General features: G+C 52.5%; 43 protein-coding genes, 7 tRNA genes, 1 other RNA gene and 2 pseudogenes (1 of these 53 running past the window's edge). 25 read left to right on the top strand and 28 right to left on the bottom strand.

The features are described 5' to 3' along the window. Nucleotides 1-297: 297 nt before the first annotated feature. Nucleotides 298-981: a response regulator transcription factor gene (locus tag D6C13_RS07960; RefSeq protein ID WP_120132238.1), complete on the top strand. Its 684-nt coding sequence runs from the start codon at nucleotides 298-300 to the stop codon at nucleotides 979-981. Next, nucleotides 962-2,317: a HAMP domain-containing sensor histidine kinase gene (locus D6C13_RS07955; protein ID WP_120132237.1), complete on the top strand. Its 1,356-nt coding sequence runs from the start codon at nucleotides 962-964 to the stop codon at nucleotides 2,315-2,317. Before D6C13_RS07960 ends, D6C13_RS07955 begins: the two co-directional genes overlap by 20 nt. 193 nt (nucleotides 2,318-2,510) lie before the next feature. Here the strand turns inward: D6C13_RS07955 and crr are convergent, their stop codons facing one another. The 5 genes and pseudogenes from crr to cysZ form a co-directional block, all read right to left on the bottom strand. Continuing rightward, entirely contained in the window at nucleotides 2,511-3,020 is a 510-nt protein-coding gene (crr, locus tag D6C13_RS07950) for a PTS glucose transporter subunit IIA (protein WP_095922976.1), read from the bottom strand. Continuing rightward, nucleotides 2,999-4,796 (bottom strand): annotated as a pseudogene (gene ptsI, locus D6C13_RS07945) (phosphoenolpyruvate-protein phosphotransferase PtsI). Before ptsI ends, crr begins: the two are co-directional and overlap by 22 nt. Nucleotides 4,797-4,846: 50 nt before the next feature. After that, the gene (ptsH, locus tag D6C13_RS07940) at nucleotides 4,847-5,104 is read right to left on the bottom strand and encodes a phosphocarrier protein Hpr (RefSeq protein ID WP_013574433.1); all 258 of its coding nucleotides are present in this window, start codon (nucleotides 5,102-5,104) and stop codon (nucleotides 4,847-4,849) included. Nucleotides 5,105-5,504: 400 nt separating this feature from the next. Continuing rightward, nucleotides 5,505-6,470, bottom strand: coding sequence for a cysteine synthase A (gene cysK, locus D6C13_RS07935; RefSeq protein ID WP_120132235.1), 966 nt, complete (start codon nucleotides 6,468-6,470; stop codon nucleotides 5,505-5,507). 209 nt (nucleotides 6,471-6,679) lie between these two features. Beyond that, nucleotides 6,680-7,465: a sulfate transporter CysZ gene (gene cysZ, locus D6C13_RS07930; protein ID WP_120132234.1), complete on the bottom strand. Its 786-nt coding sequence runs from the start codon at nucleotides 7,463-7,465 to the stop codon at nucleotides 6,680-6,682. Nucleotides 7,466-7,688: 223 nt separating this feature from the next. On the opposite strand from cysZ, the gene zipA reads away from it, so the two are divergent. The 3 genes from zipA (at nucleotide 7,689) to D6C13_RS07915 (ending at nucleotide 11,026) form a co-directional block, all read left to right on the top strand. Then, nucleotides 7,689-8,687, top strand: a complete 999-nt coding sequence (gene zipA, locus D6C13_RS07925) for a cell division protein ZipA (RefSeq protein ID WP_120132233.1) — start codon at nucleotides 7,689-7,691, stop codon at nucleotides 8,685-8,687. A gap of 71 nt (nucleotides 8,688-8,758) precedes the next feature. Continuing rightward, nucleotides 8,759-10,780 carry an NAD-dependent DNA ligase LigA gene (ligA, locus tag D6C13_RS07920; protein ID WP_120132232.1) on the top strand — a complete coding sequence of 674 codons (2,022 nt, stop codon included), beginning with the start codon at nucleotides 8,759-8,761 and terminating at the stop codon, nucleotides 10,778-10,780. 3 nt (nucleotides 10,781-10,783) lie between these two features. Beyond that, on the top strand, nucleotides 10,784-11,026 hold the full coding sequence (locus D6C13_RS07915) for a DUF3820 family protein (protein WP_120132231.1): 243 nt from the start codon (nucleotides 10,784-10,786) through the stop codon (nucleotides 11,024-11,026). A gap of 68 nt (nucleotides 11,027-11,094) precedes the next feature. Here the strand turns inward: D6C13_RS07915 and D6C13_RS07910 are convergent, their stop codons facing one another. Next, nucleotides 11,095-12,084: a bile acid:sodium symporter family protein gene (locus D6C13_RS07910; RefSeq protein ID WP_120132230.1), complete on the bottom strand. Its 990-nt coding sequence runs from the start codon at nucleotides 12,082-12,084 to the stop codon at nucleotides 11,095-11,097. 97 nt (nucleotides 12,085-12,181) lie between these two features. On the opposite strand from D6C13_RS07910, the gene D6C13_RS07905 reads away from it, so the two are divergent. Beyond that, nucleotides 12,182-13,108, top strand: coding sequence for a LysR family transcriptional regulator (locus D6C13_RS07905; RefSeq protein ID WP_120132229.1), 927 nt, complete (start codon nucleotides 12,182-12,184; stop codon nucleotides 13,106-13,108). 46 nt (nucleotides 13,109-13,154) lie between these two features. Here the strand turns inward: D6C13_RS07905 and D6C13_RS07900 are convergent, their stop codons facing one another. Together D6C13_RS07900 and D6C13_RS07895 are read right to left on the bottom strand one after the other, a co-directional pair. Next, on the bottom strand, nucleotides 13,155-13,496 hold the full coding sequence (locus tag D6C13_RS07900) for a FlxA-like family protein (protein WP_120132228.1): 342 nt from the start codon (nucleotides 13,494-13,496) through the stop codon (nucleotides 13,155-13,157). 97 nt (nucleotides 13,497-13,593) lie between these two features. Continuing rightward, the gene (locus D6C13_RS07895) at nucleotides 13,594-14,214 is read right to left on the bottom strand and encodes a nucleotidyltransferase family protein (RefSeq protein WP_425272701.1); all 621 of its coding nucleotides are present in this window, start codon (nucleotides 14,212-14,214) and stop codon (nucleotides 13,594-13,596) included. A gap of 260 nt (nucleotides 14,215-14,474) precedes the next feature. On the opposite strand from D6C13_RS07895, the pseudogene D6C13_RS07890 reads away from it, so the two are divergent. From D6C13_RS07890 to eutC, 3 genes and pseudogenes are all read left to right on the top strand, one after another. Further along, a pseudogene (locus D6C13_RS07890) lies at nucleotides 14,475-14,847 on the top strand (ethanolamine permease); the annotation flags it as partial. Between the two features lie 21 nt (nucleotides 14,848-14,868). After that, nucleotides 14,869-16,251, top strand: coding sequence for an ethanolamine ammonia-lyase subunit EutB (locus tag D6C13_RS07885; protein ID WP_120132226.1), 1,383 nt, complete (start codon nucleotides 14,869-14,871; stop codon nucleotides 16,249-16,251). Nucleotides 16,252-16,262: 11 nt separating this feature from the next. Further along, nucleotides 16,263-17,072: an ethanolamine ammonia-lyase subunit EutC gene (eutC, locus tag D6C13_RS07880; protein WP_120132225.1), complete on the top strand. Its 810-nt coding sequence runs from the start codon at nucleotides 16,263-16,265 to the stop codon at nucleotides 17,070-17,072. Nucleotides 17,073-17,154: 82 nt separating this feature from the next. Here the strand turns inward: eutC and D6C13_RS07875 are convergent. From D6C13_RS07875 to D6C13_RS07855, 5 genes are all read right to left on the bottom strand, one after another. After that, nucleotides 17,155-17,280: non-coding RNA, RtT sRNA (locus D6C13_RS07875), on the bottom strand. Between the two features lie 44 nt (nucleotides 17,281-17,324). Further along, nucleotides 17,325-17,400 (bottom strand) — tRNA-Lys (locus tag D6C13_RS07870). 7 nt (nucleotides 17,401-17,407) lie between these two features. Then, nucleotides 17,408-17,483 (bottom strand) — tRNA-Val (locus D6C13_RS07865). A 43-nt stretch (nucleotides 17,484-17,526) separates the two neighbouring features. Then, a tRNA-Val gene (locus tag D6C13_RS07860) sits at nucleotides 17,527-17,602 on the bottom strand. 46 nt (nucleotides 17,603-17,648) lie between these two features. Beyond that, nucleotides 17,649-17,724: transfer RNA gene (locus D6C13_RS07855), tRNA-Val, on the bottom strand. Nucleotides 17,725-17,987: 263 nt separating this feature from the next. Here D6C13_RS07855 and gltX point away from each other — a divergent pair. After that, nucleotides 17,988-19,406 (top strand): glutamate--tRNA ligase, encoded by a 1,419-nt coding sequence (gene gltX, locus D6C13_RS07850; protein ID WP_120132224.1) that lies wholly within the window; start codon nucleotides 17,988-17,990, stop codon nucleotides 19,404-19,406. Between the two features lie 101 nt (nucleotides 19,407-19,507). Here gltX and D6C13_RS07845 read toward each other — a convergent pair whose 3' ends face one another. Then, entirely contained in the window at nucleotides 19,508-20,299 is a 792-nt protein-coding gene (locus D6C13_RS07845) for a formate/nitrite transporter family protein (protein ID WP_120132223.1), read from the bottom strand. 352 nt (nucleotides 20,300-20,651) lie between these two features. Here D6C13_RS07845 and D6C13_RS07835 point away from each other — a divergent pair. From D6C13_RS07835 to D6C13_RS07825, 3 genes are all read left to right on the top strand, one after another. After that, nucleotides 20,652-20,727, top strand: a tRNA-Ala gene (locus D6C13_RS07835). Nucleotides 20,728-20,799: 72 nt separating this feature from the next. Then, nucleotides 20,800-20,875 (top strand) — tRNA-Ala (locus D6C13_RS07830). Between the two features lie 72 nt (nucleotides 20,876-20,947). Next, nucleotides 20,948-21,023, top strand: a tRNA-Ala gene (locus D6C13_RS07825). Nucleotides 21,024-21,156: 133 nt separating this feature from the next. Here D6C13_RS07825 and D6C13_RS07820 read toward each other — a convergent pair. Continuing rightward, complete coding sequence (locus D6C13_RS07820; protein ID WP_112290733.1) at nucleotides 21,157-22,344, bottom strand: NupC/NupG family nucleoside CNT transporter; 1,188 nt, start codon at nucleotides 22,342-22,344, stop codon at nucleotides 21,157-21,159. Nucleotides 22,345-22,759: 415 nt separating this feature from the next. Between D6C13_RS07820 and D6C13_RS07815 the strand changes: the two genes are divergently transcribed. Beyond that, a complete protein-coding gene (locus tag D6C13_RS07815) occupies nucleotides 22,760-23,989 on the top strand; it encodes an Nramp family divalent metal transporter (RefSeq protein ID WP_120132222.1) in 1,230 nt (409 codons plus the stop codon). Nucleotides 23,990-24,063: 74 nt separating this feature from the next. Here D6C13_RS07815 and D6C13_RS07810 read toward each other — a convergent pair whose 3' ends face one another. After that, nucleotides 24,064-24,498, bottom strand: coding sequence for a DUF2502 domain-containing protein (locus tag D6C13_RS07810; RefSeq protein WP_120132221.1), 435 nt, complete (start codon nucleotides 24,496-24,498; stop codon nucleotides 24,064-24,066). Between the two features lie 170 nt (nucleotides 24,499-24,668). Beyond that, nucleotides 24,669-25,658 (bottom strand): L-glyceraldehyde 3-phosphate reductase, encoded by a 990-nt coding sequence (gene mgrA / locus D6C13_RS07805; RefSeq protein ID WP_120132220.1) that lies wholly within the window; start codon nucleotides 25,656-25,658, stop codon nucleotides 24,669-24,671. 328 nt (nucleotides 25,659-25,986) lie between these two features. Here mgrA and D6C13_RS07800 point away from each other — a divergent pair, with 328 nt between their 5' ends. Next, the gene (locus D6C13_RS07800) at nucleotides 25,987-27,645 is read left to right on the top strand and encodes an alpha-keto acid decarboxylase family protein (RefSeq protein WP_120132219.1); all 1,659 of its coding nucleotides are present in this window, start codon (nucleotides 25,987-25,989) and stop codon (nucleotides 27,643-27,645) included. On the opposite strand, the gene D6C13_RS07795 is transcribed toward D6C13_RS07800, so the two are convergent. Further along, complete coding sequence (locus D6C13_RS07795; protein ID WP_120132218.1) at nucleotides 27,634-28,521, bottom strand: LysR family transcriptional regulator; 888 nt, start codon at nucleotides 28,519-28,521, stop codon at nucleotides 27,634-27,636. The genes D6C13_RS07800 and D6C13_RS07795 overlap by 12 nt on opposite strands. A gap of 142 nt (nucleotides 28,522-28,663) precedes the next feature. On the opposite strand from D6C13_RS07795, the gene D6C13_RS07790 reads away from it, so the two are divergent. Together D6C13_RS07790 and D6C13_RS07785 are read left to right on the top strand one after the other, a co-directional pair. Beyond that, a complete protein-coding gene (locus D6C13_RS07790; protein WP_120132217.1) occupies nucleotides 28,664-29,137 on the top strand; it encodes a multidrug/biocide efflux PACE transporter in 474 nt (157 codons plus the stop codon). Between the two features lie 104 nt (nucleotides 29,138-29,241). Then, nucleotides 29,242-29,940: an aspartate/glutamate racemase family protein gene (locus D6C13_RS07785; RefSeq protein WP_120132216.1), complete on the top strand. Its 699-nt coding sequence runs from the start codon at nucleotides 29,242-29,244 to the stop codon at nucleotides 29,938-29,940. Here D6C13_RS07785 and D6C13_RS07780 read toward each other — a convergent pair. After that, nucleotides 29,937-31,199: an ion channel protein gene (locus D6C13_RS07780; RefSeq protein ID WP_120132215.1), complete on the bottom strand. Its 1,263-nt coding sequence runs from the start codon at nucleotides 31,197-31,199 to the stop codon at nucleotides 29,937-29,939. The genes D6C13_RS07785 and D6C13_RS07780 overlap by 4 nt on opposite strands. Nucleotides 31,200-31,524: 325 nt before the next feature. On the opposite strand from D6C13_RS07780, the gene glk reads away from it, so the two are divergent. Continuing rightward, the gene (gene glk / locus D6C13_RS07775) at nucleotides 31,525-32,490 is read left to right on the top strand and encodes a glucokinase (protein WP_120132214.1); all 966 of its coding nucleotides are present in this window, start codon (nucleotides 31,525-31,527) and stop codon (nucleotides 32,488-32,490) included. 63 nt (nucleotides 32,491-32,553) lie between these two features. Here the strand turns inward: glk and D6C13_RS07770 are convergent, their stop codons facing one another. Together D6C13_RS07770 and D6C13_RS07765 are read right to left on the bottom strand one after the other, a co-directional pair. After that, complete coding sequence (locus tag D6C13_RS07770) at nucleotides 32,554-33,294, bottom strand: LytR/AlgR family response regulator transcription factor (RefSeq protein WP_120132213.1); 741 nt, start codon at nucleotides 33,292-33,294, stop codon at nucleotides 32,554-32,556. Nucleotides 33,295-33,360: 66 nt separating this feature from the next. Beyond that, the gene (locus tag D6C13_RS07765; protein ID WP_120132212.1) at nucleotides 33,361-35,064 is read right to left on the bottom strand and encodes a sensor histidine kinase; all 1,704 of its coding nucleotides are present in this window, start codon (nucleotides 35,062-35,064) and stop codon (nucleotides 33,361-33,363) included. 111 nt (nucleotides 35,065-35,175) lie between these two features. Between D6C13_RS07765 and D6C13_RS07760 the strand changes: the two genes are divergently transcribed. The 3 genes from D6C13_RS07760 (at nucleotide 35,176) to D6C13_RS07750 (ending at nucleotide 37,795) form a co-directional block, all read left to right on the top strand. Beyond that, nucleotides 35,176-35,712, top strand: coding sequence for a GNAT family N-acetyltransferase (locus D6C13_RS07760; protein WP_120132211.1), 537 nt, complete (start codon nucleotides 35,176-35,178; stop codon nucleotides 35,710-35,712). A gap of 142 nt (nucleotides 35,713-35,854) precedes the next feature. Further along, entirely contained in the window at nucleotides 35,855-37,114 is a 1,260-nt protein-coding gene (alaC, locus tag D6C13_RS07755) for an alanine transaminase (RefSeq protein ID WP_120132210.1), read from the top strand. A gap of 162 nt (nucleotides 37,115-37,276) precedes the next feature. Then, nucleotides 37,277-37,795 carry a cytochrome b gene (locus D6C13_RS07750; RefSeq protein WP_120132209.1) on the top strand — a complete coding sequence of 173 codons (519 nt, stop codon included), beginning with the start codon at nucleotides 37,277-37,279 and terminating at the stop codon, nucleotides 37,793-37,795. A 45-nt stretch (nucleotides 37,796-37,840) separates the two neighbouring features. Here the strand turns inward: D6C13_RS07750 and D6C13_RS07745 are convergent, their stop codons facing one another. Then, nucleotides 37,841-39,646, bottom strand: a complete 1,806-nt coding sequence (locus D6C13_RS07745) for a DUF4153 domain-containing protein (protein ID WP_120132208.1) — start codon at nucleotides 39,644-39,646, stop codon at nucleotides 37,841-37,843. A gap of 187 nt (nucleotides 39,647-39,833) precedes the next feature. On the opposite strand from D6C13_RS07745, the gene D6C13_RS07740 reads away from it, so the two are divergent. Then, entirely contained in the window at nucleotides 39,834-40,292 is a 459-nt protein-coding gene (locus tag D6C13_RS07740) for a nuclear transport factor 2 family protein (RefSeq protein WP_120132253.1), read from the top strand. A gap of 62 nt (nucleotides 40,293-40,354) precedes the next feature. On the opposite strand, the gene csgG is transcribed toward D6C13_RS07740, so the two are convergent. From csgG to csgD, 4 genes are read right to left on the bottom strand one after another with little or no spacing between them, the layout of a single operon-like run. Next, nucleotides 40,355-41,188: a curli production assembly/transport protein CsgG gene (csgG, locus tag D6C13_RS07735; RefSeq protein WP_112290757.1), complete on the bottom strand. Its 834-nt coding sequence runs from the start codon at nucleotides 41,186-41,188 to the stop codon at nucleotides 40,355-40,357. Nucleotides 41,189-41,220: 32 nt separating this feature from the next. Next, on the bottom strand, nucleotides 41,221-41,613 hold the full coding sequence (gene csgF / locus D6C13_RS07730) for a curli production assembly/transport protein CsgF (RefSeq protein ID WP_120132251.1): 393 nt from the start codon (nucleotides 41,611-41,613) through the stop codon (nucleotides 41,221-41,223). Nucleotides 41,614-41,673: 60 nt separating this feature from the next. After that, nucleotides 41,674-42,093: a curli production assembly/transport protein CsgE gene (csgE, locus tag D6C13_RS07725; RefSeq protein WP_425272699.1), complete on the bottom strand. Its 420-nt coding sequence runs from the start codon at nucleotides 42,091-42,093 to the stop codon at nucleotides 41,674-41,676. Further along, nucleotides 42,074-42,724, bottom strand: a complete 651-nt coding sequence (gene csgD, locus D6C13_RS07720) for a biofilm master transcriptional regulator CsgD (RefSeq protein WP_120132207.1) — start codon at nucleotides 42,722-42,724, stop codon at nucleotides 42,074-42,076. Before csgD ends, csgE begins: the two co-directional genes overlap by 20 nt. A 717-nt stretch (nucleotides 42,725-43,441) precedes the next feature. Between csgD and D6C13_RS07715 the strand changes: the two genes are divergently transcribed. The 3 genes from D6C13_RS07715 to csgC all read left to right on the top strand — a co-directional run bounded on the left by D6C13_RS07715 (nucleotide 43,442) and on the right by csgC (nucleotide 45,159). Continuing rightward, nucleotides 43,442-44,086, top strand: a complete 645-nt coding sequence (locus tag D6C13_RS07715) for a curlin (protein WP_244212651.1) — start codon at nucleotides 43,442-43,444, stop codon at nucleotides 44,084-44,086. A 179-nt stretch (nucleotides 44,087-44,265) separates the two neighbouring features. Beyond that, on the top strand, nucleotides 44,266-44,739 hold the full coding sequence (csgA, locus tag D6C13_RS07710) for a curli major subunit CsgA (RefSeq protein ID WP_120132206.1): 474 nt from the start codon (nucleotides 44,266-44,268) through the stop codon (nucleotides 44,737-44,739). A gap of 90 nt (nucleotides 44,740-44,829) precedes the next feature. Beyond that, nucleotides 44,830-45,159, top strand: a complete 330-nt coding sequence (gene csgC / locus D6C13_RS07705) for a curli assembly chaperone CsgC (protein WP_120132205.1) — start codon at nucleotides 44,830-44,832, stop codon at nucleotides 45,157-45,159. Nucleotides 45,160-45,169: 10 nt separating this feature from the next. On the opposite strand, the gene D6C13_RS07700 is transcribed toward csgC, so the two are convergent. Both D6C13_RS07700 and hypF read right to left on the bottom strand, forming a co-directional pair. Continuing rightward, nucleotides 45,170-46,195 (bottom strand): HoxN/HupN/NixA family nickel/cobalt transporter, encoded by a 1,026-nt coding sequence (locus D6C13_RS07700; protein ID WP_120132204.1) that lies wholly within the window; start codon nucleotides 46,193-46,195, stop codon nucleotides 45,170-45,172. Continuing rightward, nucleotides 46,188-46,380: the final stretch of a carbamoyltransferase HypF gene (gene hypF / locus D6C13_RS07695; RefSeq protein WP_120132203.1), read on the bottom strand. It continues 2,132 nt past the right edge of the window; 193 of the gene's 2,325 nt are visible here — the last part of the coding sequence; the start codon falls outside the window, past its right edge; its stop codon occupies nucleotides 46,188-46,190. Before hypF ends, D6C13_RS07700 begins: the two co-directional genes overlap by 8 nt.

The following is a 46,380-nucleotide window of genomic DNA, read 5'->3' as shown; positions in this document are numbered from 1 at the left end:
ATGCAAGGGAAGTGAGAGAAAAAAGGTCGAAATATCCTTTAAAAAACAATGCTGGTCACCTTAAGTGACCAGCATTAGGCCTTAGCGCCTGCCTTTTGCTTTCTGAACGACGCTAACAGATTGATTTTAATCTTCTATAATAGGAATAGTGTTTAACACGACAACTTTGTTCCTTACACTGCGCGTTCAGCGATATGAAATTCTGTCAGAGACTGTGTAAAAAAAGAGTAAAAGCGGCTGCGTAATGCAGGGTTAGTGGTAAAAATGACCAAAATTTTAGCCAGGCGGAAATAAAGAATGAAAATTTTATTAGTCGATGACGATCTCGAATTAGGGACCATGCTTAGCGAATATCTGATTGCAGAAGGTTTTGACGCCTCTCTGGTGCTGACCGGCAAAGCGGGCGTAGAAGGGGCGATGTCCGGCGAATATACCGCGATGATCCTCGACATTATGCTGCCGGATATGAGCGGAATTGATGTTCTGCGTCAGGTGCGTAAAAACAGCCGTCTGCCTATCATCATGCTGACCGCTAAGGGAGACAATATCGACCGCGTTATCGGCCTGGAAATGGGCGCCGATGATTACATGCCCAAACCTTGCTACCCGCGTGAACTGGTTGCGCGTCTGCGTGCGGTATTGCGTCGTGTGGAAGAGCAGCAGGAATCGCACTCCGATTCTTCATCCGTGAACTACGGCGACCTGACGCTCAATCCGGCCACGCGCAGCAGCGAATGGCGCGGGGTTCCTTTTGACCTGACGGCGTCTGAATTCAATCTGCTGGAACTGTTGCTGCGTTCCCCGGAGCGTGTGGTTTCAAAAGATGAGTTGTCGGAAAAAGGCCTGGGCCGTCCGCGTGAAGCTTATGACCGTAGTATTGATGTTCACATCAGTAATATCCGTCAGAAACTGGGGGCACTGGAAGGTGGCGATATTCTGACTATTGAAACGGTGCGCAGCATTGGCTATCGCATACGCTAAACGACTGCGCGGAAAACTGTTCTGGAAAATCCTGCTGGGATTCTGGTTCACATTTGTGGCGATCACTCAGGGACTCTGGGTGGTTTTTGCTTTTTATAATCCGCATGAACCACCGGAAAGCGGCATTGCACGGCGCTTTGTGAAACTGCAAATTACCTCAGCGGTTTCCACGCTGCACAGCGGCGGTATGACTGCGCTGAACGCGATGATGGCTGACTGGCCCGACGACGACAGGCAATTTTTCTCGGTCACTCCTTCGTTGCTGCCCGCAAAAGGCAATACGATTAAGGATCTGGAACCCGGTAAAATTCCCCATGAAGTCGTGCAGTTTGTTCAGGGGCCGGACGGGCAGGGCTACCGGCTGAAATATGATGTCGACGGGCTGATGCATGAATATCGTCCGAGACGTCACAGGGACTGGCTGAATATGCCTCCGCCGCTGTTATGGCTGGGGGGGCTGGGCGGATTGCTGTTCAGTGCGATGCTGGCATGGAACCTGACGCGTCCTATGCTGCAAATGCGTAAAGCCTTCGGGCGCGTGGCGCAGGGCGATTTATCGGTACGCCTGTTTACCAGCATGGGTAAGCGGCACGATGAATTGTCAGAAGTGGCACGTGATTTCGACTCAATGGCTGAACGTTTGCAGGTTCTGGTGAAGGCGCGCGAAGAGCTGCTGCATGACGTTTCGCACGAGCTGCGCTCTCCGCTGGCACGTTTGCAACTGGCAATCGGTCTGGCGCGGCAGAATCCTTCGAACGTGGAAACCTCTTTAAGCCGTATAGAGCATGAGGCCGGGCGTCTGGATAAGATGATCGGAGAGTTGCTGGCGCTGTCCCGAACGGAGAGCAGTGAAATCCCGGACGAAGAATATTTCGATTTGTACGGGCTGGTGGAAGCGGTGGTTAACGATGCGCGCTATGAGGCGCAGTTACCGGGCGTCGAAATCGCGCTCTATCCTGAATCATCCGATGATCTCGATTACACCGTGAAAGGCAACGCAGAGCTGATGCGACGCGCGGTTGATAACGTTGTCCGTAACGCGCTGCGTTTTTCCGCACGCGGGCAAACGATCACTGTTTCACTGGCACAGGTTGAAGAGTATTTGCAGATTGAAGTTGCCGATCAGGGGCCGGGAGTGGAGGAAGATAAGCTCTCGAGTATCTTCGACCCGTTCGTGCGTGTGAAATCGCCGCTGTCAGGCAAAGGTTATGGTCTGGGGCTCGCGATCACCCGTAAAGTGATGCTGGCGCATGAAGGTAAAGTGGATGCCCGTAATGCACAGCCGCATGGACTTATCATCAGCCTGCAAGTACCGCACTGGAAATCCGCATCATAATTTGAGCCTCAGTTGCGGTGGCTGCTCTGAGCTACCCTAATCACTTACTTTGTGTCAGCTCATCGGGATGGCTTCGTTTACCGCCTTCCTGCAATTTTCAATAATTTTGGGGATCTGGCATTACAGGCAATAAAAAACGGCGCTGAATAAGCGCCGTTTTTTTAACTTCTTGCTTTACTACTCGCTGAGCGAATTACTTCTTGATGCGGATGATTGGGGTTTCGCCCACAGTCACGCTACCAGTCAGTTTAATCAGCTCTTTGATCTCGTCCATGTTAGAGATGACAACCGGAGTCAGGGTAGACTTCGCTTTCTCTTCCAGCAGAGCCAGATCAAACTCGATAACCAAATCGCCTTTCTTAACACGTTGGCCTTCTTCAGCGATGCGTTTGAAGCCTTCGCCTTTCAGTTCAACGGTGTCGATACCGAAGTGCACGAACAACTCAATGCCGCTGTCGGATTCGATTGAGAAAGCATGGTTAGTTTCGAAGATTTTACCGATAGTGCCGTCAACCGGAGCAACCATTTTGTTGCCAGATGGTTTGATAGCAATACCGTCACCAACGATTTTCTCAGCGAAAACTACGTCTGGCACATCTTCAATGTTGACAATTTCACCAGAGATTGGCGCTACGATTTCAATAGTGCCAACGTCTTTTTTATCATCAGAAACCAATGATTTCAGTTTATCGAACAAACCCATGATCTTCTCCTAAGCATTAATTTGGGCAGCTTTACCAGCATCGCGCAATTAGCAGAGTGTTTTTTCTTCAATGAACTTGTTAACCAGGTTCATCAACTCTTGCGCCGTAGGTTGGGCCAGGGCCTGATCTGCCAGCGCTTTCACATCTTCGAAGTTTGTATTGCGAATAATTTTCTTGATGCGTGGGATAGAGATAGCACTCATGCTGAACTCATCTAACCCCATGCCCAATAGAAGAAGTGTAGCACGTTCGTCACCGGCTAGCTCGCCGCACATCCCTGTCCATTTACCGGCAGCATGAGATGCGTCAATAACTTGCTTAATTAAACCAAGCACTGACGGAGACATTGGGTTGTACAGATGAGAAATCAGTTCGTTACCGCGATCCACAGCCAAAGTATACTGGGTAAGATCATTTGTACCAATACTGAAGAAATCGACTTCTTTTGCCAGATGATGAGCAATCACAGCGGCAGCTGGAGTTTCAACCATCACGCCAACTTCGATAGTTTCATCGAATGCCTGGCCTTTTTCACGCAGCTGCACTTTCAGCAGTTCGAGTTCTGCTTTCAGTTCACGCACTTCTTCAACAGAAATGATCATCGGGAACATGATGCGCAGTTTGCCGAATGCAGAAGCACGCAGAATACCTTTCAGCTGGTCGTGAAGAATTTCTTTACGGTCCAGACAGATACGGATTGCACGCCAGCCCAGGAACGGGTTTTCTTCTTTTGGCAGGTTCATGTACGGCAGGTCTTTATCACCGCCGATGTCCATGGTACGTACGATAACTGCCTGTGAACCCATCGCTTCAGCAACGGCTTTATACGCCTGGAATTGCTCTTCTTCGGTAGGCAGGCTGTCACGGTCCATGAACAGGAATTCTGTACGATACAGGCCGACACCTTCAGCGCCATTGCGCTCTGCACCTGCGACGTCGCGCACGGTACCGATGTTGGCACAAACTTCAACCTGATGACCATCCAGCGTGATAGCCGGCAAATCTTTCAGTTTTGTCAGTTCGTCTTTTTCTGAGATGTACTGGTTCTGAACGGCTTTCAGCTCGTCAATAACGTCTGCTGTCGGGTTGACATAGATTTTATTGTTAACAGCATCAAGGATCAGATAGTCATCATTTTTGACTTGTTTGGTCACATCGCTGGTACCTACGATTGCAGGTAATTCCAGTGAACGCGCCATGATTGAGGTGTGAGAAGTACGTCCACCTAAATCAGTAATGAAACCGAGAACCTTGTTCAGGTTCAACTGAGCAGTTTCTGATGGCGTCAGATCGGTCGCGACCAGGATAACTTCGTCCTGGATGGAGCTCAGATCAACGATAGCCATGTCGAGAATGTTGCGCAGGAGACGTTTACCGATATCACGCACGTCAGCCGCGCGTTCTTTCAGGTATTCATCATCAAGCTCTTCCAGGGCTTTTGCCTGGCCTTCAATGACAGAGAAAGCAGCAGCGTCAGCGGAAGCATGCTCGTCTTTGATAAGGGCTATGATTTCCTGTTCAAGCTCTTCGTCTTCCAACAACATGATGTGGCCTTCGAAGATGGCTTCTTTCTCTTCACCGAAGGTCTCACCGGCTTTGGTCTTGATCACTTCCAGCTGAGCTGAGGCTTTCGCACGGCCAGCGAGGAAACGTTCAACTTCCTGATCAACGTGATCAGGAGAGATTTTTTTCCGGTTGATGACAATTTCATCTTCTTTCAACAGAAGTGCTTTGCCGAAAGCGATACCGGGAGATACTAAAATGCCTGAAATCATAACCCTACCTTTCTCTTGACTGGTTTAAACGATATAAGAGCGGCTGAGTGTTACTCGAGCTCTGCCATCAGTTTTACCAAGTGTTCAACGGCTTTCTGCTCGTCTTCACCTTCAGCTGAGAGGGTCACAACGGTACCTTGGGTCAGGCCCAGAGTTTGCAGTTTAAACAGGCTTTTAGCACTGGCGCTTTTGCCGTTTGAAGTCACAGTGATGTCAGAAGCGAAACCTTTGGCTTCTTTCACGAACTGTGCAGCAGGGCGAGTGTGCAGACCATTAGGAGCGGTGATAGTAACTTCTTGCTGGAACATTGTTGTTTCCCCAACTTATTAAAGTAATGTTGTGGAGCTAAAGTTTAGCTTATGCGCTTCACTTTAGCCTGTAGAGATTAGCGCCTGACTATGGTCAGGGGCAGGTTCAGATGCAACAGAAAAGAGAAAATAACGCACTCAGCGATAAAACTCTTTGCCCTAGATCTAGGCTTTCCTGTTATTTCTCCATTATGCCGTGATTTTCCCTCTTGTAACAAATCGGTAAATCGATTCAGCGGGCGGTTTCATGGAGGCTATTAATTTCGCGCATCGAAATAATTGTCCGGTTAAATACTAAACCTGGCAGGTAAAATCAATGACAGAGTGGTACAAACTTTGATGTGGCCCACAAAAAAGCACCCCGGAAGGTGCTTTTTTGTACTATTTTAGGGATGTGGCATTATTGTTGCAATTCTTTCTCAGTAAACAAATCTGCAAATAATGCGGTACTCAGATAGCGTTCGCCGGACGATGGCAGGATAACCACGATAGTTTTATCCGCAAACTCGGGTTCCTGAGATAATTTTACCGCAGCCTCAACTGCAGCACCGGAAGAAATCCCGGCCAGAATCCCTTCTTCTTCCATCAGACGGCGTGCCATCTGGATGGATTCATCGTTAGTGATCAGCGTGACCCGATCCAGCAGTTCCAGATCCAGGTTGCCCGGAATGAAACCTGCGCCGATGCCCTGAATTTTGTGCGGGCCCGGTTTGACTTCTTCGCCGTTCAGCGTCTGGGTAATGACCGGCGAATCCGTAGGCTCAACCGCTACCAGTTTCACGCTGCTTTTTTTGCTTTTCAGATAACGACCAGTACCGGTGATGGTACCGCCGGTGCCTACACCTGCAATCAGCACATCGACTGCGCCATCGGTATCTTCCCAGATTTCCGGACCGGTGGTTTGTTCATGGATAGCCGGGTTGGCCGGGTTGCTGAACTGCTGAAGGATAAGATAACGGGAAGGATCGCTGGCCTGAATTTCTTCGGCTTTCGCAATTGCGCCTTTCATGCCTTTCGCGCCTTCGGTCAGCACCAGATTGGCCCCGAGAGCTTTAAGCAGTTTACGACGCTCAACGCTCATGGTTTCCGGCATGGTCAGCGTCAGTTTATAACCGCGCGCGGCAGCGACGTAAGCGAGTGCAATACCGGTGTTGCCGCTGGTCGGTTCAACCAGTTCGATATCTTTGGTCAGGATGCCTTTCTTTTCCGCATCCCAGATCATGTTTGCACCGATGCGGCATTTCACGCTGAAGCTCGGGTTACGTGACTCGACCTTAGCCAGAATACGACCATTACCGATACGGTTCAGACGAACCAGTGGCGTATGGCCAATTGTTAATGAATTGTCTTCATAGATCTTGCTCATAACCCGTCCTTTAACTGTATGAAATATTCACGGTGTGAAGCTTTCAACACTATGAAATTAGTGGGAATCAGGAAAGCATACGCGAACCGCTTTCCCAGTGAAGTAAGGTTTTGGTATTTGGTATATCGATACGTTATTAAGAAATAAGTTTGAGGACGAAAAGTCAAGCATAGCAGGCAGCCGCCCGCAGGCGGCTGTGAGGAAAAATGTTATTTTCGGATAGAGTTCACGTCGGTATTATTTTTAACGTAAACATGGCGATAGCGGTCGCACCACATGGCGGTGGCGCCGCAAACCGCAACCGGCAGGATCACCAGATTCAGCACCGGGATCATCGTAAACAGGCTGACCAGCGCGCCAAACTGCATATTGTCGATTTTGTTGCTGCCAAGCGAGCGGCGCATATCCGCAAAACTCACCTTATGATTATCGAACGGATAGTCACAATACTGAATCACCACCATCCAGGCGCTGAAGAAAAACCACAGCACGGGCGCCGCCGTCTGGCCGATCACCGGAATAAAGTACAGTGCGAACAGCAGCAGGGCGCGCGGCAGGTAATAGGCCAGTTTCTGCCATTCGCGTTTCATGATGCGCGGCAGATCCTTCATGATGTCCCAGATGCCACTATCAGGCAGCGGTTTACCGGTCAGCCGGGCTTCGAGTTGTTCGGCGAGCAATCCGCTGAACGGTGCGGCAATCCAGTTGGCGATGGTGCTGAACAGATAGCTGAACACCAGCACCACGGAAAGTACGGCCACCGGCCAGAGCAGATAATCCAGCCAGCTGAGCCACGACGGCACCTTGCTCATCATGGCGGGGATCCATTCCCCCAGCTTGGTAAACAGCCACCAGAAGGCGCCGCCCATCAGTAATACGTTCACGGCCAGCGGTAAAATCACAAAACGTCGTATCCCTGGTAAGGAAATGAGCGTCCAGCCCTGTTTGAAATAATGCACGCCGTTTTCATGTCTGGCGCTTTGCGATGAAGTCATAAACGAAATTTTCTCTCTGAGTTGAATGACATGGGCTATCATATCGGTATGATTTTCCACTGGCTACCAGTGGATTGGCTGAAAAAACAGCAAAAAAAGGTGCAACTGCCCTATTTATTAGCAGAAAGTAGAGTCGAGACTTGCACTTATCTACGTGGGCAAATAGAGTTAATATCGTGAATGTTTGCCGTGGTGGCAATGAATTAGAACAACAGAGATAGCAATGATGCAGGATTTGCGTCTGATATTAATCGTTGTTGGCGCGATCGCCATAATAGCGTTGTTGTTACACGGTTTGTGGACCAGCCGTAAAGAACGCTCTTCGCTGTTTCGCGATCGTCCAGCTAAACGTGTGAAAAAAGAACGGGAACAATCTCCGCCTGACGATTTCGTCGATGGAGTGGGGGAAGTGCGCGTGCGTCCTGCTTATCCTCAGGATGAACCGACTTTTGGTCAGTACGATGAGCCAGAACAGAGTGCGCCGCCACGTCAGCCGCAGGGTCAACCTGCGCAGCCAGCGCCTGCACCTGCTGCTCGTCCTCAGCAACCGGCTCAGCCACAGCACCATGCTATACAGGATGATCCGTTGCTGAGTGGCTATTCAGCCGCTGAACCAGCGCCTGCACCGCGTCGCGAACCTGTGGCTGATTTTGCGCCTCAGGACTATACGCCTGAAGCCAAAGCGCACGCTCCGGTACCGCCGCAGGAAATTCATGCGGACGCGGCACCTGCTGCGAAAGCAGAACCTCAGGCTGCGCCTTTTGCTCCGGCAGAAGAGGCACCGGCTGAGAAAGCGAAACTGAAAGAAACGGTTCTGGTGCTGCACGTTGCCGCGCATCAGGGGGGCGTTATCGGTGGTGAAGTGCTGTTAAACAGCGTGCTTCAGTCTGGCTTCCAGTTTGGCGCTATGAATATTTTCCATCGTCATGTTAGCCCTGCGGGCAGCGGACCGGTGTTGTTCAGTCTGGCAAATATGGTCAAACCGGGTTCTTTTGACCCTGACAATATGTCCGACTTTTCCACGCCAGGGGTGACGTTGTTTATGATGGTGCCTTGCTTTGGTGACGCGCATCAGAACTTCAAACTGCTGTTACAGTCTGCCCAGCGTATTGCCGATGATGTCGGTGCGATGGTGCTTGACGATGAGCGTCGTATGATTACGCCGCAGAAACTCGAAACGTACAAAGCGCGGATCCGCGAGGTCCTCGAGGCGACCGCCTGATAACGGCGTTCGTGAAATACCCTTTCCCCTAACCCCCGCTTGCCGGGGGTTTTTTATCTCCACGGTGAGTCATGGCCACTATCGAAGAACAGATCAATCACTTACGCACTCAGCTGCGCCATCACGAATATCAGTATCATGTTCTGGACGCACCGGAAGTCCCTGATGCCGAATACGACCGTCTGATGCGTGAATTGCGCGAACTGGAAACCGCACATCCTGAGCTTATCACTGCGGATTCGCCGACCCAGCGTGTGGGTGCCGCGCCGCTTTCTGCTTTCGAGCAGGTAAAACATCGGGTGCCGATGTTGTCGCTGGACAACGTATTCGACGAAGAAAGCTATATGGCGTTTTACAAGCGTGTGCAGGACCGGCTGAAAACTGCTGAGCCACTGACATTCTGCTGTGAGCTGAAACTCGATGGTCTGGCGGTAAGCCTGCTGTATGAAAATGGCGAACTGGTGCAGGCGGCCACGCGGGGTGACGGCACCACCGGTGAGAACATCACAGCGAACGTGCGGACTATCCGCGCGATCCCTCTGCGTCTGCACGGTGACAATATTCCTGCCCGTCTTGAAGTGCGTGGCGAAGTGTTTATGCCACAGCCGGGCTTTGAGGCAATGAATGACGAAGCGCGCCGTACCGGAGGCAAAGTGTTTGCCAACCCGCGTAATGCCGCTGCCGGTTCATTACGTCAGCTTGATCCGCGCATTACCGCCAAACGTCCTCTGACGTTCTTCTGTTACGGCGTCGGGCTGCTGGAAGGCGGTGAATTACCCCGCAGCCATTATGAGCGCCTGCAACAATTCAAAGCCTGGGGTTTACCGGTCAGTGAGCGCGTACGTGTTTGCACCGGCAGCAACGAAGTGCTGGCATTCTATCGTCAGGTCGAAGCCGACCGTCCGTCTCTGGGTTTTGATATCGACGGCGTGGTGGTGAAAATTGACTCGCTGGATATTCAGGAAACGCTGGGCTTTGTCGCACGTGCTCCGCGCTGGGCAACGGCCTTCAAATTCCCGGCGCAGGAACAGATTACGCTGGTGAAAGACGTGGAGTTTCAGGTCGGGCGTACTGGTGCGATCACGCCGGTGGCACGTCTGGAGCCGGTGCTGGTGGCGGGCGTTATGGTCAGCAATGCCACACTGCATAATGCCGATGAAATTGAGCGTCTTGGCCTGCGTATCGGCGATACCGTGATTGTGCGCCGTGCCGGTGATGTTATCCCGCAGGTGGTCGGCGTGGTACTCGATGAACGTCCGCAAGATGCCCGTGAAGTGATTTTTCCGACGCAGTGTCCGGTCTGCCATTCTGATGTCGAACGTGTTGAAGGTGAAGCGGTGGCGCGTTGTACTGCGGGTCTGATTTGCGGCGCGCAGCGTAAAGAAGCGCTGAAGCATTTTGTTGCCCGTCGTGCGCTGGACGTTGACGGCATGGGTGACAAAATCATCGATCAGCTTGTCGAGAAAGAATATGTCAAAACCCCGGCGGACCTGTTCCGTCTGACGGCAGGCAAACTCACCGGTCTGGACCGCATGGGGCCGAAATCGGCACAGAACGTGGTGAATGCGCTGGAGAAAGCCAAAGAAACCACACTGGCGAGATTCCTGTATGCGCTGGGTATTCGTGAAGTCGGCGAAGCCACCGCGGCCAATCTGGCGGCGCATTATGGTTCAGTGGAAGCACTGCGCGCGGCGGATATTGAATCGCTTAAAACTGTGCAGGACGTCGGTGAAGTGGTGGCCAGGCACGTGGTGAATTTCCTGTCGGAAGAACATAACCAACAGGTCATTGAAGAGCTGTTAAGCCCGGAAATCAATATTCACTGGCCGGAAGTTCAGGTGATTGTGCCGGAAGAAATCGACAGTCCGTTTGCCGGTAAAACCGTGGTATTAACCGGATCGCTTTCGATACTTTCCCGCGATGAAGCCAAAGACAGGCTGACTGCACTCGGCGCGAAAGTGTCCGGCAGTGTGTCGAAGAAAACCGATCTGGTGATCGCCGGTGAAGCGGCAGGTTCCAAGCTGGCGAAAGCGCAGGAACTGGGGATCGAAGTGATCGACGAAGCGGAGATGATCCGTTTGCTGGGTGAATAAATTATGGAAAAAGAAGATCTGATCCAGATTGCCAATGTGGTGATGCCGTTCGGTAAATATGCCGGACGTGTACTGATCGACTTGCCGGAAGAATATTTGCTGTGGTTTGCCCGCAAGGATGAGTTTCCGCAGGGAAAACTGGGTGAACTGATGCAGCTGACGCTGGCGATTAAAAGCGAAGGGTTGCAGAGTCTGATCAATCCGCTGCGCCGCAACGGCCCCGGACTGGGCGGTACCGACGAGTAAACGTTATCCTTGAATAAAACAAAGGCGCTGATATCAGCGCCTTTATTCTTTGGGTCTTTCTGCCAATCTTATTCAGTCACCGGCGCCTGCCCGAGCGCCGCTTCCTGTTGTTTTCTCCGATAGCGTTTCGCCAGCACCGCGCAGGTCATCAGCTGCACCTGATGGAAAATCATCAGCGGCAGCACCATCATGCCAATCGCGCTGACCGGGAACAGAATGTTGGCCATAGGGATGCCGTTCGCCAGGCTTTTCTTCGAGCCGCAGAACACAATGGTGATTTCGTCCGGTTTGCTAAAGCCCATCCAGCGCGCCATATAAGTGTTAATCACCAGAATAAAGGCCAGCAAGACCAGACTGCTTACCACGATAAACAGCAGCGAGCCGATGCCCACCTGATGCCAGATCCCTTGCGTGACCGCTTCGCTGAAAGCGGAATAGACCACCAGCAGAATCGATGTCTGGTCGGTTTTGCCAATCATTTTGCGGTGACGCTCTACAAAACCGCCGATCACCGGACGTAACAGATGTCCGGCGATAAATGGAACCAACAGCTGCAGCACGATATGCCCGACCTGCGCCAGACCGTTGCCGGTTTCACCCTGAACGTGCATCAGCAAACTGACCAGCAGCGGCGACACAAATATCCCCAGCAGGCTGGACGCCGACGCGCTGCACACCGCTGCCGCCACGTTCCCGCCCGCCAGAGAAGTGAACGCAATGGCCGACTGCACGGTAGCAGGCAAAATACACAGATAGACAAAGCCGCTGTAAATCTGCGGGCTGACATCCACCGGATGCCACCACTGGAACAGCAGGCCGAGGATCGGGAACAGAATGAAGGTGCTGAACATCACCCACAAATGCAGCCGCCAGTTATTACTGCCCTGAAAAATCGCTTCACGGGAAAGCTTGGCACCGTGCATGAAAAACAGCAGGCCGATGGCGAAAATAGTCAGGTTGTTGAAGAAAGCCACAAAAATGCCGCTGGCCGGAAAGAAGGTGGCCAGCAGGACGACGGCGATGAGTGTCAGGGTAAAGCGATCGGGTAAGAAGCGCATAACAGGTCTCGAATAGTTGTTTCTCAATGCGGCTATTCTCTGCCTTTGCGGTACAATTAAAAAATTGATTTATTTAATCCATTAATGCAGAAAATTCATGAATTATTCACTCAGGCAACTTCGCGTATTTGTAGCGGTTTCACACTACGGCAGCTTCAGCCGGGCGGGTGAAGCCATTGGTCTGAGTCAGTCGGCAGTCAGCCACAGCATGAAAGAGCTGGAAGCCGAAATGGGCGTGCGATTGCTGGACCGAACCACCCGTGAAGTCGCGCTGACGGACGCCGGTCTGCGGCTGGCTAACCGTGTCGAACCGCTGCTTGATGAGCTGCATGCGATGCTGCTCGATACGCGCAGTTTCGGCACGCAGCACAATGGCCGTGTGCGTATTGCCTCCAGCCAGACCATTTCTGCGCAACTCATGCCGCAATGTATTGCCAGCGGTGCGCTGCAATATCCCGATATCCGCGTGTTACTGCGCGACCAGGCTCAGCAACTGGTGCTCAGCAGCGTGAGAAATGCAGAGGTGGATTTCGGGATTGTTATCGATCCCGGTGAAAGCACCGATCTGGATTGTGAGCCGGTCCTGCATGAGCCTTTTCTGCTGCTGTGTCGCGAAGACCATCCTTTTGCCGCGCAGCCTGTCGTGGAATGGCAGGCACTCAATGGCTGTAAACTGGTCTTACAGGATTATGCCTCCGGAAGCCGGATGCTGATCGACGGCGCGCTGAAAGCGCAAAAAGTGAAAGCGGAAATCGCTCAGGAGATTGGCCATCCGGCCACGTTATTTCCGATGGTGGAAGCAGGGATTGGGATCAGCGTTCTGCCCGCGCTGGCGCTGCCGATGCCGCAGGGGAGCAGGCTGGTGATCAAACCGCTGGTGCCGGAAATCAACCGGGTGCTGATGCTGGCGAAACGCAAAAACCGCTCATTATCTCCCGCCGCGCAGGCTATCTGGCAGGTGGTGAAAGAGCAGGCGAATTTGTTGAGTGAAAAACGCAGCCAGCAGGGCGTGTTCGGATCCTGACGTCTTGCCGGCTGTTCAGGCATTCTCTGCAATTACATATATGCGATTACACGTAAATGTCGATGGCGTTGGTATCGGTCGGTTTATTCACGCCTTCTTCTTTCTTCGTATCGGCAGCGGCTTGTTGTTTTTGCTGCTGCTGAAGTGCCTGCTGAGCCTGCTGCTGTTCAATTTGCGCAATCTGCTGTTGAAGCAGTTCGATTTGCTGTTGCAGAAGTTCCTGTTGCTGCTGAACATCGTCGGAGCTTCCGCCTGAGCTGCTCAGGTTTTTTACCTGTTCAGTCAGTTTGGCAATCTGTTTGGTCAACTGAGCAATCTGGCTGGAACCGCTGGCATCGCTGGTGGACGCCGTGCTCACCGAACTGCTGGCGGCGCTGATAGTCGTCATAAAAGCCTCACTTTTTAGGGATCAAATTTTTTGCACGTAAGGGTGCTTAACAGGTATCGGCGGCGTTCAGCGGGGCTTTACTGACTTTTCATATTCCTTACAGACTTAACGATTTTCTTTCAATTGGTACCTGCACCCGCAGCTTCGGCCAGCGTGCCAGCCAGCCCTTACTGCTGACTCGCTCAGCAAAAACGGCCGCAATCGCATGGCGCGGGTTGGGTGTAATGGTGAAGGTAAACAGTGCATCCAGCCCGAGCGGGGCGTTCAGTTCAATCTGTCCGGCGGCATTTATTCTTGCGCCGATGGCCGTTTCCACCTCAACCCAATGACTCATGGCCTGCGCGCTGGAAACATAAGGCGCGTGTCCGTGGCGCTCATGCATACGCGCCTGATTTTTTACCGACCATGGAAAATCAGGGGATTTCTCCAGCAGAAGCTGCTCGTAGTGTTCATCCTTAGCAACAGAACAATCCTCAGGATTGAAATACACCACGTCGATATCGTTAAGCGGTGTGGCATTTTCATACCCGTGCAGCCGGTCCCAGACCAGATTGCGGACAAATCCCGCCGCCAGCCAGGCATCGTTCAGCCCCAGCGGGCTGGCCTGTAGCAGCGCCCGCATGTGCAACGGTTCTTCCCTGAGCCAGGTAATGATTTGCTGTTCCCGGTTGATCACGTGCAGTTCTCCCTTTTTGTGATACCCGGATTGTAGCGTCATTTTGTGAAGTTTTGACAACGCACCGTTTCGGGCGCGTGTCTTGTACGCAACGCGCCAAAATGAAGCAAATCACGTGCGGAAGTCGCGCCGGGGCGCAACGACTCTGGGTTTCTTAAGTGGTACAGCCTTTGCAACAGCCTGCCTGACAACATTACATTATCACCGGGCAGGGGATCATCTATGCAAACCACAAAAGTCACACCCGTTTTAAAACGTACGCTGGGCAGTTTTAAACTCTGGGGCATTGCCGTCGGGGGGGCGGCATTGCAGCGATTTTCTCGGATTCACTGTTCGTGATCGGCGGGCAACCGCTGACGGCGAATATCGTCACCATGTCGGTGTTCGGTGCGATAGTGATGTACATCTTTGTTCAAATTGCGCCGTAGTGAACCGAACTTAATCCGTCCATTCCGTGCGCCACTCTATCCTTTTGCGCCTGCACTGGCGCTGGTGCTGGCGGTGGTCTGCCTGATAGCTATGATGTACTACAACACCTTACTGTTTTTGATCTTCGCCGCCATGATGTTGCTGGCTTATGCGTGGTATCGCATCACCCATCAGGCGCGGACAGATGCGGCGGAAGATCCGCAATTACGTGGCCTGCGCCCGGTATCCGCGAAAAGTGGTAAGTAATCCGGCGAGCTGAGGAGTGTTATGTTTCAGACGACATTACGTCACCGTAGCTATCAGTTTGCGGATTTACGCGAACTGATGGCAAAGGCGTCGCCCGCGCGGTCGGGCGACTATCTGGCTGAAGTGGCCGCCGCCAGTGCAGAAGAACGTATGGCGGCGAAAATGGCGCTGGCCGTTGTGCCGCTCAAAACCTTTTTGCAGCAACTGCTGGTGCCGTATGAAGACGATGAAGTCACGCGCCTGATTGTTGATACTCATGATGTCGCGGCGTTTGCCACGATTTCCCATCTTACCGTCGGGGATTTTCGTGACTGGTTGCTGAGTGAAAAAACCGACAGTCACGTACTGGCGGCGGTCGCCCGTGGGATCACACCGGAAATGGCGGCGGCGGTCAGTAAGCTTATGCGCAATCAGGACTTGATCCTAGTGGCGAAAAAATGCCGGGTGATCACGCAATTCCGCAATACCATCGGGCTGCCGGGTCATATGAGCGTGCGTCTGCAACCGAACCATCCCACCGATAATTTACAGGGCATTGCCGCCAGTATGCTCGATGGTTTGCTGTATGGCTCCGGCGATGCGGTAATCGGCATTAATCCGGCCAGCGACAGTTTACCGCTGCTGGAAAATCTCAATTACATGCTCGATGACATTATCACGCGCTTTGAAATTCCCACGCAGTCCTGCGTGCTGACGCATGTCACCAACACCATCAAGCTGGTGGAACGTGGCGCGCCGGTGGATCTGGTGTTTCAGTCGATTGCGGGAACGGAAGCGGCGAACAGCGGTTTTGGTATTAATCTGGCGCTGCTGGCGGAAGCGCAACAGGCAGCGCTCAGCCTGAAACGCGGGACGCTTGGCGATAACGTAATGTATTTTGAAACCGGGCAGGGCAGTTGTTTATCTGCCAATGCGCATTTCGGGGTCGACCAGCAAACCTGCGAGGCGCGTGCTTACGCCATCGCCCGTCATTTTTCGCCGTTGCTGATTAATACCGTGGTCGGCTTTATCGGGCCGGAATATCTCTATGACGGTAAACAAATCATCCGCGCCGGACTGGAAGATCATTTCTGCGGCAAACTGCTTGGCGTGCCGCTGGGCTGTGATGTTTGTTACACCAACCACGCCGAAGCCGATCAGGATGATATGGACACTTTGCTGACCCTGCTCGGCACAGCCGGGCTGACCTTCCTGATTGGCGTACCGGGCGCAGATGACATCATGCTCAATTATCAGAGCACCTCTTTCCATGATGCGTTGTACATCCGCGAATTACTCGGGCTGAAACATGCACCGGAATTTGCCGTCTGGCTGGAGAAAATGAAAATCATCGATCCGCAGGGCGCTTTGCAGGATACCCGGGCGTCCCATCCGTTACTGCGCCAGTTGCCGCAACTGAGCTGAGGTCTGCGCTGATGAATAAAAAAGAAGAGCAGGGATTATCGCCGCTGGTGCATAACAATCCGTGGGAGACGCTGCGTCAGTTTACCGCCGCGCGTATCGCGCTGGGTCGCACCGGGTCGAGTTTGCCAACAGATGAGTTGTTACGCTTCGGTTTAGCACATGCGCAGGCGCGTGATGCGGTACATCAGCCTTTTGACAGTCAGTCGCTGGAACCAGAACTTTTTGCGCTCGGGCTGGAAACCCTGAACGTCGCCAGCGCGGCACCGGACAGAGCAACTTATCTGTGCCGGCCAGATCTCGGACGCAAATTGTCAGATAGCAGCCGTCACGCATTACAACGGCTGACGGCGGAGCCTGCCGACGTGGTACTGGTGATTGCCGACGGTCTGTCATCGAAAGCCGTACACCAGCAGGCTGTGCCGCTGATTGCCGCGCTATTGCCGTATCTGCGCACGCTGGAGCTGAAATTAGGGCCGGTGGTGTTGGCGCATCAGTCGAGGGTGGCGCTGGGCGATGATATTGCGCAGGCGATGAAAGCCAGAGCCGTGGCGATTCTGATCGGCGAGCGCCCGGGATTGTCATCGCCTGACAGTTTAGGGATTTATATGACCTGGGGGCCGCACACCAAAAGGCTGGAATCAGAACGAAATTGTATTTCCAATGTGCGCCCTGAAGGGCTGAACTATCCGCAGGCAGCTTTCAAACTGGCATGGCTGCTCGAACAATCGTTCCAGCGGAAATTGTCGGGGGTGAATCTGAAGGATGAGAGTGATAACCCAGCGCTGCACAATAAAGTCTTGCCGATGTTTAAGCTGGAGTAAGGGGAAGGGGAAAGAATTACCGGAGTACAGAAACGAAAAAAGCGCCTAAAGGCGCTTTTCTCTCTTCTTTATAAATAAAGAGTGGTGGGCCGTGCTGGATTGATTCGGCCTGCGGCCTCACCCTTCGGGCAACGCTGGCGCGTTGTCGTCTCGCTACGCTCGGCTCGAACCAGCAGCTGGTTCGCCTCCATCACGGTTAAAGTTCCGGAGCACAGAAACGAAAAAAGCGCCTAAAGGCGCTTTTCTCTGAATTGGTGGGCCGTGCTGGATTCGAACCAGCGACCAATTGATTAAAAGTCAACTGCTCTACCAACTGAGCTAACGGCCCGCAGAAGTGGTGGGCGATGACGGGTTCGAACCGCCGACCCCCTCCGTGTAAAGGAGATGCTCTACCAACTGAGCTAATCGCCCACTTCTGGGTACTTCCCCATGTAAGAAGAAACTCGCTGAGAAATGGTGGGCGATGACGGGCTCGAACCGCCGACCCCCTCCGTGTAAAGGAGATGCTCTACCAACTGAGCTAATCGCCCATTTCTCAATTCTTCCTACTTATCACAACGCGGCACTCTTAAAGAGTGGTGGGCGATGACGGGCTCGAACCGCCGACCCCCTCCGTGTAAAGGAGATGCTCTACCAACTGAGCTAATCGCCCCCGTCGTGATGGAGTCGCATTATAGGGATACTTGAAATTACGTCAACGCTTTTTAAAAACAAAAATGATCGTTCGGCTTATTTTTAGACAACATGACGCGTTTCTCGCCCGCGTAGTCGATTCTTTACGCATTCATGGCCTTAAACAACGCGACTGCCTCTGTATCAGCGTTGAGGAATCAGGGCAGAGTGGTAGAATGTCAGCCACTTTTTGTTAATTGATAGCGACGTTTTCCGGCGTTGCGTTATTAAGGTTGCACCCAGATGAAAATCAAAACCCGTTTTGCCCCAAGCCCGACCGGCTATCTGCATGTCGGTGGCGCCCGTACCGCGCTTTATTCCTGGCTCTTTGCCCGCAACCTGGGCGGCGAGTTTGTGCTGCGTATCGAAGATACCGATCTCGAGCGCTCCACTCAGGAAGCCATCGACGCGATTATGGATGGCATGAACTGGCTGAATCTGGACTGGGATGAAGGCCCGTATTTCCAGACCAAACGTTTTGACCGCTACAATGCAGTTATTGATGAGATGCTGGAAAACGGCACTGCGTATAAATGCTATTGCTCTAAAGAACGTCTGGAAGCACTGCGTGAAGAACAAATGGCAAATAACGAGAAGCCTCGTTATGACGGCCGCTGCCGCGACAGCCACGAACATCACGCTGCGGATGAGCCGTGTGTGGTGCGTTTTCGTAACCCGCAGGAAGGGTCTGTTATCTTTGACGACCAGATCCGTGGTCCTATCGAATTTAGCAATGATGAACTTGATGATCTGATTATCCGCCGTACCGACGGTTCCCCGACCTATAACTTCTGTGTGGTCGTCGATGACTGGGATATGGAAATCTCCCACGTGATCCGTGGCGAAGACCATATCAACAACACTCCGCGTCAGATCAACATCCTGAAAGCGCTGGGCGCACCGGTACCGGTTTACGCGCACGTTTCCATGATTCTGGGCGACGACGGCAAAAAACTGTCTAAACGTCATGGTGCGGTCGGCGTAATGCAATACCGTGACGACGGTTATCTGCCGGAAGCGCTGCTGAACTATCTGGTGCGTCTGGGTTGGTCTCATGGCGATCAGGAAATTTTCAGCCGCGACGAAATGAAAGCGCTGTTCTCACTGGAGAACGTCAGCAAATCTGCCAGTGCGTTCAACACTGAAAAACTGCAATGGCTGAACCATCACTACATCAATACGATGGATCCGCAGTATGTAGCGACGCATCTGTTGTGGCATGTGGAGCAGGCCGGGATCGAAACCCGTAACGGTCCGCAGCTGTTTGAAATCGTGACCCTGCTGGGCGAGCGCTGCAAAACGCTGAAAGAGATGGCGGAGTCCTGCCGCTATTTCTACGAAGATTTTGCAGAGTTTGATGCTGATGCGGCGAAGAAACACTTACGTCCGGTTGCACGTCAGCCGCTGGAAGTGGTTCGCGCCAAACTCGCTGCCATCACTGACTGGACAGCAGAAAACATTCATCATGCCATTCAGGGCACGGCGGATGAGCTGGAAGTCGGGATGGGTAAAGTCGGTATGCCACTGCGTGTCGCTGTGACAGGTGCGGGTCAGTCTCCGGGCGTGGACGTCACCGTTCATGCTATCGGTCAGAGCCGCGTACTGGCGCGTATCGATATGGCGTTAGCCTTTATCGCTGAGCGTGAAACACAAGCGCAGTAATCGCCGTTAAATAGCGATAAAAAAGCCAGCGCGGGAAACCGGCTGGCTTTTTTGCTTTCTGCGAAACGCTTTTCGTCAACGTAAGCGTGAAATCGTCTTAATTAACGTTGTTCAGTCGCAGGCGTTTCAATAGTCGGACGGTAGGCGAGGAAGTACATCAGCCCCACGAAACCAGCGCCGCCCACGGCGTTACCGAGAAATACGGCCACGAAGTTCGGGAAGTACTGAGACCAGCTCAGCGCACCGGCAAAGATTGCCGCGGGCACGATGAACATATTCGCCACAACGTGCTGGAAGCCGATTGCCACGAACGCCATGACCGGAAACCACATACCAATCACTTTGCCGCCGACTTCTTTACTGGCGAAGGCCAGCCAGATAGCCAGACAGACCAGCCAGTTACAGCCGATACCGGAAATAAACGCGTGCATGAAATCAGCGTTCACTTTCGCAGTAGCAGTTGCCACGGTTTTGCTCAGGAAGGCGCCTTCTGTCAGCCCCAGAACGTGGCCGAAGAAATAGGCCACTGCCAGGCTGCCCAGCAGGTTAGCGAGGGTCACCCAGAACCAGTTACGCAAAACAGCGTAAAGGCTTATCTGACGTGCGAACCAGGCGATAGGTAAGGTCATCATGTTACCGGTCAGCAGCTCTCCCCCTGCTAAAACGGTCAGAATAATACCAACCGGGAAGACAGCCGCGCCCAGTAAGTTGCTAAATGATCCCCAGGATGCAGGTAACGTCCCTATTACGTGCAAATCCAGCAGGAACCCGGTGGCGATGAACGCGCCAGCCAGGAAGCCCAAAATTAACAAATTCAACACGGAAGCATGGCTTTTATTAACGCCCGCCGTGACAGCGATGGATGCGATTTCTTTAGGTGAATACAAGGACATGAGATTGCTCGAAGTAGTAAGTTATGATTATTGCGCGAGCAGTCTATTCTGAGAATTATCTCAAAACAAGACGATTTTCATAGTCTGCTAACATTCCATTAATCATTCGGACATAGATGTTAAGGAAATGCGTAGCGAGATCAGAAAGCTAGGAAAAATGCGGGCTGGCGGGCAAATTGTAAAACAATGCATCACACCAAAAATTTCCGTCAGGGCAGCCGTTTTTTCCCTGCAAAATGGGGTATTTGGCGGCTTTTTCAGCGCTTGAATTGAGAAACGGATTTAGCCGTTGACAGGGGTAGCGACGTTTCATATTATGCGCCCCGTTCACTCGTTTTTACGGGCATGAATTGGGGGTATAGCTCAGCTGGGAGAGCGCTTGCATGGCATGCAAGAGGTCAGCGGTTCGATCCCGCTTATCTCCACCAACTTCCTTTCCAGAGTAAGTTGGCTGTTTCCTTACCAGGGGAAACAAAAAGTAAATGTGTACGACCTCGTGTGGGGGTATAGCTCAGCTGGGAGAGCGCTTGCATGGCATGCAAGAGGTCAGCGGTTCGATCCCGCTTATCTCCACCAACTTCCTTTCCAGAGTAAGTTGGCTGTTTCCTTACCAGGGGAAACAAAAAGTAAATGTGTACGACCTCGTGTGGGGGTATAGCTCAGCTGGGAGAGCGCTTGCATGGCATGCAAGAGGTCAGCGGTTCGATCCCGCTTATCTCCACCAAATATTAAAGAAACCCGCTTCGGCGGGTTTTTTGCTTTCTGCGGTTTGTCATCTCACCTTTTCGTCTTCCCCGGTTACCGCGATAAAAAAACCCGCCGAAGCGGGTTTCTTTGTCGTTCTGAAGTGTGCTTACTTACGCCAGTACCAGACCCGCGATAGAAGCAGACAACACGCTGACCAGCGTTGAGCCGTACAGCAGTTTCAGGCCGAAGCGTGAAACCACGTTGCCCTGGTGCTCGTTCAGGCCTTTGATAGCGCCGGCAACGATACCGATAGAAGAGAAGTTTGCGAAAGACACCAGGAACACGGACAAGATGCCCACGCCGCGTGGTGACAGTTCGGTCGCGACTTTCTGCAGATCCAGCATGGCAACGAATTCATTGGAAACCAGTTTGGTTGCCATGATGCTGCCGACTTGCAAGGCTTCATGACTTGGTACGCCCATCATCCATGCGAATGGATAGAAGACATAACCGAGCACGCCCTGGAAGCTAATACCGAATACCACGTCGAACAACGCATTCAGGCAGGAAATCAGTGCGATGAAACCAATCAACATGGCTGCAACGATGATAGCCACTTTGAAACCGGCCAGGATGTATTCACCCAGCATTTCAAAGAAGCTCTGACCCTGGTGCGTGTTACCGATTTGCAGGTCTTCTTCTGAATCAACTTTATAAGGGTTGATCAACGACAGTACGATGAAGGTACTGAACATGTTGAGCACCAGCGCAGCAACAACGAAGCGTGGTTCCAGCATGGTCATGTACGCACCCACAATCGACATTGAAACCGTCGACATCGCTGTGGCTGCCATGGTGTACATGCGTTTTTCAGACATTTTGCTCAGAATATCTTTATACGCGATAAAGTTTTCTGACTGACCTAAAATCAGGGAGCTGATGGCGTTGAAAGATTCCAGTTTTCCCATGCCATTAATTTTCGACAGAACCGTACCGATGATACGGATGACGAAAGGCAGTACGCGAATGTGCTGTAAAATACCGATCAGTGCAGAGATAAACACGATCGGACACAAGACTTTCAAGAAGAAGAACGCTAATCCTTTATCGCTCATGCCTCCAAATACGAAGCCGGTCCCTTCCGCAGCGAATCCTAATAATTTCTCAAACAAGTCTGAAAAGCCTTTCACAAAACCTAAACCTATAGAAGAATTCAGGAAGAAATAGGCTAATAAGACTTCGATGACCAAGAGCTGAACAATGAAACGTAAACGGATATTCTTCCGATCACGGCTCACCAGTAAAGCGAGTGCAGCGACAACGGCCAACGCTAATACAAAGTGCAATATTCGGGACATGGGTGCTCCAAATTAGAGGCAGGCTATATTTCGACGGACATTTTATGTAACGCGTACATTTAAAACGTGAAGTCGATTGCAAATATAGAAATTACAGACACGAATTGCAACAAATCGTCGGCCATCACACAAAAAATCAAGATGTTAAGAAAACTAAGCGCAATTGGCTTTCTTGTGCTAATTTTACGATGTGCCGTAATGCGTTCTAAATGTGGCCAGTTAATGTCTGTTTTTGGAAAGTGCGCTGCGTTTGCTTTTAAAAGCCTGACCAGCGAATAACCTCTCAGTTATCACCTTGCCGCTTACTGCTACTGCCTATCAGAGCCATCACTCAGATCTTTCCAAATGCACTTGATAATCATTATCAGTTAGCTATGATTGATGTAAGCGTAACAATAGTAAGGGTTAACAGAATATGCTCAACAGCCGGGCCGAATCTACAGGCCGCGCCGCCAGAAAGATGAAACTTTCACTGATGGGGCCAGCTTTCATTGCCGCCATCGGTTATATCGATCCGGGCAACTTTGCGACAAACATTCAGGCCGGTGCTTCCTATGGCTACCAGTTGCTGTGGGTGGTGGTCTGGGCAAACATCATGGCGATGCTGATCCAATTGCTTTCAGCCAAACTCGGTATCGCCACCAGCAAAAATCTCGCCGAACATATCCGCGATCGTTTCCCGCGTCCTGCCGTCTGGGCTTACTGGGTGCAGGCGGAAATCATCGCGATGGCCACCGATCTCGCTGAATTTATCGGTGCGGCGATCGGCTTCAAATTACTGCTCGGGGTTTCCCTGCTGCAGGGCGCGGTGCTGACCGGTATCGCCACCTTTATTATTCTCGGGCTGCAAAAACGCGGGCAAAAACCTCTGGAACTGGTGATTGCCGGGCTGCTGCTGTTTGTCGCAGCGGCTTATATCGTGGAATTATTCTTCTCGCAGCCAAGCATGGTGGCGCTGGGTAAAGGGATGTTGATCCCGTCACTGCCGACCGCAGATTCTGTCTATCTGGCTGCCGGTGTGCTCGGTGCGACTATCATGCCGCACGTCATTTATCTGCACTCTTCGCTGACTCAGCGGGGCGGCAAAGCGTCAAAAGCCCAGCGTTATTCAGCCACTAAGCTCGATGTTGGCATCGCCATGACCATTGCCGGTTTCGTGAATCTGGCGATGATGGCGACAGCTGCCGCAGCCTTCCATTTCAGCGGACACAGCGGAATAAGCGAACTCGATGAAGCCTATCTCACCCTGCAACCGTTGCTCGGTCACGCAGCCGCCACTACTTTTGGTCTGAGCCTGGTGGCTGCCGGTTTATCTTCGACCGTTGTCGGCACGCTGGCCGGACAGGTGGTCATGCAGGGCTTTGTGAAATTCTATATTCCGCTGTGGGTGCGCCGTACCGTCACCATGATGCCGTCATTTATTGTGATTCTGATGGGATTAGATGCGACGCGTATTCTGGTGATGAGTCAGGTATTGCTGAGCTTCGGGATTGCGCTGGCGCTGTTACCGCTGCTGGCCTTTACCGGCAACCGCAGCCTGATGGGCGATATGGTCAACACCAAAACAGTACAGTGGGCGGGGCGGCTGATTGTGCTGATTGTCGTCAGCCTGAATCTTTATCTGCTGATCGGCATGCTGAAATAACGCAGCGTTAACGCGGATGGAAAAAAAACGGGACAGTTTGCGCTGTCCCGTTTTCATTGGTGTTATGCCGGTATTTAGTGGTGATGATCCCCATGACCGCCATGGTGATCATCGTGGCCATGACCCCGGTCATGTCCGTGATTGCGGTCCTGTCCGCGGCCATGGTCATAATGCCCACGCCCGTGATCGCCATGATAATAACGTGGCGGCGGTGGCATCGGGCGACGCGGTGGATGACGTTGATCCCACCAGCCCTGATCGCGCCAGCGGTAACCATCCCAGTAGTGACCACGCGGACCACGATAACCATAATGATGGCCACGATAGCTATTCCACCAGCCCGGGTTACGCCAGTCGTAGCCGTCCCAGTAATAACCCCGGTTATCACGGTCACCGATATTGATAGACAGACCCGGAGTATTCAGGCTGAAGCTGCTGGCCTGCACGGCAGGTGCCGCAGCGGGGAGCAGGGCGAACAACAACGTTCCCAGTAATATTGGCTTTAGCATAAGTGCCTCCTGAGCCTCTTATAACTTCTTATAAATTATGCTGACAGTTATAAGCGGAAGAGGGGCATCATTCTATTGCTTACAATCCTGTTTTGAATGATTTACGCGCCTTAACGGATACCTTACGGTTCCTCCATAAAGGCGCGTTTTTTACTCAGTCAGGTAAGCGTTTACACTAAAATACCTTCGATCGCTGCCAGCTCTTCTGCGCTGAACTGGCGGTTGGCAATCATGCCTACAGCATCATCAATCTGGCTGGTTTTACTGGCACCAATCAGCACGGAGGTCACGCGGTCACCGCGCAACACCCACGCCAGCGCCATCTGTGAAAGCTTCTGTCCGCGCGCCTGAGCAATCTCATTGAGCTTACGCACTTTCTCCAGCTTTTCTTCGGTCAGTTGATCGGTGGTCAGGAACTTACTGCCGCTGGCGGCACGCGAATCTTGCGGAATACCCGCCAGATAGCGGTCAGTCAGTACACCGCCCGCCAGTGGCGAGAAGGCGATGGAGCCCACGCCATTATCCGCCAGCGTATCCAGCAGATCCGCCTCAACCCAGCGCTCAAACATGGAATATTTCGGCTGATGGATAAGACACGGTGTGCCGAGCTGCTGCAAAATCTCAAACGCTTTTTTGGCGCGATCGGCCGGATAGTTAGACAAACCGACGTACAACGCTTTGCCCTGGCGCACGATCAAATCCAGTGCGGCCATGGTTTCTTCCAGTGGCGTATCGGGATCCGGACGGTGATGGTAGAAAATATCCACATACTCGAGGCCCATACGTTTCAGGCTCTGGTTCAGGCTGGCGACCAGATATTTTTTCGAACCCCAGTCACCGTAAGGACCGTCCCACATGGTGTACCCGGCTTTGGAAGAGATAATCAGCTCATCGCGATAAGGCAGTAAATCTTCCTGCAGGATGCGGCCAAAATGTTGTTCCGCAGATCCCGGAGGCGGGCCATAGTTATTGGCGAGGTCGAAATGGGTGATCCCGTGGTCAAAAGCATGGCGGATCAGTGTCCGGCCATTCTCAAAATGGGCGTTATCGCCGAAGTTATGCCACAGGCCGAGGGAAACGACGGGCAGTTTCAAACCGCTCTGGCTGCAGCGACGGTATTCCATATTTTCGTAACGGGTTGGACTGGCTTGATACACCATGTGAGTCCTTATAATAAATTCAGGAGTGAACAGAAGGTTATAAATGTCATAGAAAAGCGGTTTTAGTGTATGCGCTTTCACAAGCATTTCCAGCTATTCAGATCACATCCGGAACAATCCTTAAGTTCATGGCCGTTGATTCCCGTGACTATTCTGTCTGCGTATTACCTGAATTACTGAGACCGATACCCTGCGTTATCTCAGAGCAGGGCTGTAACACTGCGTTTCCACCTCCTGATTCGAATAATAAATATCCTATTCCCCGGATTGGAGTAATACTTAATCTGGTGGGATTAACTGTTTCTTTATTATTTAACAGAGGATCGTCATGGATAATATCTATACCGTAGGTGACTATCTCTTAGACCGCTTATCGTTTAGCGGGATCTCCGAACTGTTTGGCGTACCGGGTGATTACAATCTGAAATTCCTCGACAGCGTGATTAATCATCAGCAAATCACCTGGATTGGCTGCACCAATGAATTAAATGCAGCTTATGGCGCGGACGGCTATGCGCGCACCAAAGGCATTGCGGCGTTGCTGACCACCTTTGGCGTCGGCGAGCTGAGTGCGCTGAACGGCATTGCCGGCAGCTACGCGGAGTATGTGCCGGTGGTGCATATTGTCGGCGCACCGGCGCTGGCGTCACAGCGCAAAGGCGAGTTGCTGCATCACACGCTGGGCGATGGCGAATTTTGCCACTTTATGCGGATGTCAGAACCGGTCAGCACAGCGCAGGCTTCCCTGACGCCGGAAAATGCGCTGACTGAAATCGACCGTGTAATAGAAGAGGTGATGTACACCTCGCGTCCGGGTTATCTGTTACTGCCCAGCGACGTCGCCGCGCTGCCGGTCAGCACCCGGGCGCATCCGTTGCCTGCGCGGCAGCCGCCTTTCTCGGCTTCTTCTCTCGAAGCTTTTGTTACTGCTGCTGAAAAACAGCTGCGTGGCGCAAACCGTGTTTCGTTACTGGCAGATTTTCTGGCAGACCGTTTCAAAGCCAAAAAGGCGCTGGAACAATGGATGGAAGAAGTGCCACTGGCGCACTCCACGTTGCTGATGGGCAAAGGCTTATTCAACGAGCAGCAGGCGAATTTCGCCGGGACCTACTCGGGCGCCGCCAGTGCACCGTCCACCAAAGAGGCGATTGAAGGGGCGGATGTAGTGATCACGGTCGGCGTGAAATTCACCGATACGATCACCGCCGGTTTTACCCAGCAGCTTCCGACGGGAAAATGCATCGACCTCCAGCCTTTTTTTGCCCGTGTGGGTGACCAGATTTTCCATCAGCTGCCGCTCGAAAAAACGGTGAGTGTGATGCACCGCCTTACCGCCGAACTGGGCTGTGGCTCCACGCCGTACGCTGTTAAACGCAACGCCTTGCCTTTGTCGCACGACACCAGTCTCGGACAATATGCCTTCTGGCAGCAGATCCAGGATTTCCTGCAGCCGGGCGACGTGCTGGTTGCCGAGCAGGGCACCGCCTGTTTCGGCGCGGCGGCGCTGAATTTGCCGCAAGATTGCCAGTTCGTTGTCCAGCCTTTATGGGGTTCGATTGGCTTCACGCTGCCTGCGGCGTTTGGTGTGCAGATTGCCGTACCAGATCGCCGTGTGGTGCTGCTGATCGGCGACGGATCTGCGCAGCTGACCCTTCAGGGATTAGGTGCCGCCATCCGTTACGGTCTGCCGCCGATTATTTTTGTGATTAATAATGACGGCTACACCGTCGAGCGGGCGATCCACGGCGAAACCCAGCGCTACAACGATATCGCGCAGTGGAACTGGACGCAGTTCCCGGCGGCGTTTGGCGGAAAAGAAGTGTTCAGCGCACGGGCTGATTCGCCGCGGGCACTGAAAGATGCGATAGAAAAGGCCACCGCCCGCAGGCAGATGGCCTGGATAGAAGTGATTTTGCCGAAAATGGATATTCCTGAGCTGCTGAATTCAGTGACTAAATCACTGGCAAAGCGTAACTCAGGGCAGTAAATCGGTTTCCGGTGACGGCGGTTCCATCAGCTGGTCGATGAACCAGCAACCCGCCGGACCGGGCTGATTGTTTTTACTCCACACCGCATCCACCGAAATCTGCTTCGGCCAGCCGCGCATCGGCAGGCTGACCAGTTTGTCATGTCCGAACTGCTTCACCAGCCAGTGCGGCAGCGTCGCCCAGCCAAATCCCTGTTCCGCCATCTCCAGCAGCATCAGATAACTGGGCGCTGACCAGATTTGCCCCTGCGCCCGGGGCATTTCCCGGCGGCTGTAAGGTTGCAGACAGAGCTGGCGGAATGTGTGCAATTGCTCCGGCTGTAACTGGGTCATTTTTGCCAGCGGATGCTCGCGGCTGTAAAAAATCGACATATCGGTTTGTTCCGGCAGGCGCGCCACGCCGATATCCGGCGGGTAACTCGCCTGCACTTCCACCATGCCGATGTGCGCGCGGCCTGACTGCAACAGGTCGATCACGTCCTGATCTTCGGCAATCTGACACTCAAATTCGATATCCGGATACCGGCGCTCAAAACGGCGCAGCAGCGCCTCATGATGAGTCGGCTGATAGGTATCTGAAAGCACAAACGTCAGGCGGGTTTCCACCTGCGTGGATAACCGTACTGCCAGTTCATCGAGCCGTTCGCTGGCGGCCAGAATCGCCTGAACGTGACTCAGCACGCGCTGCCCGGCAGGCGTCAGTACCGGATGGCGGCTCTGACGGTCAAACAATGTGACGCCTAAATCCACTTCCAGATTGGCGATGGCCGTGCTGACGGTGGACTGGCTTTTACGCAGCTTTCGCGCCGCTGCCGAAAACGATCCGGCATCGGCGGCTTCGACAAACGCTATCAGGGCTTCGGGGGAGTAGCGCATAAGGTTTCCTGTGAGTTCAATCTATCTATTTTATCGATACTTTCTATCTTTTACCTATCTCATTTAGTGATGATAATGGCCGCCTGTGACAGCCGTCACGTAGCAGTTAACGTAACAACTATCAGGGATCAGGCAGGTTTTTATGTCTAAGCAAACACGAAATATCACTCAGAAAACGTTCGGCGAGCGCATCTTTCATGCGGTAGGTTTTGAAACCCTCGCGGTACTGATTTCAGCCCCCGCCGCAGCCTGGGCGCTGAACAAACCGGTCTGGGAAATGGGCGCACTGGCCATCATGTTATCGACGACAGCGATGGTCTGGAACATCGTTTATAACAGCCTGTTCGATAAATTCTGGCCGGTTTCCCGCGTGGTGCGAACATTTAAAATCCGCGTGGCGCATGCGCTGGGCTTTGAAGGCGGATTCATCTTGATGGGTCTGCCGATCGCCGCGCTGTGGCTGGGTATCGGCCTGCTGGACGCCTTTATGCTGGAAATCGGGTTCTTCCTGTTCTTCCTGCCGTATACCGTGGCGTACAACTGGGTTTACGACACGCTGCGCCAGCGCTGGATGAACCGTCGTCTGGCCGCAGAGGATTGCCCGGCGAAACATTAACTGGGAACGCCTGACGCTGGATAAAAAAGCCCGCCGACATTTTCTTTGTCCGCGGGCTTTTTGTCGGTTATGGTTTTGGCATCCGGAAAATACAGAGCATAAAGATGAAAACATTAGGGCTGATTGGCGGCATGAGCTGGGGATCCACCGTGCCGTATTACCGCATGATCAATGAGCATGTGAAACAACAACTGGGCGGATTACATTCGGCCAAACTGTTTCTCTACAGCGTCGATTTTTATGAAATCGAAAAGCTGCAAATGGCCGGTGACTGGCAGCAGGCGGGTGAAATTCTCGGTAACGCCGCAAATTCACTGGCGCGCGCAGGCGCTGACGTCATCGTCGTGTGTACCAACACCATGCATAAAGTGGCGGACGATATCGAACGTATCGGCGGCCTGCCGCTGTTGCATATCGCTGATGCGACGGCAGAAAAAATCAAAGGGCAGGGGCTGCGTAAAATTGGCCTGCTCGGCACGCGTTTCACCATGGAACAGGATTTCTATCGCGGACGTTTGCAGGAAAAGCATCAGATTGACGTGGTGACGCCGGATGAAGCCGACCGTGCGATTGTTCACCGCATCATTTACGAAGAGCTGTGTCTGGGCATTATTAAGGATGATTCCCGCGAGGAATATCGCCGGATTATCGGCAAATTAGAACAGCAGGGCGTGGAAGGCATCATACTCGGCTGTACCGAAATTACCCTGCTGGTCGGTGCTGAAGACGCGAGCGTTCCGGTCTTCGACACCACCGCCATTCATGCGCTGGCGGCGGCGGAATTTGCTTTAAAACAGGATTAATCTTCTTCCAATGTTGGACGGTTCAGCCGCTGTTTTGCAACCAGCATCAGCGGCTTACCGGCCAGCATCAGCCAGGCTGGCAGCATGACGATGCACAGCAACGGCAGCAGTTTTAGCCCCGGTACCACGGCAGCGGCCATAAACAGACTCAGCCAGCCGTCGCGCGTCACCACCAGCACCATCCCCATCACCGCACAGGACACCGTCACTGCCGCAGGCACGTCTGGCGCGTACTGATGCAGCATCAGGCCGAGTGAGACTCCGACGAAGACCGCCGGGAAAATGCGTCCGCCACGAAAACCACAGGCGGCTGCCACCACTAACGCCGCGAGTTTGGTGAGTGTAATCGCCAGCAGCGGCCCCATCTCAAACAGCTGATTGGAATGCGCCAGCTCTTTCATTTCATCGAGACCTTTGAACAGCGTGATTTCTCCGCCGATCAGCGCCAGTAAACCCAGAACAAAACCGCCAAGGCCGAGGCGCAATATCGGGTTCTGAATTTTATTGAACAGCCGGTGCAAATGCGGGAACAGCCACACGGCGATCATCCCCAGCGCGATGGCGATAAGTATCACGACGGAACCGCTGAAAATGTCGATCAGTCTGGACGAATCATAAGACGGAATGCTGAGTGAGAAATCCGGCTGGAAGAACTGATCGGTGGTCAGCGCACCGGCACCTGCGGCAAGCAAAGGCGCAAACAGGCGATCCCACAACTGGACATCTTTATTATTGCCGAGCGTTTGCGAGAAAATCAGCGCCGCAGCGACCGGCGTGCCAAACAGTGCGCCGATGGTACCGGCCGCCGCCAGGATCACCCAGTCAGTCGTCGGCACTTTGGGCATCAGCCGTGAGCCCAGCCAGGCGACCAGCGCAATATTAATCACCGTGACCGGATGCTCCGGCCCCAGACTGACGCCACCCGCCAGCCCGAGCATCAGCGCCAGCGCCAGACCCGGCAAAGCGTTCACCGCCACTGGCGCGCCAATCAGCGATTCCGTGGCGGGATCCGGACCCGCGTGGCCTGGCATATACTTGATCAGTGCGCCGACACCCACGCCGGTCAGCGTCAGCATAAATAACGTCCAGCTAGCGGATTCGGTATTCACCTGTAAAACGGCGGGGATGTGTTCCCACAGCAGGTTTTGCAGTGCACCGGCAATCATCATGACAAAGACCAGAATCAGGCTGGAAAGCACCCCGATAATGACTGCGGGCAGGGCGAAAGCCAGCATAATTCTGGCGCGGGGATGAAACATGCAAGAATTTCCTTATTTATCGTTAACGCTTTGTTTGCCCTAATAGTTTAGATGAATCCTGGCAAAGTCTGTTTGCTGGCTGTCGACATTATTGTGCGTAACATGCCGCATAAATGTGCGCGGGTTCAAAACTGCGTTGCAGCGTATAGCAATTACCGCTATTTTGCCCACACGAAACTGTAAGCTTTGCCCCACAGGCAGGGTTTCACCCGTCGTTTTAATGGATGATGACAGCTTACATCATGATGGCTGGCAGCGTACTCTTTAGCACTGCTTTGATGGCGCGGGTGCGCAGTATAACGAATTTACTTTTGCGGAGAATAACATGACCAAATACTCCCTGGTGGGCGATGTCGGGGGCACCAACTGCCGCCTGGCGCTTTGCGCTTTGGACAGCGGCGAGATTTCGCAGGCGAAAACTTTCTCCGGGCTGGAATACGACAGCCTCGAAGCCACAGTCCGTGAGTATCTCTCTCTGCAAAACCAGGAGATTGAAGATGCCTGCATCGCCATTGCCTGTCCGATCACCGGCGACTGGGTGGCAATGACTAACCACACCTGGGCATTCTCCATTGCAGAAATGAAGAAAAGTCTGGGGCTGCAAAATCTGGAAGTGATCAACGATTTCACTGCCGTCTCTATGGCAATCCCGATGCTCAAAGAACAGGATTTATTGCAGTTTGGTGGGAAAAAAGCGCAGGACGGAAAACCGGCAGTCATTTATGGTGCCGGTACCGGGCTGGGTGTCGCGCATCTGATCCACGCCAACAAGCAGTGGCTGAGCCTGCCGGGCGAAGGCGGTCATGTGGATTTCGCACCGAACAGCGAAGAAGAAGACATTATTCTGGAGCAGTTGCGTACAGAAATGGGACACGTTTCCGCCGAGCGTATTCTGTCCGGTCCGGGGCTGGTGAATCTTTACCGCGCCATTGTGAAATCTGATAAACGCGTGCCGGAAAACTTCAAACCGAAAGACGTGACTGAGCTGGCGCTGTCGGATGAAAACGTCGATTGCCGCCGTGCGCTTTCACTGTTCTGCGTGATCATGGGGCGTTTCGGCGGCAACCTGGCGCTGAACATGGGGACATTTGGCGGCGTTTACATCGCCGGTGGCATCGTTCCGCGTTTCCTCGAATTCTTCAAAGCGTCCGGTTTTCGCGCCGCGTTTGAAGACAAAGGCCGCTTCAAAGATTACCTGATGGATATCCCGGTATTCCTGATCACACACGATCAGCCGGGGTTGTTAGGGGCGGGTACCTACCTGCGTCAGTCCATGGGTATGACAATCTAAAACTCCTTTCCAATCTCCCCCTTCGCAGGGGGAGAAGCAAGAAAATCCTGTTCCACCCCCAGGTCAAAACCGCATTAACTGCCTGAATTCCTTCACCTTGCTGCGGCTCACCGGCACTTCGAAATCCAAATCGCTCAGACGCAAAATATAGGTGTTATTAAACCACGGCACGATCTCGCGGATTTTTGAAAGATTCACGCAATAAGAGCGATGGCAGCGGAAAAAATGCTCCTCCGGCAGGCGGTTGCATAATTCAGTGATGTTCATCGGCATGGTGAATTCTTCTTTGCGGGTGTAAACCTGCGTGACCTTTTCCTGCGCGGCGGCGTAATAGATATCGTTGATATCAGTGACGATAATCCGCTCGTCTTTGATCAGATTAATGCTGTGACTGACCCGCTGAGCGCTGCCCGTCACTGGCTGGCTCCCCTCCTGTTTATCACGGCGAAAATGTGACTCCAGCTTTTGCAGCATGGTGACAATACGCGACTCATGATAAGGCTTGAGAATGTAGTCAAAAGCCTCAATTTCAAAAGCTTCGGCGGCGTGTTCTTTGTAGGCAGTGATGAACACGATATAAGGCTTATGGGCAAATTTACTGATGTTTTGCGCCAGCAAAACGCCGTCGAGCGACGGAATGCTGATATCGAGAAAAATCGCATCCACTTCATGCGATTGCAGATATTTAAGCACGTCCAGCCCGTCGTCAAATATCGCTTCGACCTGGATGCTGCTGTGCGTATTAATCAGATAACTCAGCTCTTCCTGAGCCGGTATTTCATCTTCGACGATAATTGCTTTCACTGAATTATCTCCCCGGTGCGGTGGCCCGAAATGCGGGCGGGTAAAACGAAAAAGCGTTCCTGCGGATCAGGCTGTCTGGCTCTGTATGGCCGCCGTGACTTTCGCAGGCGCGTGGTTAATCACAAAAGAAATATCGGTGCCCGGCTCCAGTCGCCGGATGGTCAGACCCTGTCCATATAACAATGAAACGCGGTGATGCACATTCAGCAGGCCGATTTTATTGCCGGGCATTTCATTGCGCGCCACGCGATCAATGGTTTCCTGATTAATCCCGTGGCCGGTATCTTTCACTGAAACTTTAATCCCCTCGGCCTGATGCTTCACTGAAATCACTACCACGCCTTTTCCACTGCATTTCTGGATGCCGTGAACAATGGCATTCTCTACCAGCGGTTGGATCAGCAGACTGGGGATTTTCACCGAAATATCGTCATCAATGTCATAAATCACCGTCAGTTTGCTGCCAAACCGTGCCTGCTCGATGGCGATATAATCCTGCACCTGATGCAGCTCTTTACGCAGGTCGATCAGCTCGTCATTCAGTTCCAGGTTGTAGCGCAGATAGCGGGAAAGATTGATGATCAGCTGACGCGCCACGTCCGGCCGGGCCCGAATTGACGATGAAATTGCATTCAGCGCGTTAAACAGAAAGTGCGGGTTTATCTTGCTCTGCAATGCCCGCATTTCGGCTTTGTTGGCCATCTCGCGCAGTTGCTCGGTGCGCGAGACTTCCATCTGTGTGGACATAATTTGCGACAGCCCGATGGCCATCACTTTCAGCGAATAGGTTATACGGTGCGGGTCGCAGTAATAGATTTTCAGCGAGCCGGTCACTTCGCCTTTTTCCCACAATGGAATAATAATCAAAGAGTGGATCTGCGGCGTGCGATCCATTTCATCATTGTTTCTGACTGTGATCACACCGCTTTCCAGCGAGGCTTTGGTCATCTCACTCAGCGATTCGTGGCCGATATTATATTCATCCGCGCCCACACCGACGTACGCCAGAATATTGCGTGTATCGGTTATCGCCACGGCGTCAGCATCGATATCCTCGCGGATAATTCGGCAGATACTGGCCAGCGAATCGGCGTTGATATCACGAAAATACGGAAGGGTTTTATTAGCAATATCCAGCGCCAGACGCGCCTGTCGCGCAGCGATGACCTCTTTTTCATCTTCGACGCTTTGTACCAGCAACACAATCAGGCCGATGGAACTGGCTCCGAGGATCAGCGGCGCGGCGATATTCATGACGATATCCAGCCCGAGCGAAAATGGTCGCGCCATCAGCAAAATCAGCACCATGGTCAGCGTTTCACACAGCATTCCGGCGATGATCCCGACTTTCCAGTGCAGCGCTTTTTTGACTTTTTTATTGATGTAACCGGAAAGGAAACCGGCGGTGATACTGGTGATCAGACACGGAATCGACGTCGGACCGTGAATGTCGATGAGAAAACGGTGCGTACCGGAAATCAGGCCGGTGATGATGCCGACCCACGGCCCGAAGAGGATCCCGCCGGACATAATGGCGATGGTCCGCACGTTAATCAGCGAGCCTTCGACGTTGATCCCGGAAAGCGTACCGAAAATTGCGAACAGTGAGAAAATCGCCGTGACAGCCGCCAGTTCCAGCGGCGTGTGGTTCTCATTTTCTTTGTGCAGCAGTTTACGAAACAGCGGAGTACGCGTGAGGAAAAACAGACAAATAAGCATCAGCGCCGCACGGTCAAAGACCGCCAGCAGCATATCGAAAATGTGAGGCATGGCAGATTAACTCTTTGCGCGCTAAAGATAAGCGTGCCAAATGGATTCAGCCGTTATTATATGTAAAAGGTCAGACTTTCACCATCGGCAGACACAGGAGAGCCAACCGAGATGATTTCGTTATCAACGCCGCGGCTGATTATGCAGCCCATCCAGGCTGACGACTGGGCATTTTTCTTGCGGTTGTACCAGACGCCGGAGGTCATGCGTTTTATCGGCGATATCGAACTGCCCGCTCTGGTTCACACCCGTTTTGAGCAGCGCCTCGGCAACTGGGATCGCTATTGCGACTTCTGGTTATGCCTGATGATCCGCGAAAAAGAGACCGGTGCCGCCGTGGGGCTGACCGGATTTTTCCCTGACTGGCGGCCTTACAAACAGGGTGAAGTCGGCTTTATTCTTGCGCCTGAGCATCAGCGTAAAGGGTACGCGGTCGAATCGCTGCGTGAAGTGCTGAATTTCGCCTTTGATCATTGCGGTTTTCATCGCTTACAGGCCAACGTGCTCGAAGGCAATGACGGTTCGCGCCGGGTGCTGGAGAAATGTGGTTTCCAGATGGAAGGGCGATTGCGCGACAGTTACCGGATTGGTGACGAATGGAAAAACGACTGGCTGCTGGGGCTGCTGGCGACCGATCCGCGCCCGTAGTCAAATCTGTTGTTAACAAACACAGTAAAAAATGTTGCTCGGTATCTCGACAGCCCTATTTCTCTGCGTTATGTTCGTTGAAGGCCGCAACGCGGCCAGCGTCGCTCGGACGGTCCGGGCGCTTACGTATCCAGAGGAAATTATGGCTGATTCCAGTTCACCACGTCGTTTTTCACGTATTGATCGTCTTCCCCCTTATGTTTTCAACATCACCGCTGAACTGAAAATGGCCGCACGCCATCGCGGCGAAGACATTATTGATTTCAGTATGGGCAACCCTGACGGCCCGACACCGCCACACATTGTGGAAAAACTGGTGCAGGTTGCGCAGCGCGAAGATACTCACGGCTATTCGACCTCACGCGGCATTCCGCGTCTGCGTCGCGCCATTTCCCGCTGGTATGCCGACCGTTATCAGGTGGAGATCGACCCTGAAAGCGAAGCTATCGTTACCATCGGTTCGAAAGAAGGTCTGGCGCATCTGATGCTGGCGACCCTCGATCATGGTGATACCGTTCTGGTGCCCAACCCAAGTTATCCGATCCACATTTACGGCGCGGTGATCGCCGGTGCTCAGGTGCGTTCCGTGCCATTGGCAGAAGGTGTGGATTTCTTTGCTGAGCTGGAAAAAGCCATTCGTGAAACCATTCCGCGCCCGAAAATGATGATCCTCGGCTTCCCGTCCAACCCGACGGCGCAGTGCGTAGAGCTGGATTTCTTCGAACGCGTGGTGGCGCTGGCGAAACAGTACAACGTACTGGTTATTCACGATCTGGCGTATGCCGACATCGTGTATGACGGCTGGAAAGCGCCGTCCATCATGCAGGTGCCGGGTGCAAAAGATATCGCAGTAGAATTCTTCACGCTGTCGAAAAGTTACAACATGGCGGGCTGGCGTATCGGCTTTATGGTCGGTAATCCGGAACTGGTCAACGCGCTGGCGCGTATCAAAAGTTATCACGATTACGGGACGTTCACGCCGTTGCAGGTCGCCGCGATTGCTGCGCTGGAAGGCGATCAGCAATGTGTGAAAGACATTGCCGAGCAGTATCGTCAGCGACGTAACGTGCTGGTGCGCGGGCTGCATGAAGCCGGCTGGATGGTAGAAAACCCGAAAGCGTCGATGTACGTCTGGGCCAAAATTCCGCCTGCGTATGCGCATTTAGGTTCACTGGAATTCGCCAAACGCCTGCTGGCAGACGCCAAAGTTTGTGTCTCTCCGGGCATCGGTTTTGGCGATTATGGCGATACGCATGTACGTTTTGCGCTGATCGAAAATCAGGACCGTATTCGTCAGGCCGTGCGCGGCATCAAAGCGATGTTCCGTGCCGACGGTTTGCTGGCTCCGAAAAAAACGGCGGGAGAACCGCCGGTGGAGCAGGATCCCACCGTCAGCGTGTAAAACGCGTCAGCCAGACCGGGCTTTTGCCCGGTTTTTTTATAACAGGACTTTAACTTCTTTACCTTTCCCGCCCGGCCTGTCCACAAAGTCTGCGTAATTCCTCTCTATACTCATTCGGAATTACTGTTAAACCGCTCCTTTTATCCGGTCAGGAAACGCCTTATGAAAAACCGTTATTCGCTGTCCCAGATAAGCCTGCACTGGGCAACGTTACTGATGATTATCCTGACGTATACCGCGATGCTGACCCGCGACTATTTTCCGGAGGATAATCAGCCGCTGGTGCGTTTACTGCATTTTAATTTCGGGATTTGCGTCTGGCTGCTGATGTGGACGCGCATATATTTGCGAACCTGTTATGCCACGCCAGTGATCACTCCGCCTTTGCCGCGCTGGCAGATTGCGGCATCGCACGCGGTACATGGCGTGTTGTATCTGCTGTTTCTCTCGTTGCCGGTGCTGGGCATGCTGACGCTGGAATATGGCGGACGTGACTGGGTGTTGTTTGGCTGGCAGGTGCCGCAGTTCGTGACGCCGGATCCTTCCGTGCGCCGCACGGTCAAACAGGCGCATGAGTTTCTGGCGAACTGCGGATATTACCTGATTGGCTTACATGCGCTGGCGGCGATTTATCATCATTATTTCCGTAAAGATGACACCTTATTACGCATGACGCCCTAACGGCGGGTTCACCGGCAGAGAGCCTGCCGGTGACGGGCAATGAAATCAGTTCTCATCCTGCTGGTAATGCACCACGCGACGTTTTCCTTCAATCTGGATATCCGCCCATTTGCGCGGCGCAGGTTTAACTTCGCCGTTGCGAAGCGCCTGTATCAGCGTCTGCTTATCCTTTTCTTCATACAGATAAAGTTCGCCGCTTTGTGTCCATTGTCCGGCCTGTTTAGCGTAAATCCGGCAGTTGACTGAAGGGGCATCCAGCGTATTACAGAGCAGGATCTCTTTCTGCCTGTCGCTGTTGAGATCCAGTGTATTGACGATGCACGCGCCCTGAACGCTCAGACAATCGCGCAGGGTATTGCGGTATTTTTCCAGTGCCGGCAGGCCTTTCCACCAACCGTCATCCGGTTGCACCGCGCCTTTCGCCAGCGTGATCATCTTTTTGGCATCCTCAGTACGATAATTTTTCGCCAGCGCATCGGCCTCTTTATCATTGTATGAGCCCCAGCGGGAAGTCTGCGCCATCGTATTTTTCACCGTCGCCAGCAGACGCGGATCGGCCGAAAAAGCAGGATGTTGCAGCAATTTTGCCAGCGCTTCGTTGCCACGACGGCCGGTCTCAAACCGCAGCAGTTTGAGGTCAACATCCTTCGCCTGCGTTTTACCGCTGTCGAGGCGCGCCAGCTGACTGTTCACGCTGATGCGGTAAGGATCGAGCAGCGGGCTGTTGACCGCAATCACCAGCAGCACCACTAACAATGACAGCGGTTTGTTGAACTGATTCAGGCGCGACAGCCAGTCCGGGCGCTTATCGATCACAGAAAAACTGTAGCAAAGCGAGGCAATAAGTGTGACCACAATAATCAGCACTGCCCACACTCGCTGCGGCGTCCAGCCGTATTGTGAAATCCGCACGCCCGTAGCGTACAACGCCAGCGCGGCATATACCGGCAGCAGCAGGACTGCCGCATTGACCAGCCAGCGGACCGCCTGCGGATAGGGTTTTACCCCGCTGTCTGTTTCACGCGCCACGTTGACCAGAACCAGCAGGCTCAGCGCCATAATGGTCAGCAGACTGGCGGCAGACCAGGTTTGCGACAGCGCGGTCAGACCGGTGAAGGGCAGGGCGAACAGGAAAATCAGCGCCACAAACGCCACCAGCGGCAGCAGACCTTTAAGAATGAAACGGATGATGTTTCGCGTGGTGTTCATCAGCGCCGGTTGGGTGCGGCAGGTGATGATGCTTATTCCCAGCAGCAGCCCGAAAACCAGATGCATAAACAGTGGCGTATCGAAAAACAGCTCGTGGAAATATTCAATGCCGATCACCCGGAACAGCGCAGCGCACAGCGCCAGCACGCCAACGGTTAGCAGCATCAGCAGGAAAGTGAGCATTGCGCACAGCAGGTTCTGGCTGTAGCAGGCCGAAAGATGAGCGTAACGGTATCGGTTTTGCGCTGTAAATGTCTGTACCTGTAGCCAGGGCAGCACAAAAAAGACCATCGCCACCAGCGAAAGGTTAAACGGCACCATTACCGAATCTGCCGGTGTTCCGGTTACGTTACTTTTTACCCACGCCGCCATACCCGCCAGCAGCAAGGTAATAAATACTGTTGCGCCCCAGAACCGGTGGTCATTCAACTGCACCAGCGACAACGAAATCAGCACCGGTAATGTGAATGCCATAGTCTGGCCGTAAATATTATGGGAGAAACCCGACTGCGTTACCGCCGGGCTGTCTGAGAAAAAGTAATACAGCAACATTCCCTGCAGCAGGCAGATAACCATGATCAGCCAGCGGGAAGGAACGGGCAGAAGGGGCAAGCTAAAACCAGCCCGATTGAACTGAGACATCCGTGACTCTCCGAAAGTGTAAGAGGAAGTAATGCCAAAACATCCGCCAGTGTAGTGGTTTCCGCGCTCCGGCGCAGAAAAGTCTTACTCGGGCATGTGAACGGCTTTTGTGAGCCTGAGCACATAACTGGCAAAATCAGCCGCAGTCACTAGGCTTAAGTATTGGATGGAGTATTTCGAGGTGAAAATGGCAGAACACGAACTGAAAGAAAAACGCATTGAAATCGTTAAGAATTTCTACGCCAAACTGGATCAGGCAGATTCGTCTTTGCTGGATCTCTTTGCCGATGATGTGGTGCTTTTTTTTCCGAAATTTGGCACCGCGCAGGGGAAGTCATCGCTGGGAGAACTGGGTAAACGCTTCGCGCTCGAGATAGACAAGATCCAGCATATTCAGGATGCTTTCCGGTTTCTCAGCGACGGTGACACCATTGTGCTGGAAGGGCAGATGCGTGGCGTGATGCAAAACGGCGACCGCTGGCCGACCTCAGAAGCCGGCAGCCATCATTTCTGTACGGTGTTTGCGTTTGATGATTTGCTGATTAAGCGGCTGAGCATTTATCTCGATCCTGACTTTAATCTTGAGGACAAAAAGCGGGTGAACAATTACCGTCAGGCGGTGAAAAGCGAAGAGAATAAAACCTGATGCTTCCTTAAAAATGAAGGGAAGCGGTGTCAACCCACCACTTCCCTTCGCCAACTGCCGTATCAGGATTCGGCAGGGACAACGCTGTTTTTGTAGCGTTGCAGTATCGGTGAATTTACCTCCGACGGATTCTGCAATTGCCACAGATTACGGTCGATACCGTCATTGACCAGATAAATAACCCCGGATTCAATAGCCGACATCAGGCACAACATCACAGGCTCATTGGTGGTATAGCCCAGTTCGCCTTCCAGCAGACGCTGATAGTCGATAAAGCGGAACACCCCGGCCTGCACTTCATAGGACAAAATCGTCTTGCTGGTATTGACAGACGACAGAACTTCCCCTGTATTGACGTCGACAGCACGCAGGTTCACGGCTATCTGGTCCAACTGGTACTGCGTACTGGCACCGATACCGAAGTAACGCGCTCCGATGCCGCCCGATTTCACATTGCTTTCGTAGCCGATAATCGAGCCTTCAATCAAAATATTTGCCGCCACTAAAGAAGAAAGCGGTCGCTGGTTATTGATAGCGACGCTGCCATTTTCCTGAGCTGCCCGGATAATTTTGCGTTCATTGAGCAGGTTTTGCAGTCCCTGACGTTCCAGCGGAATAAACCATTTGGAGTCTTTTAACGCCGAGACCAGCATCGCCGTGGCGCTTTGCGGCACCGCAGTCGAGAAGTTACTCGCCGGATACGGTTTGAACTGCCCGGTTTCATCCTGAATATTATAAACAGAGACGAATACACGTCCTTTCGGTGCCGGGAGATGAGTCAGATCGGTATAACTCGGTGCCCGCGGCAATAATGTCGGTCTGGCGGCTTCTTTCGGGGGCGCTGTGAGACACCCGCTCAACACAAAAACTGCGATGAGTAATAAATAGCTGCGCATGATGGTGTTCCTGTTTTTATTGGTCGTCGGAATCAGTTGGTCGTGGCAGACAGGCCCTGAACCTGAATGGTGGAAATCTTGCCAGTTTTACGGTCAGTGACATTCATCACCAGCTGGCCGTCGGTATTCTGGATATCCACAATAAAGTCCTGCGTTACCAGCCGCCCCGGTTTACCCTGATTCACATTGCCCATCAGGCTGCCCAGCAACTGCGACTGAATTGACGCCGTGAAGTTATCCAGCGCCGAGGTGCCGGTGGTGCCGAAATCGTACGAATCCGGATCCTTGTAGGAGTTTTGCGCCTGCGCCTCATTGAGCAGGAATGAACCGTTATTCGGGTTACCGCCGAAGTTGGGGTTGATGAACTGAAAAACCATATTGCCTCCCCAGGAAACCGGGGACGCCGTCAGTAATGCCAGCAGCATGACTGAACGCGAAGCAGAGACTGGAATATTCACGATGCTCTCCTTAGAAGAGGCTGTGCATTAAAATTCGTCATGGGTAAGATCCCCGGTGCCAAGTAACGCTTTGTCCAGCTGGCGTCTGGATAACGCCTCTGTCACGCCAGCCAGTGCGGTATCGACGTCCTTCTCAAAGTTGTGACGGTTAGGAAACAGCAGGGTTTGATAAATGGTGTCCTGACCTATTTTTATGGTGATCCAACTGCCCCAGCGGGCGCTGGGTCTTTCTGAAATCGTGATGGTTTCCGGGTAGTTCAGTTCCCATTTGGCGGTGAAGTCGCGATAAAAATCGTGACCCACCGACGTCACCGTATGGTCGGTAATCAGCCCGGGGTCTTTTATATCCGCAGCCTGCACATGCAGGCAGGTGGCGCAAAGCAGCGCCAGCCAGAGCCAGAAGCTTCTGATGCAAATAGTCATGATGTCAGCGCTTGAGATTGTCATTCGCCCAGGACGCCGCCTGAGTACGGTTTTTTACCGAGATTTTCCTAAATAAATTATAAAGATGCGTCTTTACGGTGTTCTCGCTGATAAACAAAAGCTGGGCGATTTCCGTGTTTGACGCACCCACACGCAACTTATTGAGGATCTCTTTTTCGCGATGGGTCAGGCCGGTATCTTCCGTATGCATATGCCTGAAAGCGCCGGACTGATTGATCAGATAGCTGGCGAAGCCCTGGGAGAAATAGCATTCTCCGCGGATCACGCTGCGGATCCCTTCCACCAGATGTTCCTCATCAGTGGAAAGATAGAAAACAGCACTGATGCGCGGCCAGGTTTCTATTTCCCGAAAATGGTAATTATCGGGCGTATTTAATAATAATAACTTCACACTCTCGTGATAACGGTTAATGGCCGATTGCCAGACCTCAATAGTCCGCCGGTCAGCTTCCATCATATCGAACAGAATAAGCGTCTGATGAAGATACTGATCCTCAAGTGTTTTATGAATGCTGTGTAACCGGGTACTGACACAAAGTTGCTGTTTTAATTGCTGCAATAAAGCACTGGCTTGTAATGATGGTTTAGTCACTAATAAAAGAATATTATTATTGATTGCTGCTTCATTACTCATAATGAAACCCTGCCCTGATTTTATAGCCACAGCCTGCCGCACCGGTTAATAAACAGGCCGGTAATAGACTGAGATTTTATTTTGCTAAATCTATAGCTTTATATTTGCTGTGTATATCTGAAAGTGGCAAATAAACACGGCCTGAGGCACATAATATTTTAGCTCGCAATATGTGCGGTACAGACTCAATTTAGCTTTTGGTTTACCTTACGCAAGGCTTATTTATGTTTCAAAATGTAACTCAAAATGTATAAAGTTTTCTTAATGTATTGCCATAAGCATGAGACACGCCGCTTAAAAATATCTTAAGTAATGACTTTACACTTTCTTAACGTTCGCCCTTGTTATGACAGCGATTTTAAATAAATCCCGGCCTGAATTATCGGTGCGATACAGCAACCGGGCGCATGATTCCCCTTTAATAACTCAAATAACTGCATCCGGTATAATCGATTTCACTTAGGTGAGACCGCTTTTTAGCCCGTTAGTCCCTATGGAAAGCGGGCTTCGCGCGGGTGAAATAGCGTAAAAGCCGCAATGATAAGGGTTAGAAATGTGGCGGCGATCTCTTTTAATGCCTTTTTTAACCCGCAGAGATATTAGGAATAGTTGCATTTGTGTGATTATTCACGCCGATGTTTTCTGGCACTTTAGGATTAATGCCATGGGGTCGATTAGCGTCACTGACGTATTACGGATCCATTATGGTCAATCCGCATGAGAAGTGGCGTCTCATACTTTTTAATGAAGTTGAAAATTAAAATACGACGTGCGGGTGAGTTTCTTATTTTCGCCAAACACCATAATCAATTCGTCAACAGCAATAACCCGGTGAGCAAATACACAGTCACCGGTGATATACAGGGTGACGAAATGAAAAAGACTTTGCTGACCCTGGCGTTACTTTCAGTATCCTGGGTCGTTCACGCTCAGCAGTTTGATATGGCTTACTCGGAAATGAGTTCTGGTAATCCGGATCAAGTTTTTGCTGGCGCGAGGAATTCATCGGGGAATTCATCAACGATTTACCAGAACGGTAATAGCAATCTGGCTGCGAATAATCAGACGGGTTATGGAAATTCCAGCGTAATCCGACAATCAGGCGCAGACAATACTGCGGTGGTAAATCAGCGAGGTAATGGAAATAACGCCGATATATCCCAAAGCGGCAGCGATAACTTTGCTTATATATCGCAAAGCGGCGGCGGGGATTCATCCATTACGCAACAGAATTTTGGCAATACGGCTTACATTCTGCAAAAAGGCCGGAGTGTGACGGAAATTCGCCAGAATGGTACGAACCAGAGCAGCGGTGTCGTACAAAACTCGTCAGGAATGGCGATTAGAGTGACACAGCATTAACACACAAAATCATACCCAAAATAGTTTGAGGTGCAGGAAGGCGGCAAGGTCGGAAATCACCGGGAGCTTAGATAACTAAGTGACTGGAGTGAGCGAGCGTAGCCAACGCATCTGCAACTCGAAATATGAAGGGTAAACCGCTTTTATGACATCCGATATTAAACCAATGGGGTAGCATCATGAAACTTTGGAAAATTGTGGCAGTCTCCGCTTTAGTCGTCAGTGGCAGTGCATTCGCAGGTGGTCATGATAGTGATCATCACACGCCGCCAACTACAACGCCACCAACATCGACAGTGCCGACGTTCACTGCGACTCAGTGGAATTCTGAAATTCAGATTTACCAACAGGGTACTTCAAACCTGGCAAACGCCACTCAGACTGGCGCGCAAAAATCGCTGACAGCGGTTAATCAGGATGGCTACAGAAACACCTCCGGGACCACACAAACCGGTGATGGCAGCCTGATCAGCGTCGTGCAAAAGGGTGAATACAACGGTGCTAACGTAGCGCAGAGCGCTAACGGCAGTAAAGTGCTTGTGTCCCAGAATGGCTCAGGCAACTACGCTCAGGCTTCACAAGGTGCCAATGGCTCTCTGACCAGCATTACTCAGGTCGGTACAGCTAACCTGGCCTACGCTTCACAGAACTGATTAATGCTCCCTCCCCTGCGAAGGGGAGGAACGTTACAGAACAGGGCACTAGCCCTGTTTTTTTTCGACTGAACCCTGAGGATAAACGCCATGCATTTGCTCCTGATTGCCGCCGTGATGTCTAACCAGCTGTGGTTCGACACCCACAACGATGCCCAGACTTATGTCATTACCCCGATGGTCAATCTCACCAAGGCCTGCGCCTGTCAGGTGGCGGTTTCCGTTTCACAGGAAGGTGTGGCGGGCAGCAGCACCAGCCGTCAGAGCAGCAATGTGAACCTTTCCGCAAATCAGCCGCAACCTCTTGGCCGTATGCGTTTTTCCGTCCAGCCGGGCAGTAAAACCCAGATTATGATCACGGTAACGGACGGCGGAACGCTGCGTCTGGAGAAACAGATCACCTTGCCGAATGACGCCTGATTGCAGAGGATCACACCGCCAGATTGTCATAGCCTTTGCGGCGGTAATTGAGGGCAGAGAGGCCCCAGAACACCAGAAAAATCGCCACGGCGGCGTATCCGACGCTGCCCATATTGTCATTGAGTTGTTCGACAATCTTCCATAATCCGCCGTGCAAATCCAGTTTGTCGGCCAGCAGTCCGAGCGCTTCCAGCCCGCCGATAAACAGGGCGATCACCACGCTGGTGGCGGTAATGGTCATGTTGTAATAGAGCTTGCGCACCGGTTTATCGAACGCCCAACCGTAGGCACCGACCATTACAAAATTATCCAGTGAATCGACCAGTGCCATGCCGCTGGCAAACAGCGCCGGAAACACCAGAATGCTCCACACCGACATGCCGGAAGACGCGCCTGCGGCAGAAATGCCCAGCAGGCCGATTTCAGTGGCGGTATCAAAACCCAGCCCGAACAAAAAGCCCACCAGATACATCTGCCAGCTTTTATTCACCAGATTAAAAGCGAAGCTGAAAATCCGGCTCATCACACCGCCTTGTACCGCGTGCAGCTCTTCTTTGGCGGTAAAAGTTTTTCCCTGTTTCACTTTCTGAAAACGGCGGTAAACGTCACGTAAAATCAGCGCATTCAGCAGCGCCATCAGCAGTAAGAACAGCGCGGAAACCAGCGTGCCGATAGTGCTGCCGTACTCATGCAGCCAGCCAATTTCATTGCCAAAGACCAGCGACGTGGCGGCAATTGCCACGCAGGCCAGCACCACAATGCTGGAATGTCCGAGCGAGAAAAATGCCCCGACGGCAACCGGCCGCTGGCCCTGTTGCATCAGCTTACGGGTGACGTTATCGATGGCGGCAATATGATCGGCATCCACCGCATGGCGCAACCCGTAGCTGTAAGCCAGTAAAGACGCGGCGATCAGTGCCGCATTGTGACGAAACACCGCCAGTGCCCATCCCCAGGCCAGTAAATTCACGGCCACCAGCCCGGCTAACAGCCAGAACGCACGGCGGTTCGAAGAGAAAAATCGACGGTTAATCATGGAGATCCTTATTTTTATAAACAGATGAATTCTGAGCAGAAGCATGTTGCAGACGGGCGCAGGCAATGAGCGCCTGACCCAGTGCCAGACCGCCATCACCGGCGGGAATGTTTTGCGGCATCAGCACATTCAGGGGCGCTAAATAGCGATGTAAAAGCTGGCGCAGCAGACGGTTATGCAGCACG

The organism is Rahnella woolbedingensis (genome assembly GCF_003602095.1).
Taxonomy (GTDB): Bacteria; Pseudomonadota; Gammaproteobacteria; order Enterobacterales; family Enterobacteriaceae; genus Rahnella; species Rahnella woolbedingensis.
The sequence above is the reverse complement of the archived record's forward strand: the minus strand, read 5'-3'. Positions and strand labels throughout refer to the sequence as shown.

Coding starts and splice junctions, on each gene's coding strand:
- D6C13_RS07715 (WP_244212651.1), top strand. CDS start 43,442: ATGAGAAGTGGCGTCTCATACTTTTTAATGAAGTTGAAAATTAAAATA.
- D6C13_RS07745 (WP_120132208.1), bottom strand. CDS start 39,646: ATGTCTCAGTTCAATCGGGCTGGTTTTAGCTTGCCCCTTCTGCCCGTT.
- D6C13_RS07785 (WP_120132216.1), top strand. CDS start 29,242: ATGAAAACATTAGGGCTGATTGGCGGCATGAGCTGGGGATCCACCGTG.
- cysK (WP_120132235.1), bottom strand. CDS start 6,470: ATGAGCAAGATCTATGAAGACAATTCATTAACAATTGGCCATACGCCA.
- D6C13_RS07800 (WP_120132219.1), top strand. CDS start 25,987: ATGGATAATATCTATACCGTAGGTGACTATCTCTTAGACCGCTTATCG.
- D6C13_RS07795 (WP_120132218.1), bottom strand. CDS start 28,521: ATGCGCTACTCCCCCGAAGCCCTGATAGCGTTTGTCGAAGCCGCCGAT.
- D6C13_RS07915 (WP_120132231.1), top strand. CDS start 10,784: ATGGAAAAAGAAGATCTGATCCAGATTGCCAATGTGGTGATGCCGTTC.
- csgD (WP_120132207.1), bottom strand. CDS start 42,724: ATGAGTAATGAAGCAGCAATCAATAATAATATTCTTTTATTAGTGACT.
- csgA (WP_120132206.1), top strand. CDS start 44,266: ATGAAACTTTGGAAAATTGTGGCAGTCTCCGCTTTAGTCGTCAGTGGC.
- cysZ (WP_120132234.1), bottom strand. CDS start 7,465: ATGACTTCATCGCAAAGCGCCAGACATGAAAACGGCGTGCATTATTTC.
- glk (WP_120132214.1), top strand. CDS start 31,525: ATGACCAAATACTCCCTGGTGGGCGATGTCGGGGGCACCAACTGCCGC.
- D6C13_RS07765 (WP_120132212.1), bottom strand. CDS start 35,064: ATGCCTCACATTTTCGATATGCTGCTGGCGGTCTTTGACCGTGCGGCG.
- ptsH (WP_013574433.1), bottom strand. CDS start 5,104: ATGTTCCAGCAAGAAGTTACTATCACCGCTCCTAATGGTCTGCACACT.
- D6C13_RS07900 (WP_120132228.1), bottom strand. CDS start 13,496: ATGACGACTATCAGCGCCGCCAGCAGTTCGGTGAGCACGGCGTCCACC.
- zipA (WP_120132233.1), top strand. CDS start 7,689: ATGATGCAGGATTTGCGTCTGATATTAATCGTTGTTGGCGCGATCGCC.
- csgF (WP_120132251.1), bottom strand. CDS start 41,613: ATGCTGCTGGCATTACTGACGGCGTCCCCGGTTTCCTGGGGAGGCAAT.
- D6C13_RS07740 (WP_120132253.1), top strand. CDS start 39,834: ATGGCAGAACACGAACTGAAAGAAAAACGCATTGAAATCGTTAAGAAT.
- eutC (WP_120132225.1), top strand. CDS start 16,263: ATGAATAAAAAAGAAGAGCAGGGATTATCGCCGCTGGTGCATAACAAT.
- D6C13_RS07895 (WP_425272701.1), bottom strand. CDS start 14,214: ATGACGCTACAATCCGGGTATCACAAAAAGGGAGAACTGCACGTGATC.
- D6C13_RS07750 (WP_120132209.1), top strand. CDS start 37,277: ATGAAAAACCGTTATTCGCTGTCCCAGATAAGCCTGCACTGGGCAACG.
- D6C13_RS07790 (WP_120132217.1), top strand. CDS start 28,664: ATGTCTAAGCAAACACGAAATATCACTCAGAAAACGTTCGGCGAGCGC.
- D6C13_RS07845 (WP_120132223.1), bottom strand. CDS start 20,299: ATGTCCTTGTATTCACCTAAAGAAATCGCATCCATCGCTGTCACGGCG.
- D6C13_RS07960 (WP_120132238.1), top strand. CDS start 298: ATGAAAATTTTATTAGTCGATGACGATCTCGAATTAGGGACCATGCTT.
- csgE (WP_425272699.1), bottom strand. CDS start 42,093: ATGACAATCTCAAGCGCTGACATCATGACTATTTGCATCAGAAGCTTC.
- D6C13_RS07700 (WP_120132204.1), bottom strand. CDS start 46,195: ATGATTAACCGTCGATTTTTCTCTTCGAACCGCCGTGCGTTCTGGCTG.
- D6C13_RS07780 (WP_120132215.1), bottom strand. CDS start 31,199: ATGTTTCATCCCCGCGCCAGAATTATGCTGGCTTTCGCCCTGCCCGCA.
- D6C13_RS07820 (WP_112290733.1), bottom strand. CDS start 22,344: ATGTCCCGAATATTGCACTTTGTATTAGCGTTGGCCGTTGTCGCTGCA.
- D6C13_RS07910 (WP_120132230.1), bottom strand. CDS start 12,084: ATGCGCTTCTTACCCGATCGCTTTACCCTGACACTCATCGCCGTCGTC.
- D6C13_RS07810 (WP_120132221.1), bottom strand. CDS start 24,498: ATGCTAAAGCCAATATTACTGGGAACGTTGTTGTTCGCCCTGCTCCCC.
- crr (WP_095922976.1), bottom strand. CDS start 3,020: ATGGGTTTGTTCGATAAACTGAAATCATTGGTTTCTGATGATAAAAAA.
- D6C13_RS07760 (WP_120132211.1), top strand. CDS start 35,176: ATGATTTCGTTATCAACGCCGCGGCTGATTATGCAGCCCATCCAGGCT.
- ligA (WP_120132232.1), top strand. CDS start 8,759: ATGGCCACTATCGAAGAACAGATCAATCACTTACGCACTCAGCTGCGC.
- alaC (WP_120132210.1), top strand. CDS start 35,855: ATGGCTGATTCCAGTTCACCACGTCGTTTTTCACGTATTGATCGTCTT.
- mgrA (WP_120132220.1), bottom strand. CDS start 25,658: ATGGTGTATCAAGCCAGTCCAACCCGTTACGAAAATATGGAATACCGT.
- csgG (WP_112290757.1), bottom strand. CDS start 41,188: ATGCGCAGCTATTTATTACTCATCGCAGTTTTTGTGTTGAGCGGGTGT.
- D6C13_RS07905 (WP_120132229.1), top strand. CDS start 12,182: ATGAATTATTCACTCAGGCAACTTCGCGTATTTGTAGCGGTTTCACAC.
- csgC (WP_120132205.1), top strand. CDS start 44,830: ATGCATTTGCTCCTGATTGCCGCCGTGATGTCTAACCAGCTGTGGTTC.
- gltX (WP_120132224.1), top strand. CDS start 17,988: ATGAAAATCAAAACCCGTTTTGCCCCAAGCCCGACCGGCTATCTGCAT.
- D6C13_RS07815 (WP_120132222.1), top strand. CDS start 22,760: ATGCTCAACAGCCGGGCCGAATCTACAGGCCGCGCCGCCAGAAAGATG.
- D6C13_RS07885 (WP_120132226.1), top strand. CDS start 14,869: ATGTTTCAGACGACATTACGTCACCGTAGCTATCAGTTTGCGGATTTA.